Genomic DNA, 57,671 nt, shown 5'->3' with positions numbered 1-57,671 from the left:
GAACCAATATACATACCAGGTCGCTTTCTTACAGCTTCTAAACCTTCTAAAACCTGTATTTGATTCTCATCATATTCTTGTTGTTGCAATTCTTTTTCTTCCATTGCCACCAATATCACCTACACTTTATATTAACGAAAAAAAGAACAAGTTTTGAGTTGCTTTACTGCTTATATTTCATCTAAAATTGTTTCAAAATCGGAAACATGTTGCGAACGTTTTTTTAATGTACTAGAGGATAAAGGTGAATAATAAACTTTATCAACAGTAACTACCACTGATTTAGTATTCCCATTAGACAATTCTACCACTCTGTCTTTTTGTACATCTAAAAATTCATTAACGATAGAGGAGGATTTTAAAAGCTGTCGATCTAATATCGTAATGACATCTGATGAACGAACCATTACATTGTCTCCCAAATGTATGAACAAACTCATCACCTCATTTAAGCTTTTTTATGAGTCCTGCAGACACTTCATAGGTTGCGGCCTGCTCTAACGTTTCATGATGGATCCCCTCAACGCTCGTTGTTGTAACAAAGGTTTGTACTTTGCCTTGAATTGTATTTAATAAATGGGACTGTCTAAAATCATCCAGTTCCGATAGAACATCATCTAATAATAGAATCGGGTATTCTCCAATTTCTGAATGAATTAATTCTATTTCTGCTAGCTTTAAGGATAGGGCGGTCGTACGTTGCTGGCCCTGGGATCCGAATGTTTGAACATCCTTTCCATTCACAAAAAATGCAAGGTCATCCCGATGTGGCCCCGCCAATGTAACGCCTCTTTCAATTTCCCTCTCTCTTATTTTAGCAAATTTTTCGTCATATACATCTACCATTTTCGACAAATCCGTTGTTTCTAATACCTCAATTGAAGGTTTATATTCAATTTGAAGCCTTTCTAGACCTCTACTAATTCCATGATGAATTGGTTCAGCCCATTTTTGTAATAAAACAAGGAATTCAAATCGTTTTTTAACAATTTTAACGGCCGCTTGAATTAATTGTGAAGTTAATACATCAAGCATGGTTTGATCATGTTGTCTTTTAGTTTGAAGCTGCTTTAAATAGTGGTTCCGCTGGTGGAGGATTTTTTGATATTGACTTAGGTCATGTAAATATACTGCAGATACTTGCCCAATTTCCATATCAATAAATCGTCTTCTTATCTGTGGGCTACCCTTTACAAGATTTAAATCTTCTGGGGCAAACATAACCACGTTCATATTTCCAACATACTGGCTCAGCTTTTGCTGTTCCAAATGATTACTTTTTGCTTTTTTACCCTTTTTAGAGATAACGAGCTGCAAGGATAAGGGGCCGTTCCGTTTTTGAACCCTACCCTCTATTTTAGCATATTCTTCATCCCAGCGAATCAATTCTTTATCATTTGAGGTCCGATGTGACTTTGCCATCGCTAAAACATAGATAGACTCCATCACATTTGTCTTGCCCTGTGCATTTTCACCTAAAATGACATTCACTTTATCTTCAAATATTATGGATAATTTTTCATAATTACGATAATTCGTCAGTTCTATTTCTTCTATGAACAAATGGCTTCACCCTTTGCGCACAAGCGCGAGGGGAAGTCCCCCGCAGCTTAAGCATTTGATATGACAAACGTTCCAAAGCCAGGAATGTCTACTACATCCTTATCTACTAGCTTTTTACCGCGGCGATTCTCTAGCTCTCCATTTACATAGACTTCATGTTCACCAAGAAACCATTTTGCCATTCCACCTGATTGGATGATATCGGCTAGTTTTAAAAACTGTCCCAATGTAATAAAGTCTGTCGAAATTTGTATTTCTTTCGCCATTTTTTCGCCTTCTTTCTTTTATTTTACTAAAGAAAATCCAACTAGAAAAGAAAACTACTAGGTTTTTACGACCTAGTAGTTCATTCTTTCTTAATAAGTGCGCACCGGGAGAATCAAATGAAAGACTGTATCGTCATCAAGGGCTTTGATATAGAACGGTCTCATGGCGCCTGTAAAGCTAATACGGATTTCAGAACTTTCCAATGCTTTTAATGCATCCATCATATATTTTGCACTAAAAGAAATCTTTAATTCTTCACCTTCAATGGATTTACTTTGGATTTCTTCATTTACTTTCCCGATTTCAGGAGATATAGACGAAATTTCGACCACTCCATCTGGTAAAGTTGTGAATTTAACAACATTATTATTTGCTTCTCTTGCCAGTAGAGAGGCACGATCAATTGATTGTAAAAATTCCTTCGTCGCTAATACTACCTCAGTTTTACTATCAGTTGGTATAAGTCTAGTCGTGTCTGGATAGCTGCCATCTAATAGACGAGAGAAGAATAAAAGATGCTTTGTTTTAAAGAGAACTTGGTTTTCGGTAATGACAATATCAACTAAATCTGTCGTATCATCAAGAATTTTACTTAATTCATTTAAGCTTTTACCTGGAATTACTGCACTATAGGATCCATCACTTTCTGTTTCGATATGTGCCGTTCTCATTGCAAGACGGTGACTATCTGTCGCAATACAATTGAGTGTGCTATTTTCAACCTTCCAATTTACACCTGTTAGTATAGGGCGAGTTTCAGAAGTGGAAACAGCAAATACTGTTTGCCGAATCATATTTTTTAGTAAATCAGCAGGAATTTTAAAACCTTGGTTTCCTTCAATTTGAGGTAACTGTGGATATTCTTCAGCATCAAGTCCGTTTAAGTTAAATTCAGCTTTTCCGGAACGAATAATAGTTAATAAATTAGAATGAACCTCAATTTCTACTGTATCCTTAGGAAGTTTTTTTACGATTTCACTGAAGAAACGAGCTTGTAAAACAATACTTCCAGTTTCTTTAATTTCAACAATTTCATCTCCAGCCTCTTCATTAGGAATAAAAGATTCTATGGAGACATCGGAATCACTACCTGTAAGTGTTACTCCTTCATTTGTCGCAACTATTTTAATCCCTGTTAAGATCGGAATGGTTGTTCGTGAAGATACAGCTTTCATTACATCCTGTACACTTTGAACAAGATGGTCTCTTTGAATAATAAATTTCATCAAAAATCCTCCTAAAGATAGTTCTATTTTTGATTTCGTGTGAATACACTTTTAGTTTATATATATTTATTTTTTTAAAAGAAAGATCGTAGAAGTACTAGTAGGGCCTGTGAATATGTGGATAACCGTAACAAAACAAATGAAAACAGTCTATCCACATGTGGACAGACTGTGCGCAACAACAAGGAAGTTATTCACAGTATTCACGTTACAAGTACTTGTCCAAATTAAAAAGATGAAACCATCTATGGGATTTAACCCTTTAATTGTGTAATGATTTCATTTATTTGTTTTTGTAATTGAGTGTCTGTATTTAATAGTCTTGTGATTTTTTCATGAGCGTGAATGACCGTTGTATGGTCACGGCCTCCAAACTCTTCTCCAATTTTAGGCAGCGAGGAATCTGTTAGTTCCCTTGATAAATACATCGCAATTTGACGAGGGAATGCAATGGATTTTGTTCGCTTTTTCGCCTTGAAATCCTCAAGTTTTATACTATAGTGCTGCCCAACGACCTTTTGAATCTCAAAAATTGTAATTACTTTCGGTCTAGAACTTGGAATGATATCTTTTAGAGCCTCTGCGGCAAGGTCGGCATTAATATCTTTATTAATTAAAGAAGAATATGCAACGATACGAATAAGCGCACCTTCAAGCTCACGAATGTTCGTGTTGATTTGGTTCGCGATATATAGCATCACTTCATTTGGAATATCAAGTCCCTCTGCCTTGGCTTTTTTGCGTAAGATGGCAATTCTTGTTTCAAGGTCTGGAGGGGTAATATCGGTAATCAATCCCCATTCAAAGCGGGAACGAAGACGATCTTCTAAAGTAGGAATCTCCTTAGGCGGTCTATCACTTGAAATGACAATTTGCTTACTTTCCTCATGCAAGGTATTAAACGTATGGAAAAATTCTTCTTGAGTTGATTCTTTTCCAGCTAAAAACTGAATATCATCTATAAGTAAGATGTCGACATTTCTGTATTTATTCCTAAATTCTACCGCTTTGTTATCCCGTATGGAGTTAATGAATTCATTTGTAAATTTCTCAGATGATAAGTAGACAACCTTTGCATTTGGGTTGTGCTCTTGAACATAATGACCAATGGAATGCATTAAATGTGTCTTACCTAATCCAACACCACCATATAAAAAGAGTGGGTTATAGGCTTTTGCTGGCGCTTCTGCAACTGCTAAGGATGCAGCATGTGCAAAGCGATTCCCAGAGCCAATTACAAATGTATCAAATGTGTATTTTTGATTGAGCATATTTTGAGTGTTTTCAGCCGGTTCATCGCTTTTAGTAGCTTTTTTCTCAGGTGTTTTCAATTCGAACTCTTCATCTAGCTGATTTTGAGGAATAATAAATTTGATTCCGAGCTCTGCACCAGTTAGATCATATATAGTCTCAGCGATTAGATGCAGATATCTGGATTCTAGCCAATCTCTAGCAAACTCATTGGGAGCAGTAATAATAAGTGTATCGTTCTGTAGTGCATGGGCTTTTGTTGATTTCAGCCATGTCTCGAAGCTCGGCTTACTTAATTTTTTCTCTATCTCTTGGAGCGCTTTTGCCCATAAATCTGCAATATTCTCCAACAATCTCCCTCCTTTGTTAGCTATTTTGTACCTACCAAGGTAATTAGACGATGTTACGTCTGAAATTTCTTCTACTAATTATGATTAATCAAATGTATAAAAATAAGTCTTTATGCAGTTCTTTTTCAGTAAATGAATATAAGTTTATAAATATACATACTTGGCAATTTGTGAATAACTATATAATATAGTAGAAAAACATCTTTTCGACATAATCCACTGGTTGTGGACAAGTTATAATTCACAATGTGTAAAAATCTGTCCACATGATATCCACATTCTGTGGATAAAAGAAAAATGTTAATAACTTATAACGAGTGAAAACAAAACTATAATATCAAATTATGACTAGATAATCAATGGTTTTTGAAAACTTATCCACAATATCTATACCTTGTGGAAAATGTTTATCCACAACACAAGATGATGTGTAAAAGTTGTCGATAAATGTTGTGGATTAAAAAAACTGTCGAAAAAAGTTGTCCACAATTAGAAAAGCTGAAACGCCTTGCTTAGAAATGAGGAAACTGGAGGCTTCGACAAAGAGGCGCTTTTTGCCTCTGCAGGAGGAGGTGAAATTTCTTGAGTTTCTAGCCACTGGAACTAGACCAATTAAAATTTGAGCGGGGGAAGAATTTTTTTAATGAGGAATTTTGCAAGCAGCAGTTCAAGATCATAATTCCCTTTTTCTAAACAAAAAATCCTTATCCAAAATATAGTATTTCAAATAAGGTTGACATTTTTTATAGGTTTTCAATATAATTAGTAAGACTGTCTGATGTATAATTTGAGAGTTAATTCCTCAGGGAGGTGTCATATAAATGAAAAGAACATATCAACCAAGCAAACGTAAGCACAGCAAAGTTCACGGTTTCCGTAGTCGCATGAGCTCTAAAAACGGACGTAAAGTTCTTGCTCGTCGTCGTCAAAAAGGAAGAAAAGTATTATCAGCATAGGCCACTGAAAGCTCAGTGGTCTTTTTTTCAATAAAAAGGTTTATTTCAATTTTTCTATTGCCCATACTATAGAGAAGTAGAAGCGACAATTAACAAAGGGTAGTAGATCATAGAAATTGAACGTTGTTTCGTCGTACGGGAGTTGTAAAGGATGAAAAAAGAATACCGTATAAAAAAAAATCAAGATTTTCAAACGGTGTTTAAGTCAGGAAAATCTTCAGCTAATCGGCAATTTATCGTTTATGTTTATGAGCGGGATGAGCTTGAACATTTTCGCATCGGCTTATCTGTGAGCAAAAAAATTGGAAACGCTGTTACTAGAAACAGAATCAAAAGGTTAATTCGCCAATTCTTTCTTGAACACAAGGATCAAGTTCAAATCAAGGATTATGTGATCATTGCCAGGAAGCCGGTTGCTGAGATGGGCTATGCTGAAGTGGAGAAAAGCCTACTTCATGTATTAAAGGTGGCAAAAGTATTAAAAAAAGAGCAAAAATAGGAGATTTTTTCGAAGGAAAGAAAGAAATTTTAATACAAAGATGTTAGAATACAAAGGAACATATTGATTTTTCTACATATGTTGAAAAAAATAGAAGGCATACATATTTACCTTTAGATATTAATACTAGGAGGAAAAAGTAGTTGAAAAGGCGAATATTATTAATAAGTGCGCTAATAGGATTGATTCTACTACTATCTGGGTGTACCCAGGTCAATGAACCGATTACCGCAGAAAGTGAAGGATTTTGGAACAAATATTTTGTATATCCATTATCTTGGTTGATTACATACTTTGCTGAACTCACAAATAATAGCTATGGTTTAGCCATTATTATTGTAACTCTTTTAATTCGTTTTGCATTATTACCATTAATGATTAAACAAACGAAAAGTTCGAAGGCAATGCAGGCCATACAACCTGAGCTGAAAGAACTTCGTGAAAAGTACAGCTCGAAGGACCAAGCTACTCAACAAAAGCTACAACAAGAAACAATGCAGCTATTCCAAAAGCATGGTGTCAATCCATTGGCTGGATGTTTCCCATTATTGATTCAAATGCCAATTTTAATTGGTTTTTACCATGCGATTATGAGAACGAGTGAAATTGCTGAGCATAACTTCCTATGGTTTGATCTTGGAGAATCAGATCCATATTATATTCTTCCTTTAGTTGCTGGTGTGACGACATTTATCCAGCAAAAGATTACAATGATGGGGATGGAAAACAATCCGCAAATGGCGATGATGCTATGGTTAATGCCAATCATGATTGTTGTCTTTGCAATTAGCTTCCCAGCTGCCTTATCATTATACTGGGTTGTAGGTAATATCTTTATGATTGTTCAAACGTTTTTAATAAAAGGTCCAGATATTAGAGCCGCTAAATCTGGAAATGCGGGAGGAGCCAAAAAGTGAAACAAGTAACTGCTACAGGGCAAACCGTCGATGAAGCAGTAGAATCAGCTTTAGCTCAACTTAACACAACAAGAGACCGCACCGATATACAAATCATCGATGAAGGTAAAAAAGGGATATTTGGGATTTTTGGAACGAAGCCAGCTGTTGTGAAAGTAACAGTAAAGGATGATCCAGTAGAAAAGGCACAGGAGTTTTTAGAAGATGTCATTCTAACTATGGGGATACCGGCAAAATTGGATGTTACACGGAATGGGAAGAATGTTACATTCCAACTATCAGGTGAAAAAATGGCCGTTCTTATCGGAAAAAGAGGACAAACCTTAAATTCGCTTCAATATTTAACACAATTGGTAGCAAATCGATATTCCAATCAATATTTAAATATTATGGTGGATGCTGAAAACTATCGAGGTCGACGTGAAGAAACCTTGATTCAATTAGCGGAGAGACTTGCCGATAAAGTAAGTCGTACAAAGCAAGATGTGAAGTTGGAACCAATGCCTTCTTATGAAAGAAAAGTCATTCATACAACTCTTGCAACTCATAAAAAGGTTAAGACATCATCAAGTGGTTCTGATCCAAATCGACATATCGTTATTTCACCAGCAGAGTAATATAATAAAAAGCCTAGGCGATTGCCTAGGTTTTTTTTGTGCATTTTTAAGAGGAAGTAGGAAATCGGATTTACAAATACAGACTGTTATATAACAAGAATAATGATAATTTATTGCGTTCAAGAGCATTCTCTATTATTGTTATTCACATGTGGATAAGATAAAATGGAGTATAGTTTTTGTTTTGGGAAAACTAGGATTTGTTATCCTTGTGGATAATTAGGTAATACTAGTAAAAAATGATTAATAAAAGTTATTCACAGGTTTTAAAAAGCAAAATTACAAAGAGACATTTGGAATGTTGATATAAAGAAGGTGAAGAAATGGAGTTTGATACAATAGCAGCAATTTCAACTCCAATGGGAGAAGGAGCAATTGCAATTGTTCGGTTAAGCGGGGATGAAGCAATTGAGATTGCAAATCGAGTATTTAAAGGGAAGAATCTAAAAGAGGTAGACTCACATACCATCCATTATGGACATATCGTTGATCCAGATACAAACCAGGTCGTTGAGGAAGTAATGCTAACCTTGATGAGAGGACCAAAGACTTTCACAAGAGAGGATGTAATTGAGATCAACTGCCATGGGGGACTTGTATCGGTTAATCGAGTCCTGCAGCTTGTACTTACGAATGGAGCAAGTCTAGCTGAACCAGGAGAGTTCACAAAGCGTGCGTTTTTAAATGGACGTATCGATCTCTCTCAAGCAGAGGCAGTCATGGATTTAATCCGAGCAAAGACTGACCGTGCAATGAGTGTTGCAATTGGTCAAATGGAGGGAAGGTTATCCACCCTCATTAACCAATTACGTCAGGAATTGCTTGAAACATTAGCCCATATTGAAGTAAATATTGATTACCCTGAATATGATGATGTCGAGGAAATGACACATCATGTCTTGCTTGAGAAAGCGAAACATGTTCGCGATGAAATTATAAAGTTATTAGAAACATCCAACCAAGGAAAAATTTTACGAGAAGGCTTATCTACTGTTATTATAGGTAGGCCGAATGTAGGGAAATCATCTTTATTAAATAGCCTTGTTCATGAAAATAAGGCCATCGTTACCGACATTCCTGGTACAACTCGTGATGTAATTGAGGAATACGTAAATGTACGAGGTGTTCCACTACGTCTTGTTGATACAGCGGGAATCCGTGAAACGGAGGACATTGTTGAACGGATTGGAGTAGAGCGTTCCCGAGAAGTTTTGAAAAAAGCTGATCTAATTTTACTTGTTTTAAACTATGGAGATGAGTTAACAGAAGAGGACGAGCGCTTATTTGAAGCTATTTCAGGTATGGAAACGATAGTGATCATCAATAAAACGGATCTTGCGCAAAAAATTAATATGGAGAAGGTCAAGGAACTTGCTAAAGACAGCCCAGTCGTCACAACCTCTTTACTTGAAGAAAAAGGGGTAGATGCTTTAGAAAAAGCTATTTCATCCTTGTTTTTTACTGGAACTGTTGAAGCAAATGATTTAACATATGTTTCTAACTCCCGCCATATTGCTTTGCTAACACAAGCGAAAAAGTCAATTGAGGATGCCATATCAGGAACAGAATCGGACCTACCAATTGATATGGTTCAAATCGATTTAACAAGAACCTGGGAGCTATTAGGGGAAATTATCGGAGATGCTGTTCATGAAAGTCTAATTAATCAGCTATTCTCTCAATTTTGTTTAGGTAAATAGAAAGATTAATCAGAAGAGGAGGAAGTTAAATTGAGCTATGATGCCGGATATTACGATGTCGTCGTCATCGGTGCTGGGCATGCAGGCTGTGAAGCAGGCTTAGCTTCAGCGCGACTAGGTGCAAAGACACTCGTTTTAACAATCAACCTAGATATGGTGGCGTTTATGCCATGTAATCCATCAGTGGGTGGACCTGCTAAAGGTACAGTTGTTCGTGAAATTGACGCCTTGGGCGGAGAAATGGCAAAAAATATTGATAAAACTCATATCCAAATGCGAATGCTTAACACAGGAAAAGGTCCTGCAGTACGTGCGTTACGTGCTCAGGCAGACAAGTTTTCCTATCAGCATGAAATGAAACAAACATTAGAAAATGAAAAGAATTTAACCCTCGTTCAAGGGATGGTTGAGCGCTTAATTGTTGAGGATGACGTATGTAAAGGTGTTATTACCAATACGGGCGCGGAATATCGTGCAAATACAGTTGTCATTACAACAGGTACATTTTTACGCGGTGAAATCATTCTTGGTGAATTAAAGTACTCAAGTGGACCGAATAACCAGCAACCGTCTATTAAGTTATCAGAGCATCTTGAGGAGTTAGGTTTTAATTTAGTTCGATTTAAAACTGGAACCCCTCCAAGGGTGAATAGTCATACGATTGATTATAGTAAAACAGAAATTCAACCTGGTGATGAAACACCAAGAGCGTTTTCGTATGAAACGACAAAATACATTACCGATCAACTTCCATGCTGGTTAACATATACAAGCGAAGAAACACATCAAATTATTGATGCAAACCTTCATCGTTCACCTATGTATTCTGGCATGATTAAAGGGACTGGACCACGTTACTGTCCTTCCATTGAAGATAAAGTTGTTCGTTTCCATGATAAGCCTAGACATCAAATTTTCCTTGAGCCAGAAGGTAGAAATACTCAGGAAGTCTATGTTCAGGGACTTTCCACAAGCTTACCTGAGGATGTTCAACATCGATTGATTGCATCTGTCCCAGGGCTTGAAAATGCACAAATGATGAGACCAGGATATGCAATTGAATACGATGCAATTGTACCTACACAGCTTTGGCCAACACTAGAAACAAAAAAAATTAAAAACCTCTATACAGCGGGGCAAATTAATGGAACGTCTGGATATGAGGAAGCTGCAGCACAAGGGATTATGGCAGGTATTAATGCAGGACGCCGTGCCCTTGATAAAGAAGAAGTTATTTTAAGTCGTTCAGATGCCTATATTGGCGTACTTATTGATGACTTAGTAACAAAAGGTACAGCTGAGCCTTATCGTTTATTAACTTCTCGTGCCGAATATCGTTTACTTCTTCGTCATGACAATGCAGATTTACGATTAACAGAGCTTGGTCATGAAATTGGCTTAATTCCTGAAGAAAGATTCCAAATGTTCCTGAATAAGAAGACAGCCATTCAACAAGAAATGGAGCGTCTCCAAGGGACGAGAATTAAACCAACCAACGAAGTACAAGAATTAATCCGCTCTGTTGGTGGAAGTGAACTGAAGGATGGAATTTTAGCAAGTGACCTGCTGAAACGCCCAGAAATGACATATGATCATATACGCCAATTGGCTCCAAGCGAGCAAGAGATCCACCCTGATGTTGCGGAACAAATTGAAATTCAAATCAAGTATGAAGGGTATATTCAAAAATCCTTGCAGCAAGTTGACAAACTAAAACGAATGGAAGATAAGAAAATTCCAGAAAACATTGATTATGATGCAATCTCTGGTTTAGCTAATGAAGCGAGAGCGAATTTAAAGGAAGTACATCCTCTATCTATTGCTCAGGCTTCAAGGATTTCAGGTGTAAATCCAGCTGATATTTCCATTTTACTCGTATATCTTGAGCAAGGAAAAATTGCTCGCGTAAATTAACTAGGAGAGAAAGAAATGGACACTTCATTATTTAAAACTATGTTGGAAGAGAAGGGGATATCCCTTTCTCCAACCCAACTAAGTCAGTTTGAAACATATTACAAATTGTTAGTGGAATGGAATGAAAAAATGAACCTTACGGCGATTACAGAAAAGCCGGAGGTATATTTAAAACACTTTTTTGATTCTGTTTCGGCTGCATTCTATTTTGATTTTTCTAAAGAAGCGTCAATTTGTGATGTCGGAGCGGGTGCTGGATTTCCAAGTATCCCTCTTAAAATTTGCTTTCCTCATCTAAAAATCTCGATAGTGGATTCACTACAGAAGCGAATTACGTTTCTTGAGGAGCTTTCAAGGGCATTACAGCTCGAAAATATGACATTCTATCACGATCGTGCCGAAACCTTTGGTCAAAAGGAAGAGATTAGAGAGTCTTTTGATATTGTGATGGCAAGAGCAGTTGCTAGAATGTCTGTGTTAAGTGAATTATGCCTGCCTCTTGTGAAAGTAGATGGAGCATTTATTGCGATGAAAGCAGCTTCTGTTGCAGAGGAACTAGAGGATGGCAAGAAAGCCATCACAACATTAGGTGGTCAAGTGAGAGATGTACATCACTTTTTATTACCGATTGAAAAAAGTGACCGAAATATCGTGATTATCGATAAGAAAAAACCAACACCAAAAAAATACCCACGTAAACCGGGAACACCAAATCGTTCACCAATTAAATAATCTATTGGTGAACCTTTTTTTACATTGTACCTTTGATTCAACATGAATTAGTAGAAAGATAGTAAGATTTTTGTAAAATCCGTGTTATAATAGAAGGAATGAGAGAGAAAATAGAGAATTATTAACTTTATTCAGCAGAATTTTCTACTTATCTAAGTAGTGGGATGTATGTACGGTGTAACGATTTACGTGAGGCGTTCAATCGTTGGCTAAATAAAGTTAAGCCTCCGGCGGATGCCACGATTTTTCAATGGAAATTTTTCGAGCAGGCTCGAAAAAAATCGGGCGCAAATACGCCAAGGCGGATTTGATTAGTGGGAGTTCTAAGGGGTGGTGGAATTATGAGGCATCCATTTTCACGATTATTTAGTATCGGTGAAAAAGATGACAAACAACAAACGAATCAAGAACAGGTGGTAGAAACACAATTACAAGATTCAATAGAAGATGAAGAAGAAACTCACCTGAATGAAGAAGTTCGACAAATTCCGATAAATGAGATTGTTCCAAACCGATATCAACCAAGAACTGTTTTTGCAGAGGACAAGATTAGAGAACTAGCATTAACCATACGTACTCATGGAATTATTCAACCAATCGTTGTTCGTCAATTCGCTGATAATCAGTATGAAATTATAGCTGGTGAACGACGTTGGAGAGCTGTTCAAACCCTTGAGTGGGAGACAATTCCAGCCATTATAAAAGAATTTAATGATGCAGAAACTGCATCCGTTGCATTGATCGAGAACCTGCAACGTGAGGAACTATCAGCTATTGAAGAAGCGTATGCTTATGCTAGATTACTAGAATTACATAGTCTTACACAGGAAGCGTTAGCTCAACGATTGGGTAAAGGTCAATCAACAATCGCTAATAAGTTACGTTTATTAAAGTTGCCTGAAGAAATTCAACAAGTACTCATGCAGAAAAAGCTGACAGAGCGTCATGCGAGAGCTTTAATTCCTCTCAAGGATCCAGAAAAGCAAATTAAGCTTATGCATGACATTATTGAAAAAGAGCTGAATGTAAAGCAAACGGAGGATCGCGTAGTTAAAATCCTTGAATTAGAAAAGGAGAAAAAGCGACCAAAGCCTAAATTTAAAGCAGTAAGCCGTGATATGAGAATTGCGATGAACACGATTCGTCAATCATTAACCATGGTTGAAGAAAGTGGTGTCTCTTTAAATACCGAAGAAGAAGAATTCGACGAGTTTTATCAATTTACAATCCGAATTCCCAAAAATAAATAGACTGAGTTCCTTCCTTACCTATACAGGTGAGGAATTTTTTTTAGTTCAATAATACTATTTTCAGTGAAAACTATGAAAATACATTCTATTTGTCATAGGAAATGTTTCACGTGAAACATTTTTGACAGTCAATTTAATAAAAAAAGATAAACCAGAACATTTTTTCATGATAGAATAGAAAAAGTGATAGAATTAACTTATTCAATCGGGCTCACAAATCCCGTTTGAAAAGTTAAAGCCTCCGGCGGATGCCACAGATTTTCAAAGGTAATTTTTCGACCATAAGATCAAAGACTAAGTACGCCACTTCCTGTGGCAACGTCTTTGTGACCCACCTCGTGTGGGCCTAAAAAATCTGGGCGCAAATACGCCAAGGCGCATTTGATAAGGACCTCACTTTGTAAAAAAAATAAGTAGGATAGTAGAAAGTAGGTGACATCGTGGGGAAAATCATCTCAATTGCTAACCAAAAGGGTGGAGTAGGAAAAACGACTACTTCTGTTAACCTTAGTGCTTGCTTAGCCTATGTTGGTAAGCGGGTTTTACTTGTTGATATTGACCCTCAAGGGAATGCAACAAGCGGCTGCGGCATAGAAAAGGCGAATATAGATCAGTGCATTTATGATGTGCTTGTTGATGATGTAGAGGCGAAAAACGTAACGGTTCCAACGACAGTTGAAAATTTATATATGATTCCAGCAACGATCCAATTAGCTGGTGCTGAAATTGAGCTAGTGCCAACGATTTCTCGCGAAGTTCGTCTGAAAAGAGCTTTAGAAGAAGTACAAGATCAATACGACTATATTATTATAGACTGTCCGCCATCATTAGGGTTGTTAACATTAAATGCATTAACAGCTTCTGATACTGTAATCATTCCAGTTCAATGTGAGTATTACGCACTTGAAGGACTTAGTCAGCTATTAAATACGATCCGTTTGGTTCAGAAACACCTCAATAAAGAACTAATGATTGATGGGGTTCTTTTGACCATGCTAGATGCAAGAACAAACTTAGGTATTCAGGTCATTGAAGAAGTGAAAAAGTATTTTCAAGATAAAGTATATAAAACGATTATTCCTAGAAATATCCGTTTAAGTGAAGCTCCAAGTCATGGGGAACCAATTATCATCTATGATCCAAAATCTAGAGGTGCCGAAGTATACTTAGATCTTGCAAAGGAAGTGATTGTGAATGGCTAAAGGGTTAGGTAAAGGTATCAATGCTTTATTTTCCACATCGATGGAAGTGGGGAATGAAGAGGTTGTACAAGAAGTTAAAGTAACTGAATTACGTACGAATCCATATCAACCAAGAAAAACATTTGCGCCTGAGGCAATTACTGAATTAAAAGAGTCCATTCTTACACATGGGATTTTACAACCTATTATTGTTCGAAAAACAATTAAAGGGTTTGAAATTGTGGCAGGTGAAAGACGTTTCCGTGCTGCAAAAGAAGCAAAGTTTAGTACAGTTCCTGTTGTTATTCGTGAGTTAAATGAACAACAAATGATGGAGATTGCCTTGCTTGAAAATTTACAGCGTGAGGATTTAACACCAATTGAAGAGGCTTTCGCTTACCAATCCTTACTTGATCATTTGAAAATCACTCAAGAGCAGCTTGCGAAAAGATTAGGAAAAAGTAGACCGCATATTGCGAATCACCTTCGTCTTCTATCTCTTCCAAAACATGTCCAGGATTTAATTTCTGAAGGGAAATTGTCTATGGGACATGGACGTACATTATTAGGGTTGAAAAAGAAGGAAAAGCTAAATGCAGTTGTTGAAAAAGTAATGGCTGAGGAGCTTAATGTTCGTCAATTAGAAGCCTTGATAAGCCAAATTAATCAAAATGTTCCACGTGAAACACCCAAACCGCCAAAAAAGGAAAAAGATATCTTTATTAAAGAACAAGAATCATTTCTTCGTGAACGATTTGGTACATCTGTTTCGATTAAACAAAACAAGAAAAAAGGAAAAATTGAAATCGAATTCTTTTCCAGTGATGACCTTGAAAGAATTCTTGAACTACTAGATTCACCAAAAATCTCATAATGCTCTTGCAAACCTGCACGTCTTGTTTTATTGATTACATAACTGGACTGTGCAGCGTTTTTTATTACATAAAAAAGGGAAATAGGGGAAATGAAAATTGGTTTTATTAGGGACGATAGTAAACGGATTGTGTATAGTAGCTGGAACCTTACTAGGAAAGGTATTGCATCGGATTCCAGATAAAATAAAATCAACTGTTATGCAAGCGATTGGACTTGCTGTTTGTTTGTTGGGTATCCAAATGGGACTAAAAAGTGAACAATTTCTAATTGTAATCTTTAGTTTAGTGTTTGGCGGCATTCTTGGCGAATGGTGGGGCCTAGAAGATAAATTAAATCAATTAGGAGCTTGGATTGAAAAGAAGGTAGGTTCATCTTCGGATGAAGGGACGATCGCAAAAGGTTTTGTAACAGCAACTTTAATATTTGTAATTGGTGCAATGGCCATCATTGGCGCACTTGATAGTGGATTGCGCCATGACCATCGTGTCCTTTATACAAAGTCGATCATAGATGGATTTACTAGTTTAATATTATCAACAACTTTAGGGATTGGTGTATTATTTTCTGCAGTTCCTGTTATTCTCTATCAAGGTGCAATTGCACTATTTGCGACACAAATTGATAAATTTATTCCGACCGAAGTGATGGACGCGTTTATTGTCGAAATGACGGGTGCGGGTGGCTTGATGATTGTTGCAATTGGTACAAATCTGATAGGGATCACCAATATACGTGTTGCAAATCTGTTACCCGGTATCCTTGTTGTAGCTATCCTCGTAACAGTAGTGTATTATTGGAATTCAATTTTGTTCTTTGCACAAGGTCTTTTTTAAAACCTCTTCATAACAGAAGAGGTTTTTTTATAAGGAAAAACGATCTTTTTCAACACTCCCCAACTCCACTTTGCGCAGAAACTGAAACTCTGCCTTACAAATACCACTTGCGATGGTATTTGCGATCTTCATAACTAAACTTAATCTTGTGTTTTGAAGGACGAAAAACTCCATAAATCCACTTACATTTACAATCCCAGTAATATGCATGTCCCCAATAGGGGTTAATTCCTTATTTACACCTGCTCCTGGCTTAATTGGACCGTCTCCGATGGTTATGGCTCCCACGTTCTTCAATCTTCCTAAACAGGCGTCTATGCCAATAATAAACGGGTTTGAATACTTCATTTTGATTTCCTCAATTTTTTCTTGAAGATTAACTGCATGAATAGGTTCGTCCAATGTGCCATATACATGAAAGTGGGACAATCTTTTTTCGGTAATTTTAGTACCAATCAAAGGTCCAAGGCAGTCTCCAGTAGAACGGTCTGTACCGATGCAAAAAATAACAATTGGTTGATTAGTAGTATGCGGGAGCATAGAAGTGATTTTTAAGGCAATTTGATGGTCAGCTGAGTCTTGATCATGTGGAATTCGAAAAGGTTCACTTTTTAGATGGTCAAATAATTTATATCTAAGATTCATAGGCTTTTCACCCCTTTTTAACGGTAGTAACAGTATACGGTGAAATCTAACATTCTATACATCTGAACAAAAAAGAATCTTAGAAATAGTAATAGGTGCGTTTTAAGTAGTCAGAGCAATTATGAGGTGTGGAGGGATTATATGTTTCAGGCAGGGTTTCGGTGGATGTTTCTCATTTTAGGAACTGCAATAGGGGCAGGTTATGCATCGGGAAGGGAGATTTGGCAGTTTTATGGAGAACAAAGTGCCTTAGCTATCATTTTTTTTACGTTCATTTTTATTATTTGTTGCTATATCATTATGAAGATTAGTTATGAAAAAAAAGCCGAGCATTTTGTACCTGTATTAAAAGAATTAGTAGGAGAAAAAGTTTCACATGTGTACGATGTGATTACGATTTTATACTTATTTTCAACGACGGTTGTGATGTTAGCGGGTGGAGGAGCTACTTTAGAGTTATTTACGATTCCTTTTTGGTGGGGAATTCTAATTTTTGGATTCCTACTAGTCCTAGTCTTTTTATGGAATATTAATGGCTTGATCTCCATAAATATGGCGATAATTCCTGCCTTAATCATCTTTTTAATTACGGTTTTATTGATTTTCTTATCATCTAGTGAAAAAGAGATTTCCTTTATTTTTCAAGAACAAAGCAATTGGCCAGCCGCATTTACATTTACAGCATTAAACATCTTACCGCTTGTTGCTGTGTTAGGTGCAATTGGTAAAGAAATGAAGTCAAAAGGGGAAGCCTGGGTTGCAAGCATTGGAAGTGGTTTGTTTTTGGGGGTAATTACCTTTATTTATAATGAGGCACTTATTGAAGTGGCTCAAGAGATTATGCTTTATGAAATTCCGCTATTTGTCATCTTAAAGAACTTTCCTTATGTTGCTGTGTTTATCATGTCCATTCTATTATTTGGAGCAATATTTACTACTGCAGCGTCGGGATTACTAGGATTATCCACACGTTTTAAAGAAAATTTAAAAATGCCCTTGTGGATGATTTCCATTTTATTAATTTTGCTGATGGTGCCTTTTACGACTTTTGGTTTTTCGACGCTCGTTTCAATCTTATACCCATTATATGGTATTGCAAATTTATACTTATTGGCCGTCATTTTGTTATATCCAATTGTAAATCGCTACAATTTGAAATGATTTCCTGATACAATACAACATATAAAGATTCTTCATATAAAAGGATAAAGGGTGGGTGTCATGGTAGATAAAGACTATGGATTACATGATATTGTAGAAATGAAGAAACCTCATCCATGTGGAACAAATAAATGGAAAATTATTCGAGTAGGGATGGATATTCGAATCAAATGTGAAGGCTGCGAACATAGTGTACTCATTCCGCGAAAAGAGTTTGGTCGAAAACTAAAGAAGATTCTTGTGAAGCATGAGGATTAGGCCTCGTGCTTTATTTTTTCGAATTTACTTTTAAGGGAAATATTTTCTATAGAATGTTAGGTGCTGTGATTTATAATAGAGGATATGAGATTTTGGTAGGTTTTCTACATGTATAGGAGATGAGGAGAATGGCCACATTTAAATCCGCATGTCCTTTAAATTGTTGGGACAGTTGTGGTTTTGTTGTTGAAGTGGAAAACGGTAAAGTTGTTAAAATAGATGGAGATAAAGATCATCCAATTACGAAGGGCAAAATTTGCGGCAGAGGACGTATGCTGGAAGCACGAACAAACTCTGATGATCGTATTCTTTACCCATTGAAAAAGGTAGATGGGGAGTTTCAAAGAATTTCATGGGAACAAGCATTAACAGAAATCTCAGAGAAGCTTTTAGTAGTAAGACAAAAATATGGTTCGACCGCTGTTTTGCACAGTCATGACTATGCAAATGGTGGCCTTTTAACTAAAATACCTGATCGATTTTTTAATTGTTATGGTGGTGCTACTGACTTAATCGGTAGCATTTGCTGGGGATCAGGTATTGAAGCACAAAATTGGGATTTTGGAAATTCAGCAAGTCATGCTCCTGATGATATATACAATAGTAAAAATGTAATTATTTGGGGAAGAAATGTGGCACGCACGAATATGCATCTCTTTGGTTATTTACAGGAGGTAAAAAAGAAGGGTACGAACATAATCGTCATTGATCCCATTTACAACGGAACGGCAAAAATTGCAAACTCCTATATCCCAATTACTCCAGGAATGGATGGTTTTTTGGCGATTGGTATTATGAAGGAATTACTTCGTTTAGATTTGCAGGATAAAGGGTTTATTGAAAAGTATACGGTTGGATTTAATGATTTATTGGCTGTAATCGAATCAATCTCAATGGAAGAAATTGAAAAAATAACAAATGTTCCACGTGAAACAATTACAAATTTAGCCCACATATTTACTAATGGGCCAACGGCAACCTATATGGGGTTAGGGATGCAGCGATATGCAAATGGTGGAAATACCATTCGTCTAATTGATGCATTAGTTGCAGTCAGTGGTAATGTAGGTGTCCCAGGTGGTGGTGCTAATTTTGGGAATACGCAAGTTGGCCAAAGTTTTGATAGTGCGGCTTTAACACTTCCAGAAAGAAAGAAACAGTCGAGATCTTTCGTTATGAGTGAGCAAGCGGAAAAGATTCTGACTGCTTCAGAACCACCAATAAAAATGATTATGGTATCAAGTGGGAACCCGTTAACTCAAGTTCCAAACACAAATAGAGTGCTGGAAGCCTTTCAATCGGTAGATACATTAGTTGTATTAGAACAGTTTATGACAGACACGGCAAGATTAGCCGATTATGTACTTCCTTCAGCTACTGTGTTTGAAGAAGAGGATATTTATTATTCATCCATGTACCATCATTTTGTCAATTATGGACCTAAATTAGTTGAGGCTCGTGGAGAGGCAAAATCAGATGTTTGGATTTGGAGTGAATTAGCCAAAAGGTTAGGGTTTGGTGAAGATTTTAATTATTCAAGAGAAGAATTTATAAAAATGGGAGTAGGTTCATTAGAAGACAAGGGGATTACCTTTGAGGAGATTAAAGAAAAAAGTCACGTACCATTGCCTGTAAGACTTGTACCGTGGAATGATTTTCACTTTTCAACTCCATCTGGAAAATTTGAATTCACATCATCTTTAGGAGAGATGAAAGGGTATGATGGACGTATGAAAATATCATATCCAAAAGAATCGATATTTTCTAATCAAGGGTTAGCGGAAAAATATCCATACTCACTACTAACGATTCACCCTTTACGTTCAAACCATTCACAAAATTATCCTTTGATTGAAGGCCTTCAAACAGTAAAAGTTGAGGTTTCGAAGGATATTGCGGAACAGAAAAATCTTGAGCCGAATGATAAGGTAAGGGTATTTAATGATCGTGGAGAAATTACAGGGAAAGTGCAAATATTAAAAGAGTCATCTCCAAAGATTATTTGTATTGATGAAGGACAATGGCATATCTTTGGTGGTAGTGTCAATAATCTCACCTCACATGAAGTTTCCGATAACGGACTTGGCAGTACTTTATATGATTGCCTTGTTAGAATTGAAAAGCTTTAGAATGGTGGATTTATACAAAAGCCGTTTCTAGCCGAAACGGCTTGTATTTTTTATAAGGAAAACCTATAATTGTTGAAGGCTAGTATGTTTCGGATAAGAGGAGTGGAAAAATCAATGGCGTTAACAGCAGGTATCGTTGGTCTTCCTAACGTTGGAAAATCAACTCTTTTTAATGCAATTACACAAGCAGGTGCGGAATCAGCGAACTATCCGTTCTGTACAATTGACCCAAATGTGGGGATTGTTGAGGTTCCAGATGAGCGTTTAAATAAATTAACGGAATTAGTACAACCTAAAAAAACTGTACCAACAACCTTTGAATTTACTGATATTGCAGGGATTGTAAAAGGTGCCAGTAAAGGGGAAGGTCTTGGTAATAAATTTTTATCACATATTCGCCAGGTAGATGCGATTTGTCATGTGGTACGCTGTTTTGCAGATGATAATATCACTCACGTAGCAGGTAAGGTAGATCCAATTGCCGATATTGAAACAATCAACTTAGAGTTGATTTTAGCTGACCTTGAATCAGTTGATAAGCGAATTGACCGTGTTGCAAAGCTTGCTAAGCAAAAGGATAAGGATGCAGTTGCTGAGCATGAGGTGCTTGTACAGTTAAAAGAAGCATTTGAAAATGAGCAGCCAGCTCGTGCAGTTGAATTTACTGAAGAGCAACTGAAATATGTAAAGGGAATGCACTTACTAACAAGTAAACCAGTATTGTATGTTGCGAATGTTAGTGAAGACGAAGTAGCAGACCCTTCTTCGAATGAATATGTTCAATTAGTACGTGAGTTTGCACAAAAGGAAAATGCTGAAGTCATTGTTGTTTGTGCAAAGATTGAGTCTGAAATTGCAGAGCTTGAAGGGGAAGAAAAGGCAATGTTCCTTGAAGAGCTAGGAATAGAAGAGTCTGGTCTTGATCAATTGATTCGAGCTGCGTATCACTTATTAGGACTTGCTACGTATTTTACTGCCGGTGTACAAGAGGTAAGAGCGTGGACGTTTAGAAAAGGAATGAAGGCTCCACAGTGTGCTGGTATCATTCACTCTGATTTTGAGAGAGGATTTATCCGCGCTGAGACGGTATCGTATGAAGACCTTCTTACAGGCGGTTCTATGAATGCTGCTCGTGAGGCAGGAAAGGTTCGCCTAGAAGGTAAAGAATATGTTGTACAAGATGGGGATGTCATTCATTTCCGATTTAATGTATAAGGTGTTTAACGAGGAACTAGCCACAGGACGATGATATACACGTTTTGTGGCTGTTTTGTTAAGGTAACAGGTGATTATTAGCTCAATCGTGAGAAACTTTTATTTATTTTTTCAATTGAGCTAATAATCCGTTGTTGAAACAGTTCTTGCCTACGATTTTTTTATGTGCTATAATATTTTTCTGTGAGTAATTGAAATAATTGCTCCTTGCCCTTTTTAGGTAAAAGGGCCGTTAGTCCAAAAGGAGGTGTAACGTGATGAGAAAATACGAAGTTATGTATATCATCCGTCCAAACATTGATGATGAAGCGAAAAAGGCTTTAGTTGAGCGCTTTAATGGCATTCTAACAGACAATGGTGCGGAGATTACAAACGTAAAAGAATGGGGTAAGCGCCGTTTAGCTTATGAAATCAATGATTTCCGCGATGGTTATTACATGATTCTTAACGTAATGTCTAATGCTGAAGCTGTTAACGAATTCGATCGTTTAGCGAAAATCAGTGAAGATATTATCCGTCATATCGTTGTTAAAGTAGAAGAATAAGAATTATTTAGAGTATAGACTCTGTTTGAATATCCTGTTAGGAGATGGTTCTGATGATGAATCGCGTAGTTCTTGTAGGGAGACTTACAAAAGACCCTGAATTACGATATACCCCAAGTGGAGTTGCAGTAGCAACCTTCACGCTCGCAGTGAATCGAGCATTTACGAATCAGTCAGGTGAACGTGAAGCTGACTTCATTAATTGCGTTGTATGGCGCCGACCAGCTGAGAATGTTGCAAACTTCTTAAAGAAGGGCAGCTTAGCAGGTGTTGATGGTCGTCTTCAAACAAGAAATTATGAAGGCCAGGATGGCAAACGCGTATATGTTACTGAGGTTGTAGCAGAAAGTGTTCAATTCCTTGAACCAAGAAATGCAAATGACCAACAGCGTAGCGGTGGAGGTAACCCTGGTGGCGGCTATGGCGGTAATCAAGGCAGCTATGGTGGCAATCAAGGTGGTTTTGGCGGTAACCAGGGTGGAAACCAAGGTAACCAAGGTCAAGGCGGCTATTCTCCATTTGGACAGAGTCAGAACCCAAATCAAAACCAAGGACCTACAAGAGTAGACCAAGATCCATTTGCAAATGACGGACAACCTATCGATATTTCAGATGATGATCTTCCATTCTAACTTGTAAGTCAATCATATAATGAAAACTAAAAAGGAGGGAAAATCAATGGCAGGCGGACGTAAAGGTGGACGTGCAAAGCGTCGTAAAGTGTGTTACTTCACAGCTAATGGAATTTCACACATCGATTATAAAGAAGTAGATTTACTTAAAAAATTCGTTTCTGAGCGTGGTAAAATTTTACCTCGTCGTGTAACAGGTACTAGCGCAAAATACCAACGTAAATTAACAGTTGCTATTAAACGTGCTCGTCAAATGGCATTATTACCATATGTATCTGGTGAATAATAAAGAAAAGCGATGATCGCCTAATGCGGTCATCGCTTTTTTGATATTTTATTTAATGAACTACTAGAATCGTTTCTGTACTTCTTGTTTTAGTAAGAAGAAACGTGGTGAAGAAAGAATTAATAAGGTCATAATAATGGAACAGAAGATGAATGCACCTAAAAAAGTGATGCCGTTAGCTGTTAGAGAAAACCATACTGCTTCAAAGCCTTTTAGCTGTTCAGCGAAGAAGACAAAACCTGATACGAAATGCCAAAAGTAGCGAGCAAGGCTTCCAATGAAAATGGCACTAATGATTAAAGCTAATGACTTACCTTTGTTACCAGTTCTTAAGCTTTCCTGAACGCCATTTTTGAATAAACCGGCAAATCCAATGAAAGAAAAAGCTAAGAAATAGTCGATGGCACCTTGAACTGGATGGATAATCCAAGGATCAAAAATCACCTGTAGAAGTCCCCATAAAAATCCGGCAAGGAAACCAATTTTAAATCCCCACCTTAGTGCGACAATAAATATAGGTATCATTGCGAATGATATAGAGATGGAAGGACCAATTTTTATTGATGGTACAAACATGTCTAATGCTAGCGCTAATACGGCAAAAATCGCCGCTTCAATCATAGCCTGTAACCTAGTATTTCTCATAAAAAAAACCCCCTTGAAGTGTGTAATGAACAAAACGCACCCCAAAGGAGAACAACTTTAATAAAAGGTTAAGTTCTCATAAATCTCCACATTCCTACGCTAGCATTAACTAACAGGTTCGAAGGGTCTGAACTTTTAACGTTCACTCTCAGCAAATTGCTCCCCTTGTGGTTACGTTTATTAATTAATTACTATCATAATAGAAAATAGGGAAAAGTAAAACAAAAAGTTTCATCACAGTGAAACTTCAACGAAAGACTGACATGCCCTACTTCAAACGCCGAAGTCGCCAAATCCTATGGAAGTCCAAAAGTTGAAGACTTCCTTGTAAATCTTTAAAATAGAAAGTGGTTGTAAAACAGGCTCCTGTTTTTTGATGTGTTGCAATATAAGTTGAGGTGAAAAGGTGAAAAATACAAAATTATTAACAGAAGGTGCCATGCTTTTAGCAGTATACAGTGTACTGTTACTGGTCAGTCTATATCTCCCACTACTTGGAACGGTACTTTCATTCCTTTTGCCCATTCCATTTATTCTGTTTACAGTGAAGTATAAAGTAAAGCAGTCATTGTTGTTTATATTGATCGCCTTTTTCCTATCAGGACTATTAGGTTCTGTTATGGGGATTATACTTACGATCATGTTTGGAGTTACAGGGATTTTATTAGGTGAAATGATTAACAGGGGAAGAAGTGGAATCGAACTATTCTTAGGCGCATGTTTGTCCTATTTGTTTTCGATTGTGCTGCTGTTTGTCACGGTTAATCTCGTTCTGCAAGTTAACATCAATGAAGTACTAAAAGAAAGCACACAAGAATCTTTTGCAATGGCTGAGAGTATAATGAGGGCAACAGGGGGAGAAATGAATACAGAAGCCATTACACGGCTTGAAGAATCGGTTGAAATAATGCAATACATGATGCCAAGTATGTTTGTCTTTCTTGCGATGTTATTGGCTTTCATAACCGTTGTGGCGGTTAAACCTGTTCTAGTAAGGCTTCGGGTGAAAATGAATCCATTCCCGCCATTTCGTGAGATTAATTTTCCAAAGAGTATCTTATGGTATTACTTATTGATTTTACTTTTGAGCTTTGTTGAGATGGAAAAGGGGACATTTGGATATACCGCCTTTTTAAACTTCTTTTTTATACTGCAGTTGTTAATGGTCATTCAAGGTTTGTCATTTATTTATTATTACTGTCATCAAAAAAGAATTCCAAAGGCCGTACCGATTGTTCTAACGGTCTTAACACCATTTCTCCTTTATATTATTCGAATCTTAGGTATAATTGACTTAGGATTCCAACTGCGAAATCGAATTAGTAAAAAGAAGTAAAACAAAGCTTTAGGAGCTGAAAATTACATGCCAGACTTTTACAAAAGAAAGTTGTTTCGCTATCCCTTATATGCATTACTTGTTATCACAAGTATTTTTAGTGCAATTCTCGTTTATTTTCAGTGGGTGATTGGGTTAGCAAGTTTTCTGCTCCTTGGATTAATTACGTACTATTTGTACAAAGCAAACTCACTTCTAAAAAAAGAAATGGAGCATTATATCTCAACTCTATCCTATCGCTTAAAAAAGGTTGGCGAAGAAGCATTAATGGAAATGCCGATTGGGATCTTGCTATATAATGATGAGTTTCAAGTTGAATGGGCAAATGCCTACTTATCAAATTGCCTTGACGCTGATACGTTAGTGGGGAGATCTCTATATGATGTTGAGGAATTGATTGTTCCTTTAATTCAGCAAGAGGTCGAAAGTGAGACAATTACGTTAAATGAGCAGAAATTCAAGGTAATTATTAAGAGAGAAGAACGATTACTTTATTTCTTTGATGTCACTGAACAAATGGAAATTGTGCAATTATATGAAGCCGAGCGTACAGTGCTAGGAATTATCTTTTTAGACAACTATGATGAAGTTACTCAAGGGATGGATGACCAACGGAAGAGTTCATTAAATAGTCAGGTTACGTCAATCCTCAATGAATGGGCAAATGAACATGGTGTGTTTTTAAAGCGAACCTCATCTGAACGTTTCATTGCAGTGTTAAATGAAGAAATATTATCGAATCTTGAAAAAACAAAGTTTACGATTCTTGATGATGTTAGGGAAACGACAGCAAGGGATAGTGTAGCACTAACCTTAAGTATAGGGATTGGAATTGGAGTCCCAACCCTTCCAGAGCTAGGAGTTTCAGCACAATCGAGCTTGGACCTTGCACTGGGACGTGGTGGAGACCAAGTTGCGATTAAGCTTCCGAACGGTAAGGTTAAGTTCTATGGGGGCAAAACAAACCCAATGGAAAAACGTACTAGAGTCCGTGCACGCGTTATTTCACATGCTCTAAAGGAAATTGTCTCGGATAGCGATAAAGTCATCATCATGGGCCATAAATACCCTGATATGGATGCCGTAGGTGCTTCCATTGGGATATTAAAAGTGGCACAAATGAATCATAAAGAAGGATATATCGTATTAAATCCGAATGAAATTGATTCAGGTGTTGGGCGGTTACTTGAGGAAGTAAAGGAAAATACGGAGCTATGGTCATATTTTATTACGCCAGAGCAGGCTCTTGAAATCGCTTCAAATGACACACTGCTTGTTGTAGTAGATACCCATAAACCATCACTTGTGATTGAGGAAAAACTGGTATCAAAGATCGATAAAGTGGTTGTTATTGACCATCATCGCCGTGGAGAGGAATTTATTCAATCGCCATTACTCGTCTATATGGAACCATATGCATCATCGACAGCCGAGTTGGTGACTGAACTTCTAGAATATCAACCTAAGAAGAAAAAAATTAATATGCTAGAGGCGACAGCTTTACTAGCTGGAATCATTGTTGATACAAAGAGTTTTACGCTTCGCACGGGTTCAAGAACATTTGACGCAGCATCTTATCTTCGTGCCCAAGGAGCAGATACCATTCTTGTTCAGAAATTCCTCAAGGAAAATATGGATCATTTTAAAAAGCGATCGCGATTAATTGAGTCAGCATTTATTTATAAAAAAGGAATTGCGATTGCAAAAGGAAAACAAAATGAAACCTATGACCAAGTGATGATTGCACAAGCCGCAGATACATTACTGACTATGAATGATGTCGTCGCCTCATTCGTTATTTCCGTCCGACATGACTTAAGAGTGGGAATCAGTGCACGTTCACTGGGTGATGTTAATGTTCAACTGGTTATGGAAGGTTTAGGTGGTGGCGGTCATCTTACAAATGCGGCAACACAGATAGAAGACATAACAATAGAAGAAGCAGAAGAACGTCTACTTTTAGTAATAGATGAGTATTTAGAGGGAGGAACCAAGAAATGAAGGTAATTTTCTTAAAGGATGTAAAAGGTAAAGGGAAAAAAGGAGAAGTGAAGAACGTATCAGATGGATATGCTCACAATTTCCTATTCAAGCAAAATCTTGCAATTGAAGCAACATCAGCAAATATGAAGTCGTTAGAAGCGAAGAAAAATAAAGAATCAAAAGAAGCGGCTGAGGAACTTGCTCAGTCAAAACAGCTAAAGGAAAAGATTGAAGCATTGACTGTTGAGCTACAAGCAAAAGCGGGTGATGGTGGTCGTTTATTTGGCTCTGTAACAAGTAAGCAAATTGCAGATGAACTCGCGAAAAAACATGGCATTAAAATTGATAAGCGTAAATTTGATCTTCCTGATGGAATTAGAGCATTAGGTTTTACCAATGTTTCTGTAAAATTACATCAAGAAGTAACAGCAACTGTTAAGGTTCATGTCAAAGAACAGTAATTTCCATTGAAACTGAATAGGGAAAACAGATAGAATGAAGAATGTGGTTTTGTTTACATACAAGATCACATTTTTTATTTACATGAATGTTAATAAAGCTTTTACCATTGGAATTAAATAAAAGAGAAGTATAATAGATAGATAGACATAAAAAAGTATGTAAAGGGAGTGGAGAATAGTTGAGTGACATTTTTGCTGATCGTATTCCTCCGCAAAATATAGAGGCTGAGCAAGCTGTTTTAGGTGCTATTTTTCTAGAACCAAGCTCTTTAACTCTTGCTTCAGAAGTATTGATTCCAGAGGACTTTTATCGGACAGCTCACCAGAAGATTTTTGACGCGATGCTTAATCTATCAGATAAAGGTGAACCAGTTGACCTAGTAACGGTTACCTCCGAGTTAGCGGATGCGAAAATTTTAGATGAAATAGGTGGCGTTTCGTACTTAAGTGAATTGGCGAGTTCCGTTCCAACAGCTGGGAATATTGAATACTACGCGAAGATTATTGAAGAAAAATCAATACTACGCCGCTTGATTCGCACAGCAACAACGATTGCTACGGATGGTTATTCACGAGAAGACGAGGTCGATGCACTTTTAGGTGAGGCCGAAAAAAATATTATGGAAGTCGCGAACCGTAAAAATGCGGGTGCTTTCCAAAATATTAAGGATGTTCTCGTTCAGACCTATGATAATATTGAAACTCTTCATAATCGTGTAGGGGATATTACCGGTATTCCTACTGGGTTTACAGAGCTTGACAAGATGACAGCCGGATTCCAGCGAAATGATTTAATTATCGTAGCAGCCCGTCCATCTGTTGGTAAGACAGCATTTGCTCTTAATATTGCGCAAAACGTAGCAACTAAGACAGATGAGAATGTCGCTATCTTTAGTCTAGAGATGGGTGCTGAGCAGCTAGTAATGAGGATGCTTTGTGCAGAGGGCAACATTAATGCACAAAATCTACGTACTGGTTCCTTAACACCTGAAGATTGGAGTAAGCTAACAATGGCAATGGGTAGCTTATCCAACTCAGGAATTTATATTGATGATACCCCTGGTATTCGTGTGAATGATATTCGTTCAAAATGCCGTAGACTTAAGCAGGAAAGTGGATTAGGAATGATCCTCATCGATTACCTTCAGTTGATACAAGGTAATGGAAGAAGCGGCGAAAACCGCCAACAAGAGGTATCAGAAATCTCGCGTTCTTTAAAAGCATTAGCACGTGAATTAAAGGTTCCTGTTATTGCCTTATCACAGTTATCCCGTGGGGTAGAGCAAAGACAGGACAAGCGTCCAATGATGTCTGATATTCGTGAATCAGGGAGTATCGAGCAGGATGCTGATATTGTTGCGTTCTTATACCGTGATGATTACTATGATAAAGAGTCAGAGAATAAGAATATTATTGAGATCATTATTGCTAAACAACGTAACGGCCCGGTTGGAACAGTTTCGTTGGCATTTGTTAAAGAATATAATAAATTCGTCAATCTGGAACGAAGGTTTGATGATGCTAATATGCCACCAGGTGCGTAAGAAGAATGTTAAAGCGTACCTGAATACAGGAAAAAGACGTATCAAAGTGTGATGATACGTCTTTTTTTGTTTTTCTTACATATTATTGGAGATTAAGTCAAATAATAAAGACGAATGTTTAATTTTTATCACAATATAATGTTCGTATTTGGTTGTAATAGAGAAAGAAAACTGTTAAAATATTGACTGGAAATGAACAATATCTTTATATTAACCCTGGGGGTGCATAGTAATGTCAGCAGTCGTAGTTGTAGGAACACAATGGGGAGATGAAGGAAAGGGGAAAATTACTGACTTTCTTTCAGAAAAGGCTGAAGTAGTAGCTAGATATCAGGGTGGAAACAATGCGGGACATACAATCGTATTTAATGGAGAAACGTACAAACTTCATTTGATTCCATCAGGCATTTTTTATCCAGAGAAAATCTGTGTCATCGGCAATGGTATGGTAGTTGACCCAAAGGCATTAGTCAAAGAACTTGCCTATTTGCATGACAAGGGTGTTCATACAGATAATCTACGTATAAGCAATCGTGCCCATGTGATTCTTCCTTATCATATTAAGTTGGATGAATTAGAAGAAGAATACAAAGGGATAAACAAAATAGGGACTACAAAAAAAGGAATTGGACCTGCCTATATGGATAAGGCTTCTAGAGTGGGAATTCGGATTGCAGACTTACTTGACCGAGAAGTGTTTGAGGAAAAACTTTCACATAACCTTACTGAGAAGAATCGTCTATTCGAAAAGGTTTATGAAACAAAAGGTTTTTCGCTAGAGGATATCGTAGATGAGTATTATGAATATGGACAGCAAATCGTTAAATATGTTTGTGATACATCTGTTGTGTTGAATGATGCTCTAGATGATGGACGTCGTGTTCTATTTGAAGGTGCCCAAGGTGTTATGTTAGATATTGATCAGGGAACGTATCCATTTGTTACATCCTCAAATCCAGTAGCGGGTGGGGTTACAATTGGTTCTGGAGTTGGCCCTACTAAAATAAGTCGTGTAGTAGGGGTTTCAAAAGCCTATACAACACGTGTAGGAGACGGACCTTTCCCAACGGAGCTAAACGATGAGATTGGTCATCAAATCCGCGAGGTTGGTCGTGAGTATGGAACGACTACTGGACGTCCACGAAGAGTTGGCTGGTTTGATAGTGTAGTCGTACGTCATGCAAGACGGGTAAGTGGAGTTACTGATTTATCTCTTAATTCCATTGATGTTTTAACAGGAATTGAAACATTAAAAATTTGCGTGGCCTATCGATACAAAGGGGAGCTAATTGAGGAATACCCGGCTAGTTTAAAAATTCTCGCAGAATGTGAGCCAGTCTATGAAGAGTTTCCAGGCTGGACTGAGGATATTACGGAAATGAAAAAGTTAGATGAATTACCAGAGAATGCTCGAAACTATGTTGAGCGTATATCTCAGTTAACTGGTATCCCATTATCTGTATTCTCAGTTGGACCGGACCGAACACAAACAAACGTAGTGCGAAATATATATAGCTAATATCATGAAAAACATAGTTGGAAACAGCTATGTTTTTTTATTTTAAAATTTGCCAAAAACCAACCTACTTCCACTGAAAGCCTAAGTAAATTCGAATATCTTTTTCATGACTATATCACCATGCAATATTTTGCTATGGTGTCTTTCGTCGTGCAAAAACGACATAAATCTTTAAAAAATTTACGGATTAATGAGAGGAAAGGCTCATTTCAATGTCAAAATCCTACATATTTTGTGTAAAAAATTGTCAGTAATACTACAATTATATTACATATTGGAAACTATTATACTTTTTTTCAAATTCTATGGTAAATTAATAAAGTGTAAATTAGGGAGAATTGTCGAACGATATAATACGTCTTGGCGTATTTTGTAAGACAACGCTTTTCAACTCACAAGGTGAGATGAACGAAATTTTCGGACAAGCAACCTTTGTTCAGGGAGGAAAGACCGTGTCAAACCAAAATAATACAAATAAAACACCAAGAAAATATATGACTTTGTTTAAACGAGTTGCGATAACATCAGTTGCACTTTCAACATTAGTTTTTGGATCAGTATCAGCTGATACGAAAATCCAAACAGTGTATCATGTATACATAGATGGCAATAGAGTTGGAACAGTTGATTCCAAGAATGTAGTAGAAGAGGTAGTCGAACAAAAGGTAGATTCCTTACAAGATCAATATAAAGAGCTTTCTTTAGTTGCTGATAATGTTTCAATTATTGAAGAACAGGCTTTTCATCCTACTTTCAATAATGAAAACACAGTAAAGGTGCTAGAATCTGAGATTGAAATTGCAGCACAAGCTAAGGCAATTATGATCGATGGAGAACCAGTTGCCTATCTAAAAGATGAAGAAGAAGCGAATGAGGCTCTTAAACAATTAAAATTACAATATGTAAAAGAAGAGCAATTGAAAGAACTTGAAGCGAGAGAAAACGCAGAACAACCTTTGCCTGCATTAGCTGAAGGACAATCTCGTTTATTAGACGTTTCATTTGAGGAAAAGGTTTCAATTTCCGCTGAAAAAGTTTCACCGGAGCAAATCCATAATCCGACTGATACCGTTACATTGCTTCAAAAAGGTACATTAGAAGAGAAAAAGTACCAAGTTAAAGAAGGAGATGTACTAGGTTCTATCGCGGTAGACCATGATTTAGCGACAGCTGAATTATTAGCGTTAAACCCGGAAATTACAGCGGATACACTCATAAAAATTGGACAAGAATTAAATGTAACAGCGTATAAGCCATTTTTAACAGTTGTAGTAAAGATGGAGCAAAATAAAAAAGAAACGATTAATTTTGAAACAAAAGTTAATGAAAACTCAGAGATGTATAAAGGGGACAGAAAAGTCACTCAAGAAGGTCAAGAGGGTGAAAAGACTGTTCACTATGAATATAAAATGGTTAATGGCGTGAATGCTGAAACAAAGAAACTTAATGAAACAATCGTCAAAGAGCCTGTTGCAGAAATCATTGAAAAAGGAACGAAGGTTGTTCCATCCAGAGGATCAGGTCAGCTAGCATGGCCAGCAGTTGGTGGTTATATCTCCAGTCATGTAGGATATAGATGGGGACAACTCCATAAAGGTATTGATATTGCAAGACCAAGTAATTATACGATAAAAGCAGCAGACAATGGGACAGTTGTAGAGGCTGGATATTCTGGCGGCTTTGGTAATAAAATTGTGATTAACCATAACAATGGTATGAAAACCATTTATGCTCATATGTCATCCCTTAATGTTCGTGTTGGACAAACCGTAACGAAGGGCCAACAAATTGGTGTAATGGGTTCAACTGGTAACTCAACAGGAACTCACCTACATTTCGAATTATATATTAATGGAGCATTGAAAAACCCATTAGATTACTTATAATAATTGCCAATATACGCCTTCAGCATGATGCTGAAGGCTTTTTTCATAAGTATAAAGAACGATAAAATAGAAGTAGAGATTGGACGGACGACCTATATCACTGGTTTTTTTTACACTTCTGATGATATACCTCCCTTTTTCTGCTAAAGTTAGAGGTAAAGGAACAAAATAAAAGGAACAATACGAACTATATAATATGAAAACTGTATTAGGTGGTAAAGGTTTTTATTTCATTGTGAAGGAGAAAAAGTGAATGGAAAAAGTAATTCTTGTAGTTGATGATGAGAAACCAATTGCGGATATATTACAATTTAATCTTGAAAAGGAGGGGTATAAAGTCATTTGCGCCTATGATGGTAATGAGGCTTTAGAAAAAGTAGAGGAAGTAAATCCTGACCTCATTCTTCTTGATATCATGCTTCCACATAAAGATGGCATGGAGGTTTGTCGAGAGGTACGAAAAAAGTATGATATGCCAATCGTTATGCTAACAGCAAAAGACTCTGAAATTGATAAAGTATTAGGGCTTGAGCTAGGAGCTGACGACTATGTTACTAAGCCTTTTAGTACGAGAGAACTCCTTGCAAGGGTAAAGGCAAACCTCCGAAGACACCAGCAAATTTCTGAGGCGGTTAGCCAGGAAACAACAAGTGAGATTGCAGTGGGTTCACTTGTGATTCATCCAGATGCCTATGTGGTGAGTAAACGTGGAGAGACAATCGAATTAACACATCGTGAATTTGAACTGTTGCACTATTTAGCCAAGCACTTAGGTCAAGTAATGACACGAGAACATTTATTACAAACGGTATGGGGATATGATTATTTTGGAGATGTACGTACAGTTGATGTAACCGTACGCCGCTTACGTGAAAAAATTGAAGATAGTCCGAGTCATCCAACCTGGATTGTCACAAGACGTGGAGTGGGCTACTATTTACGAAACCCTGATCAGGAGTAAATTCAGAAATGAAAAGACTAGGTTTTTTTCAATCCATTCATTTTAAATTTGCACTCATCTATTTGCTTTTAATATTAATTGCGATGCAAATTATTGGTGTTTATTTTATAGGCAAATTGGAGTTGCGATTGGTAGAAAATTTTAAAGTGTCCTTAAATGAACGGGTCAATATACTTGCTTTTAGTATTGAGCAGGAAATGAATAAAGAGAGGGAAGATCCTTCTACATTAGAAAAAGATATCCGAAATATTTTGCAGGACTATGAGTCTGAAGATATCCAGGAGATTCGGGTTATCGATAACAAAAGTCGTGTAGTTGGAAGCTCAAACCCGTACAGTCAAGGAATTGTTGGACGGAAAACGAATGAGGATTCGGTCAAACGTACGTTATTGCTTGGTGACAACCCAGATAATGTTCGCTTAGATATATCTACTTATGATCGGATGTATGAATCTTCAACACCGATTCGTTCGAATGGAGATATCATCGGTGCGATCTTTTTAACCGCAAGGATGGAAAATGTCTATGATGATATTAAGGAAATCAATGATATCTTTGTAACGGGTACTGGAATTGCGATGGCGATTACGGCAGTCCTTGGAATCTTTGTTGCTCAAACGATTACAAGACCAATTTCAGCAATGAGAAAGCATGTTTTAGAATTAGGAAGAGGTAATTTTTCAAAGAAGGTAAAAGTATTCGGCCATGACGAGATAGGTCAACTTGCTATGACCTTCAACAATTTATCAAAAAAAATACAAGATGCACAGGCGACAACAGAAGGGGAACGTCGCAAGCTCTCTTCTGTCCTTGCACATATGACAGATGGGGTAATTGCAACCGATAAAAAGGGACGGATTATCTTAATCAATACGCCTGCAATCGACATGCTAGATGTTTCACGTGAAACAGTCCTTGATCAATCAATTGTTTCCGTCTTAGGTTTAGATGAGCAATATACATTTGAGCAGCTTGTTCATGATATTGATACGGAAATCCTTGATTTTAGTACACATAAAAAGCAATACATTATAAAGGTTAGTTTTTCAGTTATTAAAAAGGAATCAGGCATTATCAATGGTTTAATTGCTGTCTTATATGATGTAACCGAGCAAGAAAAGATTGAAAGTGAGAGACGAGAGTTTGTAGCAAATGTTTCACATGAATTACGAACACCATTAACGACAATGCGGAGCTATCTTGAAGCACTAGCAGATGGTGCTTGGCAGGATGAAAAGATTGCGCCTCAATTTTTAGATGTAACGCAAACCGAAACAGAACGTATGATTAGGTTGGTCAATGACTTGCTAAAGTTATCAAAACTAGATAGTAAGGATTATCGTTTATCCAAGGATTTAATTGACTTTACAAAGTACTTCCACCGAATTATTGACCGTTTTGAAATGACAAGGAAGCAGCATATCTCCTTTATTCGAAATTTACCTGAGAAGCCAATATATCTGGAAATTGATCAAGATAAGATGACACAGGTTCTCGATAATATTATTTCAAATGCTTTGAAATATTCACCTGAGGGAGGAACAGTTACCTTCCAAGTGGCTGAATCAAATGGTGATATCATTGTAAGTGTAGGTGACCAGGGGGTTGGAATACCGAAGGATAACATCAATCGAATTTTTGAGCGATTTTACCGAGTGGATAAAGCACGTACCCGTAAATTAGGTGGAACAGGGTTAGGGCTTGCTATTGCCAAAGAGATGGTTGTTGCTCATGGAGGTAGGATTTGGGCTGAAAGTGAAGAAGGGGTTGGAACAACTATTTTCTTCACCCTGCCAATCAATGTGAATCAAGATGGTTTAGAGGATGATTGGGATGAAGTATGAATCAATTAAAACAACAATATTAATCATCTTAGTGGTTTTTAGCATAGTTCTTACATGGTCTTTGTGGACGTATCAGCCCCAATATGATCACTTAGGAGGAACGGATGACGACTTAGTAGCGGAAGTAACGACAAATATTACAAAGGACGCCTCCGAAATTATAAAGCCTACTAAAATTCTATATCATATTGATGGTCAGCATTTTGGGACTTATAACGAGACAGAACTGAACCGAGTCATGAAAAGGCTTAGGTCTTGGGAAATTAATGAGGTCCAAAACATCACACATACTGTTCAGGATCAAGGTTTAGCAGAATTCTTAAAGCAAAATGGACAAGTTGAAATATACTTTCCTGATCCGTTTCCTCTGGAGCTTTATAAGTCGTTTATCAAAATTAATGATAAGGACTATTCCTTCATCTCGTTTGACAGATTTGTAATTGATGTCAATTCAGAAGAAAATGGCGAAGGGATTGTGTATTTTGTGTCCACAGGTGACAACTTGGTATATGAGGGGCGTGTCAATAGTAGACTCACAAGGGAATTTCGAAAAGACTTCTTTACAACGGCGACGAGATATCCAGAGCAAATTGAATATAAACTATCAGATACGAATTCAGTTTACTTACCGAAGGACACAACGACTGTAGAACGTGTTGACTATTATATTGATGCGATTGAAATTGATACCTTCATAGATCGCTTATTCACAAATTCAAGTCTTGTTAAGAAGGATGTACTTACTACAGGTGAAGTTCATACCGATGGAACAAGGTTACTAAGAGTCTATAATAATCAAAAATATATTGAGTTCATGAATCCAACAAGTATAAGTGGAGAACCAGTACAGACAACAGATTTAATTCAAACAAGCATTGATTTCGTTAATGAACATGTTGGTTGGACAGATGATTACCGCTTTTTTAGCTGGAGTAAAGAGAATCAAACGACAGTTTTTAAACTCTATTTAAAAAATATTCCTGTTTTTAGTCAAAAGGGACTAACAGATATTACCCAACAATGGGATAACAATGATATAGCGAGATATTTTCATCCATCTATAAATTTACGAATCGATTTGGACTCAATTAAGGTGCCACTACCAAAGGGCGAAAAGGTAATGGAGGAAATCACAAGTAAGCCGAATTTTAATCCTGAATTGCTCGAGTCTGTGACAGTTGCTTATGACCTTATAGAGAATGAAGATAATTCCCAGTTTGTTTCACTTCAACCGATTTGGACTTACAGGTATAATGGAAGTTGGAAGAGGGTTGAGATAAAGAATGAAGATTTAGGAGGACATAAAGATGGATTGGAGTAAAACCAAGTCTTTATTTATCATTACCTTCTTGATTCTCAACATCTTTTTAGGATATCAACTTGTTCAAAAAAGGGATAGTAGTCAACTCGATTTGTTAAAAGAATTAAGTATTGACGAGAAACTAGCCGAAGAGGAAATCACGTATGAGGCTTTGCCAAAAGAACCAAAGGAATTAAGCTATATTAGTGGGAAGGTTAAAGTTTTTACAGAAGAGGATGTTAAAACTCTTAAAAATCAAACCGTAAACATTGATACTGCTGGCATACTTAAGGGTACGTTTACTGATCCTATTAAGCTTTCTTTAACAGATCAAATGAAAATCGGACAATTTGCGAAGGAGCATATCCTATCGGGTGACAAATATACCGTTTGGGATGTGGATGAAGAAGCTGGAACGATTGTTTTAATTCAACAATATAAAAATTACAAGGTCTTTGGACAATCAGCGAATATAAGTGGTGTCATCTATTTGTATCTGAATGAGGACCATGAGGTAACATCCTATGAGCAAACATTAATTCCTGAATTTGAAGAGCATGAGCTGGAGGAGTTAATTAAGCCAATGGAAACCCTAGAAAACCTTTTTAATAATTTCCATATAAAATCAGGTAGCCATGTATCTAAGGTGGAAATTGGGTATTACCCACTTGTCCCCTATTCAGAATCGCAGCTATTGGCCCCAGCTTGGCATGTTATCATAGACGATGAAACACATATTTATGTCAATGCCATCGAAGGACAAATTTTATATAAGACGGAGTGAACGACTATGGGGTTGCATTTTAGTGTGCTTGCTAGCGGGAGCACAGGAAATGCGTTCTATGTTGGAACAGACAGGCATTCCTTGCTTGTAGATGCCGGGTTAAGTGGTAAACAACTAGAACTGTTATTTAAAGAAATCAACAAAGAAATTAAGCATCTTTCCGGGATTCTTGTGACACATGAGCATAGTGACCATATTAAGGGGCTTGGTGTACTGGCGAGAAAATACAAGCTTCCCATCTATGCGAATGAAAAGACATGGAATGCGATGGAGCGTAATATTGGGGAAATTCCGACGGAACAGAAATTTATTTTTCAAATGGGGACAGTAAAGACGTTTGGAAATATGGATGTTGAATCCTTCGGAGTTTCCCATGATGCAGCTGAACCGATGTTTTATGTGTTCCACAATGAGGGGAAAAAGGTTGTTTTAATTACGGATACAGGCTATGTCAGTGACCGTATGAAGGGCACTATTGAAAATGCAGATGCGTATGTATTTGAAAGCAACCACGATGTGTCTATGCTTCAGATGGGCCATTATCCCTGGAGTATTAAGCGACGTATTTTGAGTGATGTTGGACATGTATCCAATGAGGATGCAGCATTAGCAATGTCAGAAGTAATTGGTGACAACACGAAACGAATCTATTTGGCGCATCTAAGTAAAGATAATAATTTAAAGGATTTAGCACGTATGTCGGTTAAACAAACCTTAGAAAGTAAGGGGTATGTTGTCGGGGAACAATTCGATTTGTATGATACAGATCCTAAGCTACCTACAAAGCTAGCCTATGTATAAGAAGAAGCTCATTTGACTTTGATCAGATGGGCTTTTTTGTTTGGATGTTTAGCTCCAGCGCCTAGCCCCTCGAGGTCATAAGCCAATCCGTCAAGAAGGATACGCCGGCTTTTCTTATGCTTGTCGGACTTGCACAGGAAGTGCTGACATCGACGTTTGCCACAGGACGTGGCTGTAGTTAGTCGATGTTCCTTATCTAAGGCGCTTGCACTTTTCGAAGAAAAACACTTGCCGCACCCATAATTATCTAGTAACTTGAAAGTAGGATGAAAGTAGGGATGCTATGAAACTTTTAATGTGGCAAACGGCAGGTTTAATGACGCTTTGGGTGTTGTTTTTCATTTTTGAAAAGCCCGTTCCAACCGCGTATTCGATTTTGATTTGTGCTGTTGTCATGACCTTATATTTTTTCTTGAAAATCACACCAAAACCGATCTATTTATATGTTGCGATAACCATATTTCTACTGACGCAAGGAGTCATTGAATCAGGCAATCCATTTACACTTTTATTACTAATGTACGTTGTGTTATTAGCTGCAATCCAGTTAGAAAGTCAACCATTTAAAGGACTAGTTGCTTTTACGACAGCCTGTTTAATAGGCTTCTTTATGTGGATGAAAAGTGATTTATCCGTTTATGTTTACTTTCTTTTATTCTACCTTCTTGCCCTTCAGGTGAATGAACTTTGGGCAAAGCGAGAGGAACAACGCAACCTCTATGAAGAATTGCTTGGGGAATATCGAAAGTTAAAGAGAGTTGCCCTTGTGACGGAAGAGGAAGCTCGATATCAAGAGAGGACTAAAATTGCAAGGGACATTCATGATTCCGTTGGGCATAAGTTGACGGCATTGTTAATGCAGTTGGAGATTCTATCAATTAAACAAGGTCGAGAACATTATCATGATTTAAAGGAATTGGCTAAAGAGAGCTTAGAAGAAACACGCTTTGCAGTCCGAACTTTAAAGGACCGAGAGCATGAGGGAATTGCAACCATCTTACAGCTTATCAAAAAACTTGAGGCTGAAAGTCATATTATGGTTCAATTGACGACAAAACAAGGTATCTTGTCCGAACAGCTCACAAATGAACAGAGTGTGGTGCTATATCGAGTAATTCAGGAAGGACTTACAAATGCAATGCGTCATGCCCACTCACGTGAAGTGCAGGTGATACTTGGTAAAACAGCAGACGGAAATATTGAGCTTATCATGAAAAATCGAATCTATAAGAAGGAACCATTCAAAGAGGGTTTTGGCCTTTCAAATATGCGAAAGCGAGTTGAGGAATTGGAGGGAATGCTATCGGTCTATCAAACGGATGAAGAGTTTGTCATCAAAGGAAGACTTCCGTTAGCGAAAACGTAAGGGAGGGGAAATGGACATGTGGAATGTGTTAATTGTAGAAGACCAGTCGATTGTTAGGCAAGGCTTGAAACTCATGCTAGAGCAAGATGGGAAAATACGTGTTATGGCTGAAGCTGAAAATGGGGAAGAAGCAATTAAGAAAATGGAGGCACATGTTATTGATGTGGTGTTAATGGACATCCGGATGCCAGTTATGAATGGACTTGAAGCAACTAGAAAGATCAAGGAACGTTGGCCTAATGTAAAAATTTTAATCCTCACAACCTTTAATGATGATGAATACGCAATCCAGGCATTAAAATACGGGGCAAATGCTTTTTTGCTGAAAACATCAGACCAGAATACACTAATCCATGCGGTTTATAGTTGTTTTCAAGGGGGTCTAACGATTCATGAAGAGGTTGCAGCAAAAGTGATGCCACGGTTATTACACAAGGTTGAGAAGAAACTTGAATTGCCTTTATCTACTCGAGAATTAGATATTACAAGATTAGTAGGTGAAGGAAAAACAAATAAGGAAATTGCGGGTGAATTATATCTATCTGTCGGTACGGTAAAGAACCACATCACGCAAGTCTTACATAAATTAGAGCTTCGCGATCGTACTCAGTTGGCGATTTTTGCAGTAAAAAATGATATTACATAACATACAAGGGTTGTCCAAACATCAGTGGATGGCCCTTTTTTAATGCAGAAATGACTTAGGTCATGTTTTTTTCATAAACAAGTGACGCTAGATAGTGCTGTTAGAGGTCTTGAAAGTCTATGATAAAACTATAAGGGAGGCGACGGTATGTTAGAAGTGATTGATTTATCAAAGAAATATAAACAAAAGTATGCTGCACAGGGGATTAATATGTTTTTGGAAAAAGGAGAGATTGTGGGTCTGCTTGGTCCAAATGGAGCGGGAAAATCTACGACCATCTCTATGCTTTCATCTTTGGTTGTCCCAACATCTGGTGATGTAAGGCTATTAAATAAAAGTACGATTAAGAATCCGCAAAATATCCGTAAGATTTTAGGAGTGGTTCCTCAAGAAATTGCGTTGTACACGGATTTATCAGCTGAAGAAAATTTGCGATTTTTTGGAGAGATTTATAGGTTAAAAGGTGCTGAATTAAAACAGCGAATTGAAGAGGTTTTAGAGCAAATCGGTTTAACTGACAGAAGAAAGGATATAGTTAAAACATTTTCCGGTGGTATGAAAAGAAGGTTAAATATTGGAGTGGCATTACTTCATAATCCGGAAATAATTATTATGGATGAGCCAACGGTAGGGATTGACCCACAATCACGAAATTATATTTTAGAAACGGTAAAACGTCTCAATAAGGAACGTGGAATGACCGTATTATATACAAGTCATTACATGGAAGAAGTCGAGTTCTTATGTGACCGAATTTATATTATGGATAAAGGTCATATTATCGCCTCAGGTACAAAGGAAGAGTTGAAAAATATTCTTTCCTCTGAAAATACGATTTCGATTCAGGTTGAGCGGGTAAAAGAAGAATTTATTCAATTACTTGAGGTTGATTCAACTGTACGTCAAGTAAAAGTACAGGAGCGTGTTGTAACAGTTATCGTTCCAAAGGAGTACAATTTGTTTCAAAAAATCTCGCAGATAGCTGAGGAAACAAGTACAACATTGATATCAGTTGAAGTAAAGGCGCCAACACTTGAAGACGTATTTCTTCATCTGACCGGTAGAGCGTTAAGAGATTAGGAGGTGAGAGGATGATTATTCCATTTATAAAAAAAGACTTATTGGTGTTACTAAGGAACCCCCAGGAGTTACTGGTTTTAGTTCTAATGCCGCTTGTCCTTATTGCGATCCTAGGCTTTGCCTTAGGTGGGGTCATGGGTGGTGACGTAGAACCTATCTCAGCTAAAGTGGCATTTATTAATCATAGCAACGAACAAGGAGATGTTGAAGCTTTTATCCAAAAGGTCAACGTGAAGGGACTGCCACAGGAAGCAGAAACAGCATTAATCCAAAGCGCAAATCAACTTCGTCCAATCCAGACGTTAGTAGATGATATGTTTGGTAGTAATGAGCTAAAAGAAATTGTGGAACTTGAGGTAGTTAAGGCGGAAAAACTAGATGAAATTAAAGAGGATGATCGTTATGCTGCTGTTATTGAGATACCAGAGCATTACACATACGATACATTATCATCTGCCTTACTTGATGAACCTTCAACTGCCACGATTACCCTTTATAAAAATGAAGGGAAACAGATTTCTCCAAAAATAGTGGAGGATATCCTTATGAATTTCCAAAAACAGCTTACTTCCATGACGGTAATAGGGAAAGCTGGGATTCAGTTAGAAGATATGAAAAGTGGGAAACTCGGAAAGACAGAGACTGTTACCGAGCGTGAACCGATTAATTCATTGCAATATTATTCTGTCGGTATGAGCGTTATGTTTATTATGTTTATTGCCTCTCATATTGGTTCATCTGCCTATCGTGAAAAGCAGTTACAGGTGTTCAATCGAATTATTTTATCGAATACGTCAAGATGGTCGTATCTGGGTGGTATCTTTTTCTCTGTAATCCTGCTTGCGATTATCCAGCAAGCGATTTTATATGGAGTTACTTCTCTCATATTTGACGTGGTTTGGAAAGATCTTTTCGGGTTTCTCTTAGTGAACCTATCACTATCCTTTGCGATAGGAGGAGTAGGAGCATTGTTGACCGCATTAAACTTTCGAATCGACTCAGAAGGTGTGTCAAACTTTTTTGGGAATGTGATGGTTTCGATTTTTGCCTTTTTAGGTGGAAGTTTTACGCCGATTGCAGAAACTTCTTCTGTCGTTGGTATGTTGGGTAATCTTACGCCAAATGGTGCAGGAATGACCGCATTATTACAATTGCTTCAAGGTGTAGAGCTTTCGGCTATTTCTCATCATATTTTTTATTTAGTGGGCTTTGGTTTGGTGATGCTGACCGCAGCTGTTTTTAGCTTTCCGAAAAGAGGTGATGCCATATGATAAGTATTTTACAGGCAAAATTTAAATTATTTCTAAGAAAGCCAATGCTTATGATTGGCATGACCGTAATGAGTATTGTGTTTGCCTTGTTATTAGGTGCCGCAAATTATACAAATATTAAAGTACCCGTTTATACAGATATTGAAAATATTGAAGAAACCGGATTTTGGAAAGAACTAAATAAAACTGAGGCGTTTGAATTTAAACGAATGACAGAAGATGAGGCAAAGAAAATGGTCAGTGAAGGTGATGCAGAGGCAGCTGTGAAGCTAGAAAAGGAATCTTACACAATTGTCATCGTGACAGAGACGTCTAACCTTCATATAATAGAAAGCTATCTTCAGACCTTTTATGGGGATCTTTTAATGGAAGAGAAGATTAAAGAGGCAACAGCCACAAGTAGCCTTATCGACTCAGAGGCCATTATTGAAGAATATAATGAAAAGAAAGAGAACCCGTTATTCAAAATTCAAGCTGCTTCTTTTCGTAGCGATGATACTGTGATTATTGATAACCAGCTTCAGACGATTTTTGGATTCACCTTGTTTTTTGTTATTTACACCATCTCTTATAATGTTCACAACATATTACAAGAGAGAACATGGGGAGTTTGGGACCGCATGATTTTATCCCCTTTAAAAAAATGGGAGATGTACGCAGGCAATTTAATTTATAGTTTCCTAATGGGATATTTTCAGGTGGCACTCATCTTCGTAGTGTTCCGGTATGCCGTCGGGGTAGACTTTTATGGGGGATTTGGAAAAACGTTAATTGTGTTAATCCCATACGTGTTCTCAATTGTCGCGCTATCGTTGTTTTTAGTCAGTGTTGTTAAAAGTACTCAACAATTCAATGCAATTATTTCACTTGTATCAGTCTGCTTGTCGATGCTTGGTGGAGCCTATTGGCCATTGGAAATTGTAAGCTCAAACTTCTTGTTAAGAGTGTCGGATTTTGTGCCAATTAAACATGCAATGGAAGGCTTAAAAGCCGCTACCATTTATGAAGCACCGATGAGTGAATTACTATATCCAATCAGCATTCTGACGTTAATGGGAGTCGTGTTAATCGGGATCGGAATCAATTTAATGGAACGGAAAAACGCTTAAAGAAAAAGGCAGGGGCTAGTGGCTCCTGTCTTTTCGCATTGTGGGACCAGGTCATGATTTGTATAAAATATGGGTAAAATTAATAGAAAGAGTGTAAAAGGAGAAATCATTTAATGGGGTATTATGATCAGGATTATATAAACCAAAGGCAGCAAAGAAAGAAAGGGAACCGAGGCAGTTGGTTTCTCTCAGCATTAGTCGGTGCTGTTATTGGGGCACTCCTTGTAATCGTTCTTTTACCGACACTATCCAAGTATCATTTACTTCCGAATGACGAGAATGCAACTCCTGAAGAGGTGAATGGGCTTGATGAGGTGGAGGAAAAAGCACCCGTAAAAGGAGAAAGTGTCCAACAAAATATCAACGTGAACGTGACTACAGAGGTTACCAGTGCGGTCAATAAGGTAAGTGAGGCTGTTGTAGGTATTGTTAATCTACAACAAACTAATTTCTGGACAGAGGAATCGATGACAGCGGGAACGGGCTCTGGGGTTATCTATAAAAAGGGAGACGGTAAAGCATTTATCGTCACAAACCATCATGTAATTGAAGGAGCTTCGGATATAGAGGTGAGTCTTAGTGATGGGGCAAGGGTGAAAGGCAGAATACTAGGGAGTGATGTTTGGACGGATTTAGCGGTAATTGAGATTGATGGAAGTCATATAAAAAAGATAGCTCAATTTGGAAACTCCGATAACATTAATCTTGGTGAACCTGTCATTGCTATCGGAAACCCGCTTGGACTTGAGTTTTCTGGGTCGGTCACTCAAGGAATTATCTCAGGCTTAAATCGGACGATTCCAGTCGATATTAATCAGGATGGAGTCCCTGATTGGAATGCCGATGTCATGCAAACAGATGCTGCGATTAATCCAGGAAATAGTGGAGGTGCATTGGTTAATATCAAGGGAGAAGTATTTGTATTAATTCAATGAAAATTGCGCAGGAAGCCGTTGAAGGAATTGGCCTTTCGATTCCGATTACGAGTGCAAAGCCAATTATTGAAGACCTTGAAGTGTATGGCGAGGTTAATCGTCCATTTTTAGGAGTAGGACAACTAAAGAGTTTAAGTGAAATTTCCTCCTATCATCGAATGCAGACCTTGCATCTACCAAATGACGTAACAGAGGGAGTAGCAGTTTTAGAGGTGCTACGAAATACACCAGCGTCGCAAGCGGGATTAAGGGAGCTTGATGTGATCGTAGAACTAGATGGTGAGAAAATCACTTCACTAATTGATTTGCGAAAGCATTTATATAATGAAAAATCAGTGGGTGATACAATGGAGGTCACATTCTACCGCGGCGGAGAAAAACAAAAGGCGACGGTACGATTGGCAAGAGAAACAATGTAGGCTATAGAAAACAGGGGAATGAAATTTCCTCTGTTTTTTGTGGATAAGATTATATGCTAAAATGGGTAAGATAAAACTTGTGGATAATAAAAAATAACAAGATAAAGTTATACCCATAATCCGCAGGTGGATGTGGGTAAGTTTGATGGAGGACGAAAAAATGATTAAATGTTGTGAAGAACATATTGAATTAGCATTGGACATTGTGGTTGATGAACATGAGGTAGCGCCGATTATGACGAAAATTGAAGACGAAAACTTATCAACAACCTGTGAATTTTGTCAAAATAAGGCGACATATGTTGTAGGGAACTAATATTCCCATACAAGATGTGGATATAAAATGTGGATATGTGGATAACTTCTGTGGATAGTGTGTTTGTAAAATGTGAACGAAGTGGGGATAAGTGTGAACATCACAATCGTAACAATCGGAAAGTTAAAAGAAAAATATTTGATCCAGGGGATCAACGAGTACTTAAAACGATTAACAGCCTATGCTAAGGTTGATTTGATTGAACTTGCAGATGAAAAGGCACCGGAAAATTTAAGTGAATCTGAAATGGAGCAGGTGAAACAAAAAGAGGGAGAGCGGATCCTTTCAAAATTATCGGATGACACTCATGTGATTGCATTAGCCATTGAAGGAAAAATGAAATCATCTGAACAGCTTGCGGACGATCTTGAAAACCTAGCAACCTATGGAAAAAGCAAAATTGCATTTATTATCGGTGGCTCACTAGGCTTAAGCAAGGATGTAATGAAGCGGTCAAATGATACATTGTCTTTTTCAAAGATGACCTTCCCGCACCAATTAATGAGATTGATATTAGTGGAGCAGGTGTATCGGGCGTTTCGGATTATTAGGAATGAACCGTACATCTTTCAAGGGTAAAATATTAAGCGAATCCATCATTTCGCTCAACATTTTACCATCTTCACTTTCTAACATCCATGATTCCACAGGTGCAATAAAATCCATAGAAACAGAGTCTAATAACTCCAGGGTATGTTCTTCTAATCCCTCTATTGTAAAGTCAAAGTATAGATTGATTTTCTTTATATGTCGCCCAATCCCACGAGGTGCCTCTTTACTAATCTGTATATTCTTTATGATTAAGCGGAGTAATGCCTTTTGTTGTTCAGGCTCTGCATCCTTTATCACCTGATCAAAGTTTGTTAAAAGGTTATGCAATGCTTGAGCATCAATAGGTGTTGTATCACATTCTTCTAATTCAGTATTTAAAGCTTTAAGTTTGCTTTGAAGCTCTGCTTGTTCTTCAGTAAGCTCTTTTAATTTAGGCTTGAAGATAGCAACAAGTGAGGGATCATCCATTAATTGATTTGTAATGTTATTAATCCGGACTTCTATCTTATTCAGCTTAGATTGTAATATCTTAATCTCATCGTTAATTGGAGTTCTTGCATCAATACGCTTCTCATTAACATTATCAACAATCCGTTTCAATACATATGGTTCAGACACAATACGTTCCAATTCCTCAAATATTTGCTCTTCTGCTCGGTCTGCACGAATGGAATGTGCACTACATGCTTTACTACCTTTATTGTGGAATAATCCACATACATAATAACGATACTTTTTACCTTTCGCTCCTTTTGAAGATCCAGAAACCATTCCATATCCACATTCAGGGCATCTAATAAGTCCATTTAATATGTATGGATTATTGGATTGAGCTGGTTTTATTGAGCGCCTTTTTCGAGATTGTTGTACTCGATTCCATTGCTCCTGCTCGATAATGGATTCATGTTTCCCATCAACAAGGATATAATCTTTGTTCTTTCCTTTGCGATGTTTTTCAGCCCAGTTTTCATACATATTAAAACGAATTTTTCCTATATAAAGTGGATTGTCTAGGATTTGTTTAATGGTGTTAATGGAAAAATCAAAACCTCGTTTTGTTTTATATCCCATGGTATTAATGCGACTTACAATGGCCTTATAACCTAAATCCTGCTCGGCATAATCAAATATTAATCGGATAATATGAGCTTCTTCCTCATTTATCACTAAATGTTTATTGATACTGTCGTAACCTAGCACTCTTCCTCCATTGTAATAGCCTTCTTTGGCACGTTGAACCATCCCCATTTTAGCGCGGTCAATAATAGTAGAACGTTCCATTTCTGCAACTGAACTCAAAATAGTGAAAAACATCTTACCACCAGGGGTAGTAGTATCGATGTTTTCAGAATAACTGATAAGCTGAACATTATGGAAATCAAGCTTCTCTGCAATTTCTAATGCGTCCTTTGTTTTTCTAGATAAACGGTCAAGCTTATAAATAATAACAGCATTAAAGTTTTCATCCTTAGCGTCTCTCAACAGACGTTTCATTTCAGGTCTACCTTCAATACTTTTACCACTTTTTCCTTCATCGATATACTCTTCGATGATTTCAATGTTATTCTTGTTGGCGTATTCGTATAGAAGCTCTTTTTGAGCATTTATACTATATCCTTCTGTAGCTTGCTCTTCTGTACTAACACGTGCATAAAGGACGGCTTTTGTTTTGTTATCCATTACTTTTCCTCCTTTTCTTCTAGTTTTTGATTAAGATTTTCTGAAAGTCTGTCAGTATACTCAGCAGCTTTTTCAAATGCTTTATTATCAAGAATTAACTTATCTTTACTAGCGTGCCATGGAAATGCATGTAAGGATGTTTTCCCATAGTGAATATAATCATTAGCTAATTTTATGGAATCAAGTTGATTATTACTTTCCGCAAGTTCGGGTTCGATAGTTACATCTATCGTATTAATTTGATTAATAATATGGGAGAGCAAGTAAAATAGGTGTTGTTCGGAATATTTTACTCGACTCTTAAAGATAAACGTTATTTGTTCATCTTCATTTGAAGCTACTTTACTAACCGTTGTTTTTATTGCGTATTCATTTTCGAGAAGCGGGTTTGTTTCTATAGACATTTGATTTTTATTTCGTTCACTATCAGCCCTATTATCCTCATCGATATCATCTTTGTTGTATAAAGGTGGAATTAATACAATAGATTCATGGCTGCCATTTTTATAGAAGTCGTCAAAAAACATGTATAAATCTGCTCCAAAATCCTTAGCAATAGCGTATAAAACCTTAGATGGAATATCTTTCGTTTTATCTCTTTCGATCGTTGTTAATGTTGATTGAGAAAATAACTGAATTCGATTTGCTACGCTTTTTCCACTAAAAGAATTACCACATTCACTTTGAAGATGTTCACGAATATAGCGTACTCTTTTTCCAATTGATAGATCTGCTAGATCAGTTAGGTTTGTCTTATTTAACGTAATCTTCTTCATTGTTTCACTTCCTGACATTTTATTTTCTAAATACATACACTATACCACAAAATTAAAATATTAAATAGGGGTATTGATATTTTTAATTATGTTGTGTTATGCTTTCAATCAAGAAAGCGGGGTGACTTAAATTGAGTGAAACAATAAATGTAAGTGAATGTGATATTTCCTTTTTAAAAAATGAAGAGAGTATTGCTGATTGGCTAAAAGAGAAAGAAGAAAAGGGTAATCAGTTTATTCAAAGGATGGCAGATGTTGTGTATGAGCAATTCAAAAATAAGGAGTAAATTTCGCATTTCTCTGTAATACGTGCACAACTAGCTACTTAAGGAGCGTGAGATACATGTTTGATACTGTGAAAATAGCAATACCTTTAATGTTATCGAAGCTGGAAATAGAGAATATAGAGTGGAATCAAACGGATTCTTCAAGAAGACAAGCTGTAAATGACACCATCTTCAAGAAGCTGTACGATAATGATTTTAAAGGCTTGCCATTCATAAGATACACATACAGGGAAGATGATCCTTCTAAATGCAGGTTAAAAGTGGAGGTATCTATTCCGGCATTATTATATGGTTCTAATGTCAATGAACTGCGAGCTGATGATATTGATACGTTTTTTAAAATGATGCGTAAATATATATCTGTAAAGCTCAAGATTAAACTTTCAAGAATACCGCCAATTAATACTTGGACGGCTGAAAAGGTGCATGTTTGTAAGAATTTTAATGTTGGTCAACTAAAGAGCCGATATTTAAATGCTATGTCGGGCTGTTCAATACCGAAATATCAAAAAAGAACATATAACGCTAAGGGAAGTGATAGGGTAGAATCAGTTGAATGGAAGGCCACTAAGAAAAAAGAGAAGCTGTATGATAAAGAAGCGGAGGTGGAACAACAGCATCAATATCCTGATAAATCCCGGCATCTTAAGAGAGCAAAAGGCATACTTAGGTATGAAATTGAGCTTTCGGATACAGAAATACGTAAAATAAGTCCAGGCAGAAGAGCAGTGGAGATTTTGAAAATGGATGTCGCAGCTGAGATATTGCAAAAGGGTTTGGATCGGAACGGGTTAAGTAGTGGTGTAAAATACACATCATTGCAGCAAGTAATAGATGCTATAAACAAGGAAACCATTCCACTTAGAACCAAATCATCTCTTATAGCATTTGCTACAGAGTTGCTGTTTAGCGGTGAGGATGAGTGCCTAAACAAATATGCTGCATCAACATTCAGAAAGAGAAAAATGCAATTAAGAGGTATTCTTGGAACAGATGTATTGCTTATTGGAGATAGCATGTTGCCTCCATTACGAGTAGTGCCACAAAAAAAGAAGACTGCCACTGTAAAACAGTAGACAGCCATAGAAATTATATGTTGATTTGATTATACCATTTGCTAAAATGTGCATCAATGCCTTGATACGTAGAAATAATGATAAGGAGCATCATGATATGAGTGTAATTGTAGATATTATAGATACTTTTCCAACACATGATATACTAGCTGTTGGTCGGGTTAAACTTGACTCAATACATACGATGAACGGTGTTATATTAAAAACAGATGATGACACAGAAATGTATGTAGTTGAGTTCCCGCAAACAAATGGACGGGCTGTTGTAGAGATTAATGATGAAGTTGCTCAGAAGATACGGGATGCAATGGTATTTAAATATGAGCAATATATTATGACTATTGATTTTACTGATATATCAAGCCATATTCCTTATATTTATACATTGGAGAAAGAACGAATAATGAATAACAAAGGATATCAGTACGCGTAAAAAACAATTCAAACTAGTGCCTTGAAAATTACCAAGGTACTAGCTAAATAATCTTATGAAGAGGTGATCTTCAATGCAAATACAGATTGTAAGTGTTGGTAAAGTGAAAGAAAAATACATAAAGCTTGGCATTGCCGAGTTTGAAAAAAGATTACGTCCATATTGTAAATTAAAAATGGACGAAGTGAGTGATGAACAAGCCCCTGAGCAATTAAGTGATAAGGAACTGTATCAAGTGAAACAAAAAGAAGGAGAACGCATCTTAAACAAGATTAAACCGAATCAATATGTTGTTGCTCTTGCTATACAAGGAGATAACTGGTCATCAGAACAATTGGCTAGTGAAATGGAGAAGTTGAGCATCCATGGTAGAAGTCAGATTTCGTTTGTTATTGGTGGATCAAATGGATTAAGTGATGATGTGCTAAACCGAGCAGATCAAAAATTATCCTTCTCTAAAATGACATTTCCACATCAACTAATGAAGCTTATCTTAATAGAACAGGTATATCGTGCATTCAAAATACAGAAAAATGAACCTTATCATAAATGATTTTTAAGCGATTGTATTCATATCCGTAGGTAGGGTATTTATTAAATATATCAAGTTTCTCCAATTTCAATGTTACAATTTTAGGTTGTAGCGGATTAATACATAGTAATAGAGCATTTTTAGTTTTTAGCAGATTATAATATTTATACAGAATTCTTAGGAACCCCCTGTATACCAAGGTTTAAGGTCATTTCCATAGCGGTACTCATCAAAAAAGTGATGACTTATTCTAACTTTAGCCCATAACTTGATGATTTTTAAGAGAAAGCCAGTGTTGGTGCTATTTCTAGCACCTTCACTGACATTCCTAAAAATATTTTTTATAGATATCCTTTTTCTTTCAAACTAGTATATTTTTCATGGCCAACGATGATATGATCCAAGATCTCAATACCCATCATCTTTCCGGCCTCACCTAAGCGTTTTGTTACATTAATGTCCTCCATACTTGGTGAAACGTCGCCACTAGGGTGGTTGTGTGCCACTATTGCACTTGCACAACTACGACGAACTAAATGATTAAACACCTCCCTTGGATGTACGATACTAGCATTTAGTGAGCCGACAAATACTGTTTCACGGAAGATTATTTGGTTTTTAGTATTTAAGCCAAGCACTACAAAATGCTCTTGATTTAAATATTGCATATCCTTAAGATAATCATAAGCATCCTGGGGTGAACGAATTGCAAATCGTTGTTCAACTGGACATGGGTTCATGCGAGCAAGTTGTAAAGCAGCAATGATTTGCTTTGCCTTTACTTTTCCGATTCCCTTGATTTGCAGCAACTCATCCTCAGTTACAGCTAATAATTCCTGAATAGATGGGTAGCGGGTGAATAGTTCATTCACTACATAACTATCTTCCTTTTCCCGAGTTGTCGTTGCTAATAGATTTCTAAAAGTGATTTTATCGATTGAATTGTTCATTATAAATTCCTCCATTATTTGTTTGATTGAATTAAAAAAGGAGAGACGATATGCGTCCCTCCTGGTTGAGTCATTATTTCATCTGCTATATACTGTTGTTAATCTAGTAATTATTTAGATGAGTTCATGTGCCGATGAGCTCATCTATTTTTGTGCAAAAGAAAGCACATCGACTGCATCTGCAATCCATGTGCTTTTAATCAATATTGTTTTGATCATCCATAGTCCTCACCTCCTTCAGCACCAGTAAATCTTGGATAAAGTCTGATGCTTGTTTCTTGGATAGTTGTGTACTACGCTCAACGCCAAAAGTCATCTTCATCAATTCTTTTGCAACATCTGTTGGCATATCCATTTCGTCGACGATACGGAAAATCTTCTGTAATTGAGCCTTTGTTGCTTGTTCACCACCTCCTTTACTTGCCTTAGTTTTTGCTTGCAGAAAATCTTCAATGTCCTGAGTGAAGATACCACTTGAACGTGTTGCAGATAGAACTGCATCAATCAACGCTCTTTTTTTTGCCATCTTCAATACGGTATTAACGATTGTATAAGGGTCTTGTTGCTGAAAGGAAGATTCCTTGCTATTGCATGAGCCTAGGCCCTCAGCTTCAACGAGTCCATTATCTTTGCGTATAAGCGTCATCTTCACTTCATAAGCGAATATACCTGAATCCCATTGTTCGATGCGATTGACGACATCTGCTGTTTTCGAGAATCCAAATACGTCGCATAGTTTTTCAGCGCCTGGTTTAAGTAATGTAGGCTTTGAAAATCCATCCACTAAACCATAATCAACACCTTTTACCATCACTTCTTCAACAAAGGTTTGCAGTTCCTCTACACGTCGTTTTGATTCAATAGTCGATACTACAATATTAGGTAGTGAAACAAATTCAGATTCACTATTGTTTGAAAAGGGTATTATATTGTTCCTTTGCGAATGCATACCTGATTTCATATGATTGTCACCTCCTTTCAATAGATTAAGATTTTTTATTAATTGCATTAGCAAGCTTGAATAATCCATTCGATGTCTTCTTTACTAGAAACTTTCCTGCTTTATGATTAAGTTGATTACCTTTACTGATTGCTTTAGATGAAATATCTAATGACTTAGTTACCAAGCTGTGTGCTGATTGATTCAATTTTTCTAAGCTGTTTGTAACTATTAACACTACAACTTCACCATTTGCATCCATAGAATTTGCAGCATTGCTAAGTACTTGCGAAACTCGCTCTTTAGTAGAAACATAACCTTTCAAATCGTCTTCATGTAACGATTCAACGTCCTTTATAGCAGATTGGATCTTACTTCTACTAACAAGTAAATGAGATAGCCTTACGTAGTCATTACATTCAATGGAATCAACTATCTCATCTTTAATTCTTTCATTTTCATTTAATAAAGATTGATAGATCTTTTTAATCTCTGGTATAGATACTCCTTTCCCATTAATCAATTCATGATTTTGCCATGCGTTCTTCTGCATAATAAAATTCCTCCTAAATGTTATTGGGTAATCCTAATTATTTGTTGAAGTGGTGATAGCCCTTGAGTGTAAGCTTCAATACCAATCCATCTGACTTAATTTTCATAGTCAGAATGAGTCCATCATCCTCAAGTTTTGATAGATTAACCTTTTGAATGTCATACTTCACTAGAAACTTTGCAGGGATCCATTTGTTAAGTTTCTTAGCCTCAATAAGAATCTTTACCAATGGGTTGTTCATCTCCATTCCTCCTTTCAAAGTGCGCTCCTCTCACCACGCATGTCGTCTCTGTAACGCAAAAAAACCGTTATCTATCCATAGGGATAAACAACGGTCTATATAAGGGGGTGGGGCATGAAACGGATGGGTACCCCCTTTCGTATATAAATGGTGGTAGCGGCAGAAAATTTGTGGGTTTTTGTAGCTATATAAGATACTGGAATATGGTTCCTTAGTACGGAAGAACAAAATAGGTAAAAAGACATAAGGAAATATCGTTAATTCAAGTGAATACGTTCCCATCTATCTTCCAATCGTGTAATATTGATAATAGAATATCTCTATAAAAAGAGGTGAATAAGTGAATAATATTGAGCGGTTAAATGAAGAAATACTGGCTATACGAAGACAAAGGTATCAATTCTTACTTTTGAAGTATCAACAAAGTAATGAAAAAGAACTACATGATGGAATTGGAAAAATGGGTATACCATCTATCAATGTTAATAAGGAACTGGCTATACGTTTAAAAGATGTGCCAGTTTCCAGACGAAAGCGGGTAGTTAAGGATGAATTGCAAAATCTAATAAATGAACTTGACAACGAAGTTATTTTGTTAAGTCGAATTCATTATTTATTTGACGAAGAACTAAAACAAAATCCAATCGGATTAATCGAATATATCAGTGGTAACAAGGTAATTCTAATTGATTGGCCAGGTGAAGTAGCTAAGGGATCAATAAAATATGGAACACCTGATCATCCAGAGTACTTTGAAGCTGACGGATTTGAAGAGCATATTATACATATCTAAAAGGAGAGGTCATTATGCAATATCGTGATTTGATTCAATTTGATCCAGTCGAAACAATTGTACAGTTAAAAGAATCCACCAATACTGAAAAGGCATTTGAATTAGTTGATACATATGTAATTTCTGACCGTATGGCAGAAGTGATAAACGAAACGATTATTGAACAATTGCAATTTGAACGACCAGCAGATAATAAAGGGTTACTCGTTGTTGGTAACTATGGAACGGGTAAATCTCATTTAATGAGTGTTATCTCAACAATAGCTGAACTTGAGAATTCTGCTGAAAGTGTTAATCACCCACAAGTGGCAAAAAAGGCCAAAGAGATTGAAGGTAAATTTAAGGTTCTTCGTACTGAGTTAGATGGTATACGTATGTCTCTTCAGGAATTTGTGTTTGGAGAGCTGACTGATTATCTACAATCAATTGGAGTTGATTACGAGGCTCCAGACCTAGAAAAAATACGAAGCAATAAAGATGAATTAATCAAGATGATGGCTACTTTTGAAGAAGAGTATCCAGAACAAGGATTACTTTTGATTGTGGATGAGTTACTTGATTATTTACGTTCTCGTAATGAACAAGAACTCATGCTCGACTTAAACTTTTTACGTGCAATGGGTGAAATATGTAGAACCTCTCGTTTCCGATTCATTACAGGGATTCAGGAAATGTTGTTTGATAATCCAAATTTCTCATTTTATGCTGAACAACTTAGCCGTGTAAAAGAGAGAACAGAGCAAGCAGTCATAGTTCGTGAGGATATTGAATATGTAGTTTCACAACGATTATTGCGAAAAGACGATAGACAAAAAGCTATTATAAGGGAACATTTACAACGGTTTACACCTCTATATAATAAACTAAATGAACAGCTAGAAAAATATGTAGAACTGTTCCCAATTCATCCATCTTATTTGACTATATTTGAAAGAGTAACAGTAGCAGAAAAACGTGTCATCCTAAAAACGTTAAGCCTCGAAATGAAAAAAATGCTTGATATGGAAGTTCCTCATGAACAACCAGGCTTCATTTCGTATGATAGTTACTGGCCATATATTGAAGGAGATAAAGCATTAAAAGCGAACCCAAATGTTAAAGAAGTGATGTCTAAAGCGACTATCTTATTAGATCGTATTGAAAATGCTTTTACTAAACCAGTATACCGCCCAATGGCGTATCGTATTGTTCAAGCACTTTCCGTTTTTCGGTTAACAACAGATAATATTTTCTCAAAAGTAGGCGTCACTGCCGAGGAGTTACGTGACCAACTCTTTTTATATGCTCAACTTCCAGAAGAGGACTCTGAATTCCTAAGAGGCCAAATTGAAGTTGTACTTAAGGAAATACAAAAAACTGTGAGCTACCAATATATTTCAGTTAATCAAGAAAACGGACAATATTACCTAGATTTACAAAAAGATATTGATGTAGATAGTTTAATTGAACAAAAAGCAGAAATGCTAAGTAAGGACAAATTGGATAAATATTATTTTGAGGTGCTTTCTGTTCAAACAGGAAATACTACAGAAACAAGATATAGATCTAATTATCGTATATGGCAACATGAGCTCCCATGGTATGAACATAAAGTAACTCGCCCAGGTTATTTGTTCTTTGGTTACCCTGATGAGCGTTCCACTACTCAACCAGAACGAGATTTTTATATTTATATGCTGCCTATTTTTGATAAGAAACATTTTAAAAATGAAAATAAACCCGACGAGGTATTTTTTATACTAGAAACAAAAGATGAAGATTTTTATCGTAATTTAAAACTCTATGCTGGTGCTAGAGAAATGGCAACGACGACCTCTAGTGGCTCACGTAATCTATATGAAGATAAGGCCTCTCATTATATGAAGCAACTTACTACATGGTTTAAGGTAAATATGCCGACGACATATAAAATGACGTATAAAGGTGAGACAAAACGAATTGAGGAATGGAGTATTTCAGCACCTGCACAAGCATCTGTCAAAGAGGTAATTGATGCTGCTGCAGATGATTGCTTAAACGGATGGTTTAATGATAAGTATCCGGATTATCCAACATTCCGCAAAATTAGAGAGCCAATTACAAGAAGTAGTATGGTTACTACATATATTCCTGAAGCAATTCGAAATATCAAACAACCTAAAACGAAAAATGGAATAACAATTCTAGATGGCCTAGTTCTACTCGATGAAAATCAAAAATTAAGTGTTCGTAGATCAGGGTATGCGAGATGGGTAATTGACTTATTGGAGTCAAAATCGGAAGGACAAGTTGTTAATGCCTCTGAGTTATTGGATATTATTGAGACGTTTAATAAAAATGAAGAAGTTAAAAGAACAGTAAAATTTGATTTAGAACCTGAATTGTTTGCTGTACTACTAGTAGCACTTGTCTTTAATGGTGACATAGTAATTACAATTAATGGTACCACATACGACGGAATGAAATTTGATGATCTGATTAGATTATCTGCAGAACAAATTTCTGATTTCACACATATTAAAAAGCCAAGCGACTTACCATTAGCAGCCCTTGGAGAGTTATTTGATTTGTTCAGTATAGGTAGGGGGTTATTACAAAATAATGCTCTCCAATTAGCTGTAGGACAATTAAATAGAGAGTCAAAACTGTTATTGGAAAAGGTAGTTCGATTAGATCATGAAATTAAAAATGGCATTCCTTTCATAGATGTAACATTATTTAATACGGATCAAGTAACCGAATTCCGTAATGAACTTGCGAAACTAATAACATTTTTAAATGATTTACAGATTTATGATACACCTGCAAAGCTAAAAAACTTTAAATTCAGTGTAGATGAAGTCATTGAGCAGAGAGAACGTATAACCTTAACCAATAATTTAATTGAACAACAAAAACGTGCAATAGAGTTATCGCAGGAAGCGATGTATTTGGTTAATGCTCAAAACCACTTACTATCGTCTCACGAGTGGCATAGAAAAGTAGAAGGGGCATTGGAAGACCTTATTCATGCATTAAGAAACAATGAAGATGGTCAGCAAGAAAGACAGGCTCTAAGGAAATTAAAAGAGGAATATTACTCAATTTATTTAGCTCTTCATGATAAAGCAAGAATTAACGCAACAGAACAGAATAAAAAAGAAGCTTTATTAACAGGTAACAAAGTAGATGCCTTACGAAAGCTTTCAAAGATTTCCCTGCTTACATCTCAACCTCTTGATCAATGGTTACAAAAAGTTGATGATATGATTGCATGCTGGGATTTAACAAAAGAGAAGTTAGAGCATTCGCCAATTTGTAAAGCTTGTCATTTCCGACCAAAAGATGAACCATATACCCGCCATCAGAATTTAGAGGAACTAGAAGAAGAGTTAGAAGATTTATTGAGTAATTGGGCATCAACATTGCTTACTACTTTACTTTATCCAGAAATAAAAGAGAACATTGATATGTTACAGCCGGAACAAAGACAATTAGTTAATGAATTTATTCAACAACAAACATTAACATTACCTATTAATATAAGGCTTGTCGAGGCAATTACAGTTCTACTGCAAGGAATTGAGAGGGTAACCATTACAGTATCTGAATTAGAGCAGATGATGAACAATGGACAGCCATTAACTGTTGAAGAACTAAAGCAGCGTTTTGATCAAATGCTACGACAAAA

The 57,671-nt window shown here is 36.8% G+C and carries 56 protein-coding genes, 1 pseudogene and 1 riboswitch (2 of these 58 running past the window's edge); of the genes and pseudogenes, 43 read left to right on the top strand and 14 right to left on the bottom strand.

Going from position 1 to position 57,671, the window contains the following annotated elements:
- From gyrB to dnaA, 6 genes are all read right to left on the bottom strand, one after another.
- Positions 1–104 carry the 5' end (the start) of a DNA topoisomerase (ATP-hydrolyzing) subunit B gene (gyrB, locus tag ACFSFW_RS18190; RefSeq protein WP_304214020.1) on the bottom strand. 1,819 nt of this gene lie to the left of the window's left edge, so only the first 104 of its 1,923 coding nucleotides appear in the window; its start codon is at positions 102–104; the stop codon falls past the left edge of the window.
- Between the two features lie 66 nt (positions 105–170).
- The gene (gene remB / locus ACFSFW_RS18185; protein ID WP_165918236.1) at positions 171–434 is read right to left on the bottom strand and encodes an extracellular matrix regulator RemB; all 264 of its coding nucleotides are present in this window, start codon (positions 432–434) and stop codon (positions 171–173) included.
- Between the two features lie 10 nt (positions 435–444).
- Positions 445–1,563 carry a DNA replication/repair protein RecF gene (recF, locus tag ACFSFW_RS18180; protein ID WP_388040317.1) on the bottom strand — a complete coding sequence of 373 codons (1,119 nt, stop codon included), beginning with the start codon at positions 1,561–1,563 and terminating at the stop codon, positions 445–447.
- Positions 1,564–1,610: 47 nt separating this feature from the next.
- Complete coding sequence (gene yaaA / locus ACFSFW_RS18175; protein WP_388040315.1) at positions 1,611–1,829, bottom strand: S4 domain-containing protein YaaA; 219 nt, start codon at positions 1,827–1,829, stop codon at positions 1,611–1,613.
- Positions 1,830–1,919: 90 nt separating this feature from the next.
- Positions 1,920–3,056, bottom strand: coding sequence for a DNA polymerase III subunit beta (gene dnaN, locus ACFSFW_RS18170; protein WP_099360696.1), 1,137 nt, complete (start codon positions 3,054–3,056; stop codon positions 1,920–1,922).
- 254 nt (positions 3,057–3,310) lie between these two features.
- Positions 3,311–4,657: a chromosomal replication initiator protein DnaA gene (gene dnaA, locus ACFSFW_RS18165; RefSeq protein ID WP_099360697.1), complete on the bottom strand. Its 1,347-nt coding sequence runs from the start codon at positions 4,655–4,657 to the stop codon at positions 3,311–3,313.
- Positions 4,658–5,478: 821 nt separating this feature from the next.
- Between dnaA and rpmH the strand changes: the two genes are divergently transcribed.
- The 11 genes from rpmH to ACFSFW_RS18110 all read left to right on the top strand — a co-directional run bounded on the left by rpmH (position 5,479) and on the right by ACFSFW_RS18110 (position 16,132).
- Positions 5,479–5,613 (top strand): 50S ribosomal protein L34, encoded by a 135-nt coding sequence (gene rpmH, locus ACFSFW_RS18160; RefSeq protein WP_057997955.1) that lies wholly within the window; start codon positions 5,479–5,481, stop codon positions 5,611–5,613.
- A 151-nt stretch (positions 5,614–5,764) separates the two neighbouring features.
- Positions 5,765–6,112 (top strand): ribonuclease P protein component, encoded by a 348-nt coding sequence (gene rnpA, locus ACFSFW_RS18155; RefSeq protein WP_388040311.1) that lies wholly within the window; start codon positions 5,765–5,767, stop codon positions 6,110–6,112.
- Between the two features lie 143 nt (positions 6,113–6,255).
- Positions 6,256–7,029: a YidC family membrane integrase SpoIIIJ gene (spoIIIJ, locus tag ACFSFW_RS18150; RefSeq protein WP_304213380.1), complete on the top strand. Its 774-nt coding sequence runs from the start codon at positions 6,256–6,258 to the stop codon at positions 7,027–7,029.
- Positions 7,026–7,646 (top strand): RNA-binding cell elongation regulator Jag/EloR, encoded by a 621-nt coding sequence (gene jag / locus ACFSFW_RS18145; protein ID WP_099360700.1) that lies wholly within the window; start codon positions 7,026–7,028, stop codon positions 7,644–7,646. The genes spoIIIJ and jag overlap by 4 nt, the downstream gene beginning before the upstream one ends.
- A gap of 323 nt (positions 7,647–7,969) precedes the next feature.
- A complete protein-coding gene (gene mnmE / locus ACFSFW_RS18140; RefSeq protein ID WP_388040309.1) occupies positions 7,970–9,346 on the top strand; it encodes a tRNA uridine-5-carboxymethylaminomethyl(34) synthesis GTPase MnmE in 1,377 nt (458 codons plus the stop codon).
- A gap of 30 nt (positions 9,347–9,376) precedes the next feature.
- Entirely contained in the window at positions 9,377–11,260 is a 1,884-nt protein-coding gene (gene mnmG, locus ACFSFW_RS18135) for a tRNA uridine-5-carboxymethylaminomethyl(34) synthesis enzyme MnmG (protein WP_388040307.1), read from the top strand.
- A 15-nt stretch (positions 11,261–11,275) separates the two neighbouring features.
- On the top strand, positions 11,276–11,992 hold the full coding sequence (gene rsmG, locus ACFSFW_RS18130; protein ID WP_388040305.1) for a 16S rRNA (guanine(527)-N(7))-methyltransferase RsmG: 717 nt from the start codon (positions 11,276–11,278) through the stop codon (positions 11,990–11,992).
- 341 nt (positions 11,993–12,333) lie between these two features.
- Positions 12,334–13,242, top strand: coding sequence for a nucleoid occlusion protein (gene noc / locus ACFSFW_RS18125; RefSeq protein ID WP_304213393.1), 909 nt, complete (start codon positions 12,334–12,336; stop codon positions 13,240–13,242).
- Positions 13,243–13,682: 440 nt separating this feature from the next.
- On the top strand, positions 13,683–14,444 hold the full coding sequence (locus ACFSFW_RS18120; RefSeq protein WP_099360704.1) for a ParA family protein: 762 nt from the start codon (positions 13,683–13,685) through the stop codon (positions 14,442–14,444).
- The gene (locus ACFSFW_RS18115) at positions 14,437–15,297 is read left to right on the top strand and encodes a ParB/RepB/Spo0J family partition protein (RefSeq protein ID WP_388040303.1); all 861 of its coding nucleotides are present in this window, start codon (positions 14,437–14,439) and stop codon (positions 15,295–15,297) included. The genes ACFSFW_RS18120 and ACFSFW_RS18115 overlap by 8 nt, the downstream gene beginning before the upstream one ends.
- Positions 15,298–15,394: 97 nt before the next feature.
- Positions 15,395–16,132 (top strand): DUF554 domain-containing protein, encoded by a 738-nt coding sequence (locus tag ACFSFW_RS18110; RefSeq protein WP_099360706.1) that lies wholly within the window; start codon positions 15,395–15,397, stop codon positions 16,130–16,132.
- Positions 16,133–16,159: 27 nt separating this feature from the next.
- On the opposite strand, the gene yyaC is transcribed toward ACFSFW_RS18110, so the two are convergent.
- Positions 16,160–16,777, bottom strand: a complete 618-nt coding sequence (gene yyaC, locus ACFSFW_RS18105) for a spore protease YyaC (protein ID WP_304213403.1) — start codon at positions 16,775–16,777, stop codon at positions 16,160–16,162.
- Positions 16,778–16,918: 141 nt separating this feature from the next.
- Here yyaC and ACFSFW_RS18100 point away from each other — a divergent pair, with 141 nt between their 5' ends.
- From ACFSFW_RS18100 to rpsR, 7 genes are all read left to right on the top strand, one after another.
- Entirely contained in the window at positions 16,919–17,938 is a 1,020-nt protein-coding gene (locus ACFSFW_RS18100) for a YkvI family membrane protein (protein WP_388040300.1), read from the top strand.
- Positions 17,939–17,998: 60 nt separating this feature from the next.
- Positions 17,999–18,196 (top strand): DUF951 domain-containing protein, encoded by a 198-nt coding sequence (locus tag ACFSFW_RS18095; RefSeq protein ID WP_304213409.1) that lies wholly within the window; start codon positions 17,999–18,001, stop codon positions 18,194–18,196.
- A 128-nt stretch (positions 18,197–18,324) separates the two neighbouring features.
- The gene (locus tag ACFSFW_RS18090; protein ID WP_388040298.1) at positions 18,325–20,325 is read left to right on the top strand and encodes a molybdopterin-dependent oxidoreductase; all 2,001 of its coding nucleotides are present in this window, start codon (positions 18,325–18,327) and stop codon (positions 20,323–20,325) included.
- A gap of 114 nt (positions 20,326–20,439) precedes the next feature.
- Positions 20,440–21,540: a redox-regulated ATPase YchF gene (gene ychF, locus ACFSFW_RS18085; RefSeq protein WP_388040297.1), complete on the top strand. Its 1,101-nt coding sequence runs from the start codon at positions 20,440–20,442 to the stop codon at positions 21,538–21,540.
- A gap of 257 nt (positions 21,541–21,797) precedes the next feature.
- The gene (rpsF, locus tag ACFSFW_RS18080; RefSeq protein ID WP_304213418.1) at positions 21,798–22,085 is read left to right on the top strand and encodes a 30S ribosomal protein S6; all 288 of its coding nucleotides are present in this window, start codon (positions 21,798–21,800) and stop codon (positions 22,083–22,085) included.
- Between the two features lie 53 nt (positions 22,086–22,138).
- Entirely contained in the window at positions 22,139–22,717 is a 579-nt protein-coding gene (gene ssb / locus ACFSFW_RS18075; protein ID WP_099360713.1) for a single-stranded DNA-binding protein, read from the top strand.
- A gap of 46 nt (positions 22,718–22,763) precedes the next feature.
- A complete protein-coding gene (gene rpsR / locus ACFSFW_RS18070; protein ID WP_388040295.1) occupies positions 22,764–23,003 on the top strand; it encodes a 30S ribosomal protein S18 in 240 nt (79 codons plus the stop codon).
- A 63-nt stretch (positions 23,004–23,066) separates the two neighbouring features.
- On the opposite strand, the gene thiT is transcribed toward rpsR, so the two are convergent.
- Positions 23,067–23,648, bottom strand: a complete 582-nt coding sequence (gene thiT, locus ACFSFW_RS18065; protein ID WP_388040293.1) for an energy-coupled thiamine transporter ThiT — start codon at positions 23,646–23,648, stop codon at positions 23,067–23,069.
- Between the two features lie 74 nt (positions 23,649–23,722).
- A riboswitch (TPP riboswitch) is annotated at positions 23,723–23,824 on the bottom strand.
- 230 nt (positions 23,825–24,054) lie between these two features.
- Here thiT and ACFSFW_RS18060 point away from each other — a divergent pair.
- The 19 genes and pseudogenes from ACFSFW_RS18060 (at position 24,055) to rlmH (ACFSFW_RS17970) (ending at position 45,788) form a co-directional block, all read left to right on the top strand.
- Positions 24,055–24,984 (top strand): YybS family protein, encoded by a 930-nt coding sequence (locus tag ACFSFW_RS18060; RefSeq protein ID WP_304213431.1) that lies wholly within the window; start codon positions 24,055–24,057, stop codon positions 24,982–24,984.
- A 27-nt stretch (positions 24,985–25,011) separates the two neighbouring features.
- Complete coding sequence (locus tag ACFSFW_RS18055; RefSeq protein ID WP_304213434.1) at positions 25,012–26,985, top strand: DHH family phosphoesterase; 1,974 nt, start codon at positions 25,012–25,014, stop codon at positions 26,983–26,985.
- Complete coding sequence (gene rplI, locus ACFSFW_RS18050) at positions 26,982–27,428, top strand: 50S ribosomal protein L9 (RefSeq protein ID WP_388040291.1); 447 nt, start codon at positions 26,982–26,984, stop codon at positions 27,426–27,428. The genes ACFSFW_RS18055 and rplI overlap by 4 nt, the downstream gene beginning before the upstream one ends.
- Before the next feature lie 179 nt (positions 27,429–27,607).
- Positions 27,608–28,972 carry a replicative DNA helicase gene (dnaB, locus tag ACFSFW_RS18045; RefSeq protein ID WP_099351390.1) on the top strand — a complete coding sequence of 455 codons (1,365 nt, stop codon included), beginning with the start codon at positions 27,608–27,610 and terminating at the stop codon, positions 28,970–28,972.
- A 232-nt stretch (positions 28,973–29,204) separates the two neighbouring features.
- On the top strand, positions 29,205–30,491 hold the full coding sequence (locus ACFSFW_RS18040; protein ID WP_388040289.1) for an adenylosuccinate synthase: 1,287 nt from the start codon (positions 29,205–29,207) through the stop codon (positions 30,489–30,491).
- Between the two features lie 452 nt (positions 30,492–30,943).
- Complete coding sequence (locus ACFSFW_RS18035; protein ID WP_388040287.1) at positions 30,944–32,377, top strand: peptidoglycan DD-metalloendopeptidase family protein; 1,434 nt, start codon at positions 30,944–30,946, stop codon at positions 32,375–32,377.
- 253 nt (positions 32,378–32,630) lie between these two features.
- Positions 32,631–33,338, top strand: a complete 708-nt coding sequence (gene yycF, locus ACFSFW_RS18030) for a response regulator YycF (protein WP_099360721.1) — start codon at positions 32,631–32,633, stop codon at positions 33,336–33,338.
- 8 nt (positions 33,339–33,346) lie between these two features.
- On the top strand, positions 33,347–35,182 hold the full coding sequence (gene walK / locus ACFSFW_RS18025; RefSeq protein WP_388040285.1) for a cell wall metabolism sensor histidine kinase WalK: 1,836 nt from the start codon (positions 33,347–33,349) through the stop codon (positions 35,180–35,182).
- A complete protein-coding gene (locus ACFSFW_RS18020) occupies positions 35,172–36,503 on the top strand; it encodes a YycH family regulatory protein (protein ID WP_388040283.1) in 1,332 nt (443 codons plus the stop codon). Before walK ends, ACFSFW_RS18020 begins: the two co-directional genes overlap by 11 nt.
- Entirely contained in the window at positions 36,490–37,266 is a 777-nt protein-coding gene (locus ACFSFW_RS18015) for a two-component system regulatory protein YycI (protein WP_388040281.1), read from the top strand. Before ACFSFW_RS18020 ends, ACFSFW_RS18015 begins: the two co-directional genes overlap by 14 nt.
- 6 nt (positions 37,267–37,272) lie before the next feature.
- A complete protein-coding gene (gene yycJ / locus ACFSFW_RS18010) occupies positions 37,273–38,067 on the top strand; it encodes an exodeoxyribonuclease YycJ (RefSeq protein ID WP_388040280.1) in 795 nt (264 codons plus the stop codon).
- A 283-nt stretch (positions 38,068–38,350) separates the two neighbouring features.
- Positions 38,351–39,433: a sensor histidine kinase gene (locus ACFSFW_RS18005; RefSeq protein ID WP_388040278.1), complete on the top strand. Its 1,083-nt coding sequence runs from the start codon at positions 38,351–38,353 to the stop codon at positions 39,431–39,433.
- A gap of 16 nt (positions 39,434–39,449) precedes the next feature.
- Positions 39,450–40,079: a response regulator transcription factor gene (locus ACFSFW_RS18000; RefSeq protein WP_388040276.1), complete on the top strand. Its 630-nt coding sequence runs from the start codon at positions 39,450–39,452 to the stop codon at positions 40,077–40,079.
- A 147-nt stretch (positions 40,080–40,226) separates the two neighbouring features.
- Positions 40,227–41,159 (top strand): ABC transporter ATP-binding protein, encoded by a 933-nt coding sequence (locus ACFSFW_RS17995; RefSeq protein WP_388040274.1) that lies wholly within the window; start codon positions 40,227–40,229, stop codon positions 41,157–41,159.
- An 11-nt stretch (positions 41,160–41,170) separates the two neighbouring features.
- A complete protein-coding gene (locus ACFSFW_RS17990) occupies positions 41,171–42,430 on the top strand; it encodes an ABC transporter permease (protein WP_388040272.1) in 1,260 nt (419 codons plus the stop codon).
- The gene (locus tag ACFSFW_RS17985; RefSeq protein WP_388040270.1) at positions 42,427–43,539 is read left to right on the top strand and encodes an ABC transporter permease; all 1,113 of its coding nucleotides are present in this window, start codon (positions 42,427–42,429) and stop codon (positions 43,537–43,539) included. The genes ACFSFW_RS17990 and ACFSFW_RS17985 overlap by 4 nt, the downstream gene beginning before the upstream one ends.
- A gap of 113 nt (positions 43,540–43,652) precedes the next feature.
- Positions 43,653–44,893: pseudogene (locus tag ACFSFW_RS17980) on the top strand (S1C family serine protease).
- Between the two features lie 160 nt (positions 44,894–45,053).
- The gene (locus ACFSFW_RS17975; protein ID WP_304213475.1) at positions 45,054–45,209 is read left to right on the top strand and encodes a CxxH/CxxC protein; all 156 of its coding nucleotides are present in this window, start codon (positions 45,054–45,056) and stop codon (positions 45,207–45,209) included.
- Positions 45,210–45,302: 93 nt separating this feature from the next.
- A complete protein-coding gene (rlmH, locus tag ACFSFW_RS17970; RefSeq protein WP_388040268.1) occupies positions 45,303–45,788 on the top strand; it encodes a 23S rRNA (pseudouridine(1915)-N(3))-methyltransferase RlmH in 486 nt (161 codons plus the stop codon).
- On the opposite strand, the gene ACFSFW_RS17965 is transcribed toward rlmH (ACFSFW_RS17970), so the two are convergent.
- Together ACFSFW_RS17965 and ACFSFW_RS17960 are read right to left on the bottom strand one after the other, a co-directional pair.
- Positions 45,723–47,441 carry a recombinase family protein gene (locus tag ACFSFW_RS17965; RefSeq protein ID WP_388040266.1) on the bottom strand — a complete coding sequence of 573 codons (1,719 nt, stop codon included), beginning with the start codon at positions 47,439–47,441 and terminating at the stop codon, positions 45,723–45,725. The genes rlmH (ACFSFW_RS17970) and ACFSFW_RS17965 overlap by 66 nt on opposite strands.
- Positions 47,441–48,217 (bottom strand): hypothetical protein, encoded by a 777-nt coding sequence (locus ACFSFW_RS17960; protein ID WP_388040264.1) that lies wholly within the window; start codon positions 48,215–48,217, stop codon positions 47,441–47,443. The genes ACFSFW_RS17965 and ACFSFW_RS17960 overlap by 1 nt, the downstream gene beginning before the upstream one ends.
- A gap of 131 nt (positions 48,218–48,348) precedes the next feature.
- Here ACFSFW_RS17960 and ACFSFW_RS17955 point away from each other — a divergent pair, with 131 nt between their 5' ends.
- The 4 genes from ACFSFW_RS17955 (at position 48,349) to rlmH (ACFSFW_RS17940) (ending at position 50,566) form a co-directional block, all read left to right on the top strand.
- Positions 48,349–48,504, top strand: a complete 156-nt coding sequence (locus tag ACFSFW_RS17955) for a hypothetical protein (RefSeq protein WP_157087865.1) — start codon at positions 48,349–48,351, stop codon at positions 48,502–48,504.
- Positions 48,505–48,560: 56 nt separating this feature from the next.
- Positions 48,561–49,580, top strand: coding sequence for a hypothetical protein (locus ACFSFW_RS17950; RefSeq protein ID WP_388040263.1), 1,020 nt, complete (start codon positions 48,561–48,563; stop codon positions 49,578–49,580).
- Positions 49,581–49,677: 97 nt separating this feature from the next.
- The gene (locus ACFSFW_RS17945) at positions 49,678–50,013 is read left to right on the top strand and encodes a hypothetical protein (RefSeq protein ID WP_388040262.1); all 336 of its coding nucleotides are present in this window, start codon (positions 49,678–49,680) and stop codon (positions 50,011–50,013) included.
- A gap of 73 nt (positions 50,014–50,086) precedes the next feature.
- Complete coding sequence (gene rlmH / locus ACFSFW_RS17940) at positions 50,087–50,566, top strand: 23S rRNA (pseudouridine(1915)-N(3))-methyltransferase RlmH (protein ID WP_388040260.1); 480 nt, start codon at positions 50,087–50,089, stop codon at positions 50,564–50,566.
- 320 nt (positions 50,567–50,886) lie between these two features.
- Here the strand turns inward: rlmH (ACFSFW_RS17940) and radC are convergent, their stop codons facing one another.
- From radC to ACFSFW_RS17920, 4 genes are all read right to left on the bottom strand, one after another.
- The gene (radC, locus tag ACFSFW_RS17935; protein WP_388040258.1) at positions 50,887–51,495 is read right to left on the bottom strand and encodes a RadC family protein; all 609 of its coding nucleotides are present in this window, start codon (positions 51,493–51,495) and stop codon (positions 50,887–50,889) included.
- Between the two features lie 196 nt (positions 51,496–51,691).
- Positions 51,692–52,456 carry a hypothetical protein gene (locus ACFSFW_RS17930; RefSeq protein ID WP_388040256.1) on the bottom strand — a complete coding sequence of 255 codons (765 nt, stop codon included), beginning with the start codon at positions 52,454–52,456 and terminating at the stop codon, positions 51,692–51,694.
- A 25-nt stretch (positions 52,457–52,481) separates the two neighbouring features.
- Positions 52,482–52,988, bottom strand: a complete 507-nt coding sequence (locus tag ACFSFW_RS17925) for a hypothetical protein (RefSeq protein ID WP_388040255.1) — start codon at positions 52,986–52,988, stop codon at positions 52,482–52,484.
- A 37-nt stretch (positions 52,989–53,025) separates the two neighbouring features.
- Positions 53,026–53,229 carry a hypothetical protein gene (locus tag ACFSFW_RS17920; protein WP_388040253.1) on the bottom strand — a complete coding sequence of 68 codons (204 nt, stop codon included), beginning with the start codon at positions 53,227–53,229 and terminating at the stop codon, positions 53,026–53,028.
- 340 nt (positions 53,230–53,569) lie between these two features.
- Here ACFSFW_RS17920 and brxF point away from each other — a divergent pair, with 340 nt between their 5' ends.
- Together brxF and ACFSFW_RS17910 are read left to right on the top strand one after the other, a co-directional pair.
- On the top strand, positions 53,570–54,022 hold the full coding sequence (brxF, locus tag ACFSFW_RS17915) for a BREX-3 system P-loop-containing protein BrxF (protein ID WP_388040252.1): 453 nt from the start codon (positions 53,570–53,572) through the stop codon (positions 54,020–54,022).
- Between the two features lie 14 nt (positions 54,023–54,036).
- Positions 54,037–57,671: the 5' portion of a DUF6079 family protein gene (locus ACFSFW_RS17910; RefSeq protein ID WP_388040250.1), read on the top strand. The gene runs 49 nt beyond the window's last position; 3,635 of the gene's 3,684 nt are visible here — the first part of the coding sequence; the start codon lies at positions 54,037–54,039; its stop codon lies off the right edge, out of view.

The sequence above is a fragment of the Ferdinandcohnia salidurans genome, assembly GCF_042680725.1.
GTDB classification, from domain to species: domain Bacteria; phylum Bacillota; class Bacilli; order Bacillales; family Bacillaceae_L; genus Ferdinandcohnia; species Ferdinandcohnia salidurans.
The sequence above is the reverse complement of the archived record's forward strand: the minus strand, read 5'-3'. Positions and strand labels throughout refer to the sequence as shown.

Bases quoted from the DNA above. Each gene is read 5' to 3' on its own strand.
- yaaA (WP_388040315.1), bottom strand. From the start codon at position 1,829: ATGGCGAAAGAAATACAAATTTCGACAGACTTTATTACATTGGGACAG.
- dnaN (WP_099360696.1), bottom strand. From the start codon at position 3,056: ATGAAATTTATTATTCAAAGAGACCATCTTGTTCAAAGTGTACAGGAT.
- rpmH (WP_057997955.1), top strand. From the start codon at position 5,479: ATGAAAAGAACATATCAACCAAGCAAACGTAAGCACAGCAAAGTTCAC.
- rnpA (WP_388040311.1), top strand. From the start codon at position 5,765: ATGAAAAAAGAATACCGTATAAAAAAAAATCAAGATTTTCAAACGGTG.
- mnmE (WP_388040309.1), top strand. From the start codon at position 7,970: ATGGAGTTTGATACAATAGCAGCAATTTCAACTCCAATGGGAGAAGGA.
- rsmG (WP_388040305.1), top strand. From the start codon at position 11,276: ATGGACACTTCATTATTTAAAACTATGTTGGAAGAGAAGGGGATATCC.
- noc (WP_304213393.1), top strand. From the start codon at position 12,334: ATGAGGCATCCATTTTCACGATTATTTAGTATCGGTGAAAAAGATGAC.
- ACFSFW_RS18115 (WP_388040303.1), top strand. From the start codon at position 14,437: ATGGCTAAAGGGTTAGGTAAAGGTATCAATGCTTTATTTTCCACATCG.
- yyaC (WP_304213403.1), bottom strand. From the start codon at position 16,777: ATGAATCTTAGATATAAATTATTTGACCATCTAAAAAGTGAACCTTTT.
- ACFSFW_RS18100 (WP_388040300.1), top strand. From the start codon at position 16,919: ATGTTTCAGGCAGGGTTTCGGTGGATGTTTCTCATTTTAGGAACTGCA.
- ACFSFW_RS18095 (WP_304213409.1), top strand. From the start codon at position 17,999: ATGGTAGATAAAGACTATGGATTACATGATATTGTAGAAATGAAGAAA.
- ACFSFW_RS18090 (WP_388040298.1), top strand. From the start codon at position 18,325: ATGGCCACATTTAAATCCGCATGTCCTTTAAATTGTTGGGACAGTTGT.
- ychF (WP_388040297.1), top strand. From the start codon at position 20,440: ATGGCGTTAACAGCAGGTATCGTTGGTCTTCCTAACGTTGGAAAATCA.
- rpsF (WP_304213418.1), top strand. From the start codon at position 21,798: ATGAGAAAATACGAAGTTATGTATATCATCCGTCCAAACATTGATGAT.
- ssb (WP_099360713.1), top strand. From the start codon at position 22,139: ATGATGAATCGCGTAGTTCTTGTAGGGAGACTTACAAAAGACCCTGAA.
- rpsR (WP_388040295.1), top strand. From the start codon at position 22,764: ATGGCAGGCGGACGTAAAGGTGGACGTGCAAAGCGTCGTAAAGTGTGT.
- thiT (WP_388040293.1), bottom strand. From the start codon at position 23,648: ATGAGAAATACTAGGTTACAGGCTATGATTGAAGCGGCGATTTTTGCC.
- ACFSFW_RS18055 (WP_304213434.1), top strand. From the start codon at position 25,012: ATGCCAGACTTTTACAAAAGAAAGTTGTTTCGCTATCCCTTATATGCA.
- rplI (WP_388040291.1), top strand. From the start codon at position 26,982: ATGAAGGTAATTTTCTTAAAGGATGTAAAAGGTAAAGGGAAAAAAGGA.
- ACFSFW_RS18040 (WP_388040289.1), top strand. From the start codon at position 29,205: ATGTCAGCAGTCGTAGTTGTAGGAACACAATGGGGAGATGAAGGAAAG.
- yycF (WP_099360721.1), top strand. From the start codon at position 32,631: ATGGAAAAAGTAATTCTTGTAGTTGATGATGAGAAACCAATTGCGGAT.
- walK (WP_388040285.1), top strand. From the start codon at position 33,347: ATGAAAAGACTAGGTTTTTTTCAATCCATTCATTTTAAATTTGCACTC.
- ACFSFW_RS18020 (WP_388040283.1), top strand. From the start codon at position 35,172: ATGAAGTATGAATCAATTAAAACAACAATATTAATCATCTTAGTGGTT.
- ACFSFW_RS18015 (WP_388040281.1), top strand. From the start codon at position 36,490: ATGGATTGGAGTAAAACCAAGTCTTTATTTATCATTACCTTCTTGATT.
- yycJ (WP_388040280.1), top strand. From the start codon at position 37,273: ATGGGGTTGCATTTTAGTGTGCTTGCTAGCGGGAGCACAGGAAATGCG.
- ACFSFW_RS18005 (WP_388040278.1), top strand. From the start codon at position 38,351: ATGAAACTTTTAATGTGGCAAACGGCAGGTTTAATGACGCTTTGGGTG.
- ACFSFW_RS18000 (WP_388040276.1), top strand. From the start codon at position 39,450: ATGTGGAATGTGTTAATTGTAGAAGACCAGTCGATTGTTAGGCAAGGC.
- ACFSFW_RS17995 (WP_388040274.1), top strand. From the start codon at position 40,227: ATGTTAGAAGTGATTGATTTATCAAAGAAATATAAACAAAAGTATGCT.
- ACFSFW_RS17990 (WP_388040272.1), top strand. From the start codon at position 41,171: ATGATTATTCCATTTATAAAAAAAGACTTATTGGTGTTACTAAGGAAC.
- ACFSFW_RS17985 (WP_388040270.1), top strand. From the start codon at position 42,427: ATGATAAGTATTTTACAGGCAAAATTTAAATTATTTCTAAGAAAGCCA.
- ACFSFW_RS17975 (WP_304213475.1), top strand. From the start codon at position 45,054: ATGATTAAATGTTGTGAAGAACATATTGAATTAGCATTGGACATTGTG.
- ACFSFW_RS17965 (WP_388040266.1), bottom strand. From the start codon at position 47,441: ATGGATAACAAAACAAAAGCCGTCCTTTATGCACGTGTTAGTACAGAA.
- ACFSFW_RS17960 (WP_388040264.1), bottom strand. From the start codon at position 48,217: ATGAAGAAGATTACGTTAAATAAGACAAACCTAACTGATCTAGCAGAT.
- ACFSFW_RS17950 (WP_388040263.1), top strand. From the start codon at position 48,561: ATGTTTGATACTGTGAAAATAGCAATACCTTTAATGTTATCGAAGCTG.
- ACFSFW_RS17945 (WP_388040262.1), top strand. From the start codon at position 49,678: ATGAGTGTAATTGTAGATATTATAGATACTTTTCCAACACATGATATA.
- rlmH (WP_388040260.1), top strand. From the start codon at position 50,087: ATGCAAATACAGATTGTAAGTGTTGGTAAAGTGAAAGAAAAATACATA.
- radC (WP_388040258.1), bottom strand. From the start codon at position 51,495: ATGAACAATTCAATCGATAAAATCACTTTTAGAAATCTATTAGCAACG.
- ACFSFW_RS17930 (WP_388040256.1), bottom strand. From the start codon at position 52,456: ATGAAATCAGGTATGCATTCGCAAAGGAACAATATAATACCCTTTTCA.
- ACFSFW_RS17925 (WP_388040255.1), bottom strand. From the start codon at position 52,988: ATGCAGAAGAACGCATGGCAAAATCATGAATTGATTAATGGGAAAGGA.
- ACFSFW_RS17920 (WP_388040253.1), bottom strand. From the start codon at position 53,229: ATGAACAACCCATTGGTAAAGATTCTTATTGAGGCTAAGAAACTTAAC.